The organism is Desulfovibrio sp. An276 (genome assembly GCF_002159665.1).
Lineage (GTDB): Bacteria > Desulfobacterota > Desulfovibrionia > Desulfovibrionales > Desulfovibrionaceae > Desulfovibrio > Desulfovibrio faecigallinarum.
The window spans coordinates 1-57,077 of record NZ_NFJC01000002.1; the positions used below are offsets into that span (position 1 = coordinate 1).

Consider the following 57,077-nt stretch of genomic DNA (forward strand, 5'->3'; position numbering starts at 1 on the left):
ACAGCCTGTGGAGAGGCTCCTTGCCTCGTTGAAGCGGAACCCGCCCAGGGATCAAGCTAGCTTGTTTCCGCTGGGAATCCTCCGCCTTTAGGCGGGGGAGGATGTCAAGTTGGGCCAATCAGTGTCAATGTCCCGGGGCGATATTTTGCGGCAGAATGTGACGGCATTCACAAATACCTGACGCGTTGCAAAATTATCGGGCAATGCCGCGTTATTGACCTTTTTGTGCGCAAGAAGCGTGCACTTGCCATTGCCCTTTCAAGCGTGTACAAGAGCGCAGCAACTTCATCAAAAATCCACATTTTTGTCATTTTTCTCCCGGGCTTGCCCCTGAAGACAGGCAGGCGAAGGGACAGGCACCACGGACAAAACCTTGAGCACCACCTTGCCCATGCGCGTTGCGCTTACCTGTCTTGTGCGCACAGCTGCCATCAACGCTGCCATGACCGCCCGCGGCATGCAGCAGCTGGGGCTGCTCTACGTGCTTGCCCCGGCCCTGCGCCATCTCTACCCGGACCGCGAGGATCGCAGGCGTGCCTTTGCCCGCTATGCCGAGCATAGTAACACGCATGCCTTCATGCTGCCAAGCTACGCAGGCCTGCTCATTTCCCTGGAAATGCAGATAGCAGGCAAGGCCATACCCGAGGCCACCATCGCTACCCTGCGCCAGACCCTGGCAACCACATTGTCGGCCCTTGGGGACGGCTTTTTCAGCGGAGCCTTGAGGACCACCTGGGCCCTTGCCACCATCTGCCTGTGCCTTGAGCAGCACTACGCCCTGGCTGCGGCCCTTGCGGCCCTTTTGCTTGTCCTGCTCTTTGTCTTCCGCGTGGCAGGCTTTTTCTACTGTCTGCGTAACGGCATAGCCTCTCTCGGCTGGCTGAGACGCCTCGACATAATCAGCTGGACCGAGCGCATCAAGGTTTTCAATGCCCTGCTCATCGGCTTTACCCTGTGGCTCATGATGGCCGAGAACATGGCCTCATGGCCCTGGCAGGCCCAGACAGGACTCTTTCTCTTCATCCCCCTGGCCGCCTGGCTTGTGGGGCGCTGGCATGTTCCGAGACTCCTTTTGTGGACCCTGGCCCTGGGCTTCTTCATCCTGGTCGATACTGGGCTTGTCCACTTCTAGGAACACAAGGGGACGCGCGAGGGGAAGGCCTCTCGCGGGATTTTCACAAACCAACACCATACAAGGCAAAGACGGAGGTCCGGCATGTCGCTGGAGGATATAGAGATACTTCCCGAGGGAGCAAGGCTTACCCTGAGACTCATGATGGCCAACGGCCTGCACGCAAGGCCTGCAGCGCGCATCTCGAAGGAAGCGCAGCGCTATCGCTCCAGCATACGCATCATCTCCGAAAACGGCGAGGCGGACGCCAAGAGCATCCTGGACGTGCTTTCGCTTGCCATCCCCCACAACAGCCTCTGCACCCTTGAGGCAACTGGGCCGGACGCGAGGGAAGCCGTGGCCGCTGTGGGCACGATCTTCCTGCAGCAGGACTAGCCAATGGCCAGAGCCCATCTTTTTGGCACGCCCGTGTCCCCGGGCATTGCCATAGGCACCATCCGCTTCCTGCACGTGGATACGGCTCCGGAAATGCGGCGCATTCTTCCCTCCGAGGTGGAGGCGGAAAAGGCTCGCCTTCTGGAAGCCATGGAGGCCGTGCGCGAGGATCTGAAGACCGCCATGGGCAAGGTTCCTGCGGACATGCAGGAGTACCGCGAGATCATCGCGGCCCAGGTGGAGATGACGCGGGACCCCAAGCTTGTGAATTCCACCTGCCAGATGGTGGAAAGGGAGCTTGTTGGCGCAGCTTGGGCTCTGGACAATGTGGTGAACCAGCTTGTCGAGGTCTTTCGCAGCATAGACGACCCCTATCTGAAGGACAGGGCCCAGGATGTGCGCGTGGTGGGCATGCGCATCCTGAACCGCCTGAGCGGGGGAAGCCGGACCGAGGCCTCGGCCACGGATCTCATCCTGGCTGCAGAGGACGTGAGCCCTGCGGATATCATGGACCTTGACGTGCACAGCATACGCGGCATTGTCACCCGCGAGGGAGGCATTACCTCCCACACGGCCATACTGGCCAGGGGCATGCACATCCCGGCTCTTGTGTGCGTCACAAATCTCCTTGTCGCTGCCCGCGACGGGGACACTGTCATCATCGACGGCCTTGGCGGCAATGTCCTCATTTCTCCCAACGAGGAGGACACGCAGGACTACAGCCGCAGGGAGAAGGCCTACGCTGCCTGGCAGGAAGCCACTCGCGACACTGCCCGCTGGCCTGCAGACACGAAGGACGCCCTGCGTGTGGGTGTCCTTGCCAACGTGGAGCACGCCCACGAGGCTGCGGAGCTTTCGAAGGTGGGGGCGGACGGCATAGGCCTCTACAGGACGGAGTTCGCCTTCCTGAAGGAGACCCTGCCAAGCGAGGAAGAGCTTTTCGAGGAGTATGCGACCGTGGTGCGCAACGCTCCGGGACAGGTGGTCATCCGTACCCTGGACATAGGCGGCGACAAGCTGACCAGGGCCCAGGAGGCTCTTCGCGAGGCAAATCCTGCCCTTGGCCTGCGCGGCGTGCGCTTTACCCTCCACAACCAGGACATTTTCAAAAGCCAGCTGCGGGCGCTCTTGCGTGCTGCTGCGGTGTCTCCCGAGAAGGGGACGCTGCGGCTCCTTTTGCCCATGATCTCCATGGTGGAGGAGGTGCGGGCAGTGAAGCGCCTCTTGCAGGAAGTGGATCAGGAGCTTTCCATGCGGGGCATTGCCCACGCAAAGAATATTCCCCTGGGCGTCATGATCGAGACCCCTGCGGCTGTCTTCATCACGGATCAGCTGGCAAGGGAGTGCGACTTCTTCAGCATAGGAACAAACGACCTTATCCACTATCTCATGGCCATTGACCGCAACAACATGCGCGTTGCCTACCTTGCGGAGGCCATGCACCCTGCGGTTATCCGTTCGCTCAAGCGCATCATCGACACGGGCCACAGGGAGGGTTTGAGCGTGAGCGCCTGCGGGGAGCTCTCGTCCGATCCCTTCGGGGTTGTGCTCATGCTCGGCATGGGCATAGATGCCCTGTCGGTCTCGCCGCCCTTCCTGCCAGGCATAAAGCACCTCATCCGTCAGCTGGACGCCCAGGATTGCACGGAGCTCGCCACACAGGTTCTTTTGAGCAGCGACATCCAGGCCTGCAAGCATCTGGTGAACGAGATGCTGCAAAAGGTGTTGGGCCACGAGCTGGCCTTCCTCACCTCCTCGGTCATGGGAACCCGGGCCTGACATCCGGGCAAGGTTTGCAAAAACAGGGAACAACAAGAAAAAACAAGGGAGGACGCGTCCTGTCCCTGTCAGGGCATGGGCGCTATAGATACAATGAGCAAGAAAGCCAAGAAGCAGCCACAGGGAACGGTTGCAGTCAACAAGAAGGCCCGTCATCTCTACGAGCTCTCGGACTTTATCGAGGCTGGCATTTCCCTCACTGGTCCGGAGGTCAAGAGCATACGCAAGGGCCAGGTGAACTTTCAGGACTCCTATGTGGAGTTTCGCAAGGGCTCTGCCTTTCTCGTCTCCCTGCACATTGCCCCTTATGAGAACGCGGGCTACGTGGAGCAGGATCCGGACCGTGACCGCAGGCTGCTCTTGCACGCAAGGGAAATAGCAAGGTACGCTGCAGCAGTGGAGCAGAAGGGCCTGACCGTGGTGCCAGTGAAGGTGTATTTCCACCACGGCAAGGTGAAGGTGGAGATAGCGCTTGGTCGCGGCAAGAAGCTCTTCGACAAGAGGGAGAGCCTGAAGCAGCGTGCAATCGAGCGCGACGCGGCAAGGGGCGAGCAGTACTAGGCTCAAGCCTAAGGCCCATGCCATGATTGGGCAAGTTTTTGGCAGACCTGTCTTTGCCCTGCAAAGGGTGTTTCGGATACACTATGCATTGTCGTGAAAGCCTGCAAAAACAGGCTTTCTTCGCGGCATTCGGGGGCATGGGACCTAGCGTTTCACTGCTTTCCGGGCCCGATTTTCGGGAAGACCGATTCCGTGGGAACAGCGTGCGATCCGGGCGGAACAGGCACATATGACAAGGACACAAAGGAGCAAGCCATGGGCATGGACAGAAGAGATTTCCTGAAAGGCAGTGCGGCAGTGGCGGGTCTTGCAGCCACAGGGGCGCTTCCAAAGGTGGCGCAGGCAGCAGACGCCAAGCCGAAGGTCTATTACACGAAGGATCTGAGCGCCGAGAGCCTCCTGAAGATGTACAGCCTCGTGAACCGGAACATCACGGGCAGGATTGCCGTGAAGGTGCATACGGGCGAGCCCAATGGGCCGAACATTCTGCCCAGGGAGTGGGTGAAGGCCTTTTTGCAGAACGTGCCCAACAGCACGGTTGTGGAATGCAACGTGCTCTACGAGAGCCCCCGCAAGACCACTGCCGGGCACCGCAAGACGCTTGAGACCAATGGCTGGAACTTCACCAAAGTGGACATCATGGACGAGGACGGCGACGCAAACCTGCCCGTGAAGGGTGGCAAGTGGCTGAAGGAGCTTGCAGTCGGCAAGCATCTTCTGAATTACGACAGCCTTGTGGCCCTGACCCACTTCAAGGGGCACACCATGGGCGGTTTTGGCGGCTCCCTCAAGAACATTTCCATTGGCTGCGCCTCCGGCAGGGTTGGCAAGGAGCAGCTGCACAGGGAAGGCGGCAAGCTTTGGTCCGGCGGCCCCAACTTCATGGAACGCATGGCAGAGGGCGGCAAGGCCATAACCGATCACTTTGGCCAGCGCATCACCTATGTGAATGTCCTGCGCAAGATGTCCGTCAGCTGCGACTGCGAGGGTGTGGCCGCAGAGCCTGTGCGCCTGCCTGACCTTGGCATCCTGGCCTCCACGGACATTCTGGCCATCGACAAGGCTTCCGTGGACCTCATCTACAGCCTGCCGGAAAAGACCCGCGCCCACATGGTGGAGAGAATCGAAAGCCGCTCGGGCTTGCGGCAGCTCAGCTACATGAAGGAACTTGGCATGGGCAGCGACGACTACGAGCTCGTGGAAGTCTAGCCTTCTGGAAATTTTGAAAAAAGTGCCCCGGATCCTGAAATATGTCCGGGGCACTCTTGTATGCAGCGTGAGGGTGCAGCGCTATTTGCTGCCTTCCTCGGCAAGAAGGCGGGCCAGGGAATCGCTTTCAATGGGTGTCAGGTTGAAGCGCATGCCTGCCTCGTCGATCAGGGTGTGCAGATCCGCGTTTGGACGCTCCCTTTTTTCTTCGAGAATGTATTTGGCGGCTTCGCGGACCTTGTTGGTAGGGGTAATGGGCATATGAGAAACTCCAGTCTTGTGGGGGTGTTCACTGTCGGACAAAGGTGCCAGAAGGTACAGAATATACAGGGCACAGCCCAGGGAAGGGGCGCAGTCCAATCATTCCCGCAAGGGGAACCCCTGGCGCTATCTCGGGCCTGGGCTGGCCCTGTTGAGACAGGCTAGTCGCAACGGGGAAGGGAAGCAAGCAAAATCTGTTCAGGCAGGGCAGACCTTGTGACCGCATCACGGCCGCTTCACGAAAATGGCCCTGGTGGCACAACTCTTCCTGCAAAAGGCTACGCTCCAGTGAAGGACTGTCGTGATGTCCGGATTGTCCACAAGATCGACATTGTACCGCCTCTCCTCAATCTGCTCCAGGCCCTTCTTCACAAGGGCAGCAAGATCCTCCTTCTCGTTGTCCGTGCGCTTCACCTCCATGACAAGGGCTCTCTGACCGTCAATGACCATGATGTCGAAACATCCCCTGCCAATTACCCTGCTCAGGGTGTCCGGGTACCAGGACAGGAGAAAGCCCGTCAGCATGGCGTGACAGGCGTTGTCACAGGGCGCATTCTCCTCGATATCCCCTGTATCCTCATTGTTTGTGTCTTTGGCATCGGCGCCCTTTTTTCTGCAGGCAAGATTGTGGCTTTCGAGTTTCTCCACCAAGATGTCCAGAAGCTGCACAAGTCTTTCTGCATCACCCTCCCAAAGGGCAATATCGAGCTCTCCCAATTGCCTCATGTTGGCAATGGACTGAAACCAGACGGCGTAGCCCCTGGCAAAGGCATTGCGTATGTCCTGGTTGGGAATGGCAAGCGCCATTTCACCACGGGCTGCCCTGGGCCTTGCTCCGCTTTGCAGCATTTGGGCTTCGGAGGCCCTCGTCAGATATCCGGACAGATAGAGCAGGGACCAGTTGCTGTTCTTCCAGGCCTTTTGTGGTGAAAATACGGTTCCAATTTTCCTCACTACGCAGCCGCCGGCAAGCAGGACGAAAATATCATCTGCCTGTTCGGGTATCTGGCTTGCGACGAACCTTTCGACAAACCCGCTCGCACCACTGCGCACCCAGTAGGGCAGAGGTCTTGTCCCGGGATCTTTCTGGGCATCTGCGACATGGTTCATGGTGCTCCAGGGACAGTAGATTTCCTGATTCTTCCCAAGGCAATAGCCGCCGTACCATGCCCTGACCTCATCCCCTTTGCCGGAGAGTCCCGCATCCTGCAAAAGCCTGTCCACCTCGATCTGAGTGAAGCCAAAGATCTCCGCATAGTCCGGGTCCGAGATTCCGTAGCATTTGAGATTGTTGAGGCCGCCATAGTCGTCCGCCAGGGAAATACGCACACAGCCCGTGAGAACCGCGAACATGAGGTTTTCGTTTGTTTTCAGGGCAGAAGAGAGAAAACCTCTCATGAAATCTGCCATTTCTGTAGCGTATCCCTGCCTTGCGGCCTTTGTCAGGGGCGCGTCGTATTCGTCTATCAGAACAATGGCCGGCTTTTGGTAGTATTTGTTCAGGACGCTGGTCAGAATTTCGAGGGAAACCTCGAGGAGCGCCTCTGTTGCCCGCATGTTGATGATATCCTCAAAGGCTCTTCTGTCCCTGGTCCATATTTTGTCGCAAGACAGTATCTCCTCGTGAAGCCCGAAAAGACGCATCATGCGAAGATTCAGCATTTCCAGGGCTTCAGCGAAGTTTGCTCCTTCCACATCCTTTAGAGACAGGAAGATGACAGGATACTTGTTCATCCATTCCTTGCACAGTGCTTCGTTTGCAGAAACCTTGAGCCCGGCAAAAAGATCACGACTGTCCTTGGTGATGTCAAAGAACTCAGCCAGCATGGACAGGAAGAGCGTTTTGCCAAAGCGCCTCGGACGCGTGAAGAGATACGCTGCCTCTCCCTGGTCGATCAGCTCCTCAATGAAGCCGGTTTTGTCAACATAGTAGCAGTTGCTGCTGCGGTACTGTGCAAAGAGATCGATGCTTGTGGCGATATTGACTGCCATGACGTACTCCGTGGTGTCCCCGGCATGTCCTCAAAACAAGGGCGCAGTGCAATCCCCGGGAAGGAGAATCTTCGCAACTTGAAGGCGGACAGGCTCAGCCGGCAGCACCTTGGACGGATACCCAAAAGTATTTTCCCTGTTGAAGGAAAAAAACTGGATACATTGACAGTTTTTACTGAAAATAAGTAAAAACTTTATAAAACAACTGTTTTCTTTCTTCAGGCAAGGAGAAACTCCATGATCCCCAGACCCCTGTATCTGAATGCTCTGCGATCCTTGCGCAACGTCCCTCTTGTGAAGATCTTGGCCGGTGTCCGGCGTTGTGGCAAGTCCACCATTCTTGCCATGCTCCGCGAGGAGCTGATTGCCAGTGGCATTCCGGAAGAGCGCATCCTCGCGAGAACCTATACGTCCGAGGATATCGACCATGCCCTGGACGACAGAAAGATGTATCTGGACATCCGGGAGCGGATGAAGGGCAGGGGCTTTTGCTACCTGCTCTTGGACGAAGTGCAGGAGATTGAAAACTGGGAGAAGGCCATCAACAGTCTGCTGGAAGAGGGCAACGCGGACATCTATGTGACAGGTTCCAACTCCAGACTGATGGCCAGCGAGATTTCTACCTATCTCTCTGGTCGCTATGTTTCCATACCAGTCTATCCCCTCTCCCTTGGCGAATACCAGGACTTCAGGGCTGCCGGGCAGACCTCTCCGGCAGATCCCGGAAAACTGTTCGACGCCTATTTGCGCATGGGCGGATTTCCTGTCATTGCCGCCCACAACTTCGATTTCCAGACCGTCTACCAGATCGTGGAAGGCATCCTTGCCTCTGTCGTGGAACACGACATTGCGAGGCGCCACAATATCGCCAACTACGATTTGTTCACCAGAGTGGTGAAATACGTTCTGGAAAACGTGGGCAAGACCTTTTCTGCCAATGCAATTGTGAAGTTTCTCAAGGGTGAGGGACGCTCCCTGACTGTGGAGTCCATCTACAACTACCTTTCATGGCTGGAAAAGGCCTTTGTCGTACACCGTTGCCCCAGGTATGATTTGCAAAGGAAATCCGTTCTGAAGACGCAGGAAAAGTTTTTTGTGGTGGATCCCGCTTTCAAGTACTGCAGGCTTGGCTTCGACAGGAAATCGATTGCCTCCATGCTGGAAAACATCGTCTATCTCGAGCTGAAGCGAAGGAGGTACGACGTGTACATTGGCAAGGACGGCACAAGGGAGGTGGATTTTGTTGCCGTGCAAAGGGACGAGCGCATCTATGTGCAGGTTTGCCGACAGTTGCCCGAAGATTCCGACAGGGAGACTGCCAACCTTCTGGCAATCAGGGACCAGTATCCCAAGTATGTTGTGACCATGGAAAATCTGCCCGCGTACAACGAAAGGGGTGTGCGGATCATGCACATCGCGGACTTTCTCCTGCAGGAGAAATGGTAGCCACTGGCCCCAACGCCTTTTGGGCAGTCTGCAATCTTCCCCGGCTCATCCGCATTACAGAAGCACCGTCCCTGTGAAGGGGCGCAGTCCAATCATTCCCCTTGGGGAACCCCTGACGCTATCTCGGGCCAAGGACGGTGCGCGGTCAATGCCGCAGATGACAAAATGTTAGCTGCAACGGGGAAGGCACACAAGCAAAAATCGTTTCGCTCAGGGAGAAAGGAAGGTCCCCAAAACATGTTTTTCCCAAGGAAAGAGCGTCTGCCCTGTACCGAGGCCGGCCCAAGACAGGGGAGACCGCGCAGCCAGCAGACGCTCGGAGGTACTGTTCAGGGTTGTGGTGTTTCCGTGAACGGCAAGCCTACGCGTGGAACAGCTGCACCGTCCCGGGAAGGGGCGAAGACCAATCATTCCCCTTGGGGAACCCCTGACGCTGTCTCGGGCCAGGGACGGTGCGCGCGGTCAATGCCGCAGATGATTGAGATTAGCCGCAACAGGCCAGGAAATCAACAAAAATCATCCTGTCGATCAGGGACTGTCACCGCGGGATGGAGAGGACTATCTTCTGCCATCGAGGGGGATGGTCAGCTCCATGGCAGGCCTTTGGGGACCCATGTGGGGATGATCCCGTCTGTCCAGGCCCTTTTCGTGCAGCCAGGCCACGAGCTGGTCGGCTACCTGCATGTTGTTCTTGTCCGCGAAGGGAATGTGCGTGTTGCCGAAAAGGCCCATCTCGGGCAGGGAGACCAGGGTGGCGTCACCGCCATGGCGGTTGATTGCCTCTACAAACTGTCGCGCTCTGAGCTTTGCGCTGCGCCAGACTTCGGAGTTGTAGTTGTCGGTAACCTTTTGGGCAATGTTGTCGCCAAAGACGATGAGGATGGGCATGCGGGTGAGCTTTTTGAATTCGTCCAGCGGGATGGTTGGCGTATCCTGTGCACTCACGTGCAGCTTTCCCCTGGGAATGTCCGGCGGGACCTCGCCCTCGGGGAAGACAAAGTGCGCGGGCTCATAGGCTACTATGGCCTTCACAAGGTTGGGCTTGGCGAGAGCAGTAGCCCAGCCGCACTGGCCGCTTCTCGAATGCGTCATGAGGATGCCAGGGCCTGTCATGACAAAGAGTTCGCCCACAGTTTTTGCAGCGCCTGCAGCAGATAGTGAGCAGGGAGAGCATTCTCGAACACATGGCGGATCGCACGGACTCCTACGATCGCAGCATAGACGTGCAGGTGAGCAGGCTTTTGGCCAAGCTGCGCGACAGTGGCCGCAACCCCACCCTCATCCGCACCATGCGCGGCGACGGCTACATGCTGGCTGTGCCTGTGACAAGGGAAGAAGGCCAGGGGGATCGCTGATATGGAAAAGGCTTCAGGCAGGCGTTTTTTGCGGCTTCCGGACTCGCTTTTCGGGCAGCTGGTCTTTCTGCTGTTTCTGGGAATAGTCCTTTTCCAGGCAACCAACTTCCAGGTTGTCTGCAACGTGCAGCGCCTCTACGCCCTTCAGGCAGAAAAGACCAGGGCCGAGCAACTGACAAGCTACTGGTTTTTGTTCGAGGCCATGAATGGAGAGGAGCGCAGGGCAGCCCTTGCGCGCATGCGCGATGCCGGCAGGCCCGAGAATTTGCGGGAAATGGTGGAAATTTTGCCAATGAAGCCCGACTGGGAGCATCTTGCGGGAGCAGAGGACAGGGAGAGGATAGGGCGGCTGCGCGCCATGGTTGCGGAAAGCTTTGGCAGCGCCCTTGACGCGGCCCCGCCAGTGCTTGCAAGAAGGCACGAGAACGGGACAGGCATTTTCCCTGTGCATCTGCCTGTGCTGGAAACAGCCATACAGTTGTCCGACGGGACATGGCTCAAGGTAACCCAGCCCTTCGAAGTGGACGATCGCAAGGTGGTCTGGTCCCAGAGACTCTTTGTGCTGGCCGAGGCCCTGGTCATGCTCGTTCTTGTCGTTGTGGTGCTTTTGCGCGTGACACGCCCCATACAAAAGCTCTGCCGGGCAGCCGAGGCCTTCGGGCGCCATCCAGAACTGGCAGAACCCCTGTCCGAGAAGGGTGTCAGGGAGGTGCGCGACGCAGCCCAGTCCTTCAACCGCATGCGCGAGAGAATCTGCGGCAATCTCGCAGAGCGCGATCGCATGATCGCTGCCATGGCCCACGATTTGCGCACACCGCTCACAAGGCTGCAGCTGCGCCTCGACAGGGTGGAGCCCGAGCCATTGCGCGCGAAGCTCCAGGAAACGTCCTCATCCATGCGAGCCATCATAAGCCAGGGCCTTGAGCTTGCCAGAAGCCTGAACACCGACGAGGCCTGGACGCGCCTCGACATGCGCTCCTTCTTGCAGAGTGTCGCCGATGATCACGCGGACGTGGGCGCACGAGTGAGCCTTGAGGACAACGTGCAGGGTGCAAGCCCTGTGGTTGTCCCGGCAAGGCCCCTGTGCCTGCGCCGCTGCCTTGACAACCTCATAACCAACGCCTGCATCTATGGAGGCTCGGCCCGCATAGGCCTTGCACAGGAAGGCGAGAATGTGGTCGTGACCGTAGCAGACGACGGACCAGGGATCCCGGAAGACATGCTTGAGCGCGTCTTTGAGCCCTATTTTCGCCTGGAATCCTCCCGCAATCCCTCTTCTGGCGGCATTGGCCTTGGCCTTGCCATAGCCCGCAACATGGCCCTTCTCAACAACGGTGAAATACAGCTATGCAACCGTGCACAGGGCGGCCTTGAGGCACGCGTGGTTTTGACATTTGGAGACAAGCGGGGATAGGGTGTATCCCGGGGTCGGGCTACCGGCCCTGAATGCAACAAAAGACGAAGGAGTGCAGCTCATGGACGCCCTGCAGTGCATACGTTCCCGCAGATCCGGCCGTTCCTACGAGGACAGGCCGATTCCCAAAGATACCATCAACGAACTCTTGCGCCTTGGCACGAAGGCCGCCACAGGATCCGGCATGCAGCCCTGGGGCTTTGTCGTTCTTGAGGGCAGGGAGCGCATAGAGGCCCTGTCCACCGAGATCAAGGCCTGGCTGCGTCCCCGCCTGGCAGAGCTTCCCTGGCTTGCGCAGTACGAGGAGTGGCTCGGAAGGGACTCCTACAACATTTTCTACAATGCCCACAACGTCATTGCCATCTACGGGGATCCTGCCTCGCACTGGTATGTGTACGACGCAACCCTTTGCGCAGCCAACATCATGCTGGCAGCCCACGCCCAGGGCATTGGCTCCTGCTGGATAGGCTTTGCCGAATCCTTCCTGAACCTGCCAGAGGTGAAGGCCCGCTACAATGTGCCGCAAAATTTCGAGCTTGTCAGCACCATGAGCCTTGGTTTTGCCAAGGGCAACATGCCCGAGGCCAAAAGGGAAGAGCCGCGTATCTTCTTCGCCGGCTAGGTCGCAAGCCCACAGAATCCGATTGTTTTGTCTGTCCCTGTTCTCTTCCTCGAAGGAGCAGGGACTTTTTGTGTTCAGGGGGAAGGATGAAATCGTATGCGCTGTTTTGCGTGGCTCTCCTTGCATTTCTTTCCTGCGCGCCAGTCTGTCAGGCCCGGGACTTCGAGCTTGTGATAGCCCATGTGAACGACACCCATTCCCACGCGGCAGGCACAGACAGGTATGGCAACGCTGTCTACGATCAGAAAACTTCGGCTGGCGGAGCTGCGCGCCTTGCGGCTGCCATAAAATCCACCAGGGAAGGCAATGCCCATGTACTCGCACTGGACGCAGGCGATCAGGTGCAGGGAAGCCTTTTTCACAGTGTCCTGGGTCTTCCCTTTCAGGAAAGGCTCAATGCCCTTTTGCCCCTCGATGCCATGACCTTCGGCAATCACGAGTTCGACGCGGGCTGCGCTGCCCTGGCAAGCCATGTGCGCGCAAACCCTGTGCCAATGCTTGCCGCAAACCTTGTGCCCGAAAGGGACTGCCCCCTGGCCTCGGCAGGGATTGCACCCTTTCGTATCTTCGCGTTTGAGGGGCGCAGGGTAGCAGTCGTGGGCCTTGCCAACGACGAGGTGCGCGTCATTGCAAGGGCCTGTCCCCACACGCGTTTTGCAGGCGCCGAAAAGAGCCTTAGGGACGCAGTCGAGCGCCTTCAGGGGGAGGGTATCGACATCATCATTGGCTTAAGCCACCTGGGTCTTGAGCGCGACATCGAGCTTGCCAGAGCGGTGCAGGGGCTGGACATCATTGTCGGGGGCCACACCCACAGCTATCTTGGGCCAAAGGTTGACGGGGCTCCCGAGAGCGAAGGGCCCTATCCCCTGGTGGAGCATGGCCCGGACGGAAAGACTGTCCTTGTGGTCACAGCCTTCTGGGCGACACGCTATCTTGGCCTTTTGCACGTCAGCTTCGACGAAGCCGGGGTGCCCGTAGCCTGGAGCGGAGGGCCCATGGAGCTTGGGCCGGACCTTCCCCGGGATGAGCGTGTCGCGCGTTATGTCGCCCAAGCTGCAGAAAAGGTGGAGAGCTGCCGCAAGGTGTCCCTTGGGCATTCGGACCTGGTCTTTGCCGACGGGCTCGACGCCTGCCGTGCCGGCGACTGCCTGGCAGGCCTTGTGACAACGGATGCCATGCTGGACTATGCAAGGCCCCATGGTGCAGACATAGCCCTCTACAACGGCGGAGGCTTCAGGGCAGGCATACCCCTTGGCAGCGTCAGCCTTGGAAGCGTGCTGGACATTCTGCCCTTTGGCAACAGGCTCTTTCTGCGCACCTACAAAGGGGCCCAAGTCCTGGCTGCCCTGGAACACGGCGTAGCAGGCTCCCATGCCAGGGGACCGACCATTTTGCAGTGCGCAGGGCTTGCCTACAGCGTGGATCCCCAGGGGGAGCCCGGGCACAGGGTGAGTGACGTCCTTGTGCTGGACAGGAATGGTGTCTTCCATCCCCTTGAAGATGACAAAGACTACAGCGTGGTCCTGCCGGAGTATTTGGCCCAGGGAGGGGATCACTTCCACATGCTTGCAAAGGGCAAGGCGCTTCCCTTCCCGGATCCCCTGGATGCGGATGTGGTCGCGGACTACCTGCGTGCAAGGGGAGAGTTTCCCCGGCCCCTTGCTCCGCGCATACGCTTTCTTCGCTGAGACATTACTGGTCGCAGTCTCCTGCCGCAGCCGCATGTTCTCTGTCGCGCTCAGACACGTACTGTCTGTATTCCAGGTGTGTGGGCGTGACAGGGCCGTTTCCATCTCCACTGTTGCTGCCAGGGCCTGTATCCTGTCTTTGATGATGAATTGCAGGCAGAAGGGAACATGGCTTTTGTGGTAGCGGTGCAGGGCTACACAATCCCGACACTTCCCGTGCCAGTCGCAAAGCGTGTTGGGGCAGGTGCAGCGCGTAACCCTGGGATCCTTCGCAAGGCGCCTGTTTTCCAGCACAAGCTCGTAGTACTCTTCCCTTGTTCGCATGGAGTCTCCCTTTGCGATGCATATGCGGATGCGGGCAGGGTAGGGCGTGATTGTGACGGGCATGGGACGCAGGCGTGACAGGCGCTGTCATGAAAGCCCTGTTTCGGCCCCTGGCATGCAGAAAAGAGCTTGACTTTTGCAGGGGCTGTGGTCGATTTTGAGGGCGTTTTTTTGAGGCCTGCCTCAAGGGGAGACAAGGCCTCAAGCTTCACCTTCACTCATTCCCAAATATCAGGAACATTATGGACAGCATCTGGTCTGCAGTCATATTGAGCATTGTGGAAGGGCTCACGGAATTTCTGCCTGTCTCCTCCACGGGCCACCTCATCATCACAGGCGATCTTCTGAACTTTACCGGCGAAAAGGCCTCGGTCTTTTCCGTCTTCATACAGCTTGGGGCCATCCTGGCAGTCGTAGTCCTCTACTGGCAGCGTTTCTGGGGGTTGTTGCGCCCGCGCGCGGATCAGAAGTTCTCGGGTCTGCGCGGCATCTGGCTGCTCTTCCTGACCTGCATCCCCGCCTGCGTGATGGGGCTTCTTTTCCACGACTTCATCAAGGCCTACCTCTTCACTCCTGCCACAGTGGCAGTCGCCCTGGTTGTGGGCGCCATCATGATGATTGTTGTCGAGCGCAGAAGCTTTGTGGTCAAGAGTGTCACCCTGGACGACATGACTCCGAAGCTTGCCTTTGGCATAGGCTGCTTTCAGTGCCTTGCACTCTGGCCCGGCTTTTCCCGCTCCGCCTCGACCATCATGGGCGGCATGATCCTTGGTGCAGGCAGAAAGCTTGCCGCTGAATACAGCTTTGTGGCAGCAGTGCCGATCATGGTGGCAGCCACAGGCTACGACATGCTCAAAAGCATAGGCCTTTTCACGGCAGCGGACATTCCCTTCCTGGCAGTGGGCTTCGTGGGCTCCTTCATCTCGGCCCTTGTTGCCATCAAGGCCTTCATAGCCCTGGTCGGCCGCGTCTCCCTCGTGCCCTTTGCAGTGTATCGCCTCATCCTGGCGCCCCTTGTCTTCTACTTCATGGTGTACTGATACGGGGAAAAACTACCTGATTTCTTCGTGTTTTCGTGTCTGTGCCGCCCCGGGGTCTTTCCCGCTCTCCGGGGCGTGCCCGATCCCTGGGCGGGAGCTATATGGGAGTTGCGACATGGAATTTCGCATTGAAAAGGACAGCATGGGCGAGGTGCAGGTGCCCAGGGACAGGTACTGGGGCGCGCAGACAGAACGCAGCAGGATACACTTTCCCATTGGCGATCCTGCCAGCATGCCCGGGCAGATCATCCACGCCTTCGGTCTTCTGAAAAAGGCCTGCGCCCTTGCCAACGCGGAGCTTGGCGTTCTTTCCAGGGACAAGGCTGACCTCATAGCAAGGGTTTGCGACGAGATCTGCGAAGGAAAGCTTGCGGGGCACTTCCCCCTGGTTGTCTGGCAGACCGGCAGCGGCACCCAAACCAACATGAATGTGAACGAGGTCATTGCCAACCGCGGCAACGAAATCGCTGGCGAGAAGGTCCTGCATCCCAACGACGATGTCAACAAATCCCAGAGCAGCAACGACACCTTCCCCTCGGCCCTGCACATAGCAGCCGTGATTGAGCTTGAGGACAGGCTCCTCCCTGCCCTGGACGCCATGATTGCCTCGCTGAAGGCCCTTGAGGAGAAAAACAAGGGCATAGTCAAGTGCGGCAGGACCCATTTGCAGGACGCAACACCCATAACCTTCTCCCAGGAGATCAGCGGCTGGCGCGCCATGGTGGAGAAGGGGCGCGATTTCGTAAAGCTGGCCCTTCCAGGTCTGCGCGAGCTTGCCCTTGGCGGCACTGCAGTGGGTACAGGCCTGAACGCCCCGAAGGGCTTTGCCGAGAAGGTGGCGGGGGCCATGGCTGCCCTTACGGGCAAGGCCTTTGTGACTGCTCCCAACAAGTTCCATTCCCTGACCTCCAAGGACGAGATAGTCTTTGCGCACGGTGCCCTGAAGGCCCTTGCGGCCAATATGATGAAGATAGCCAACGACATACGCTGGCTTGCCAGCGGCCCGCGTCTGGGCCTTGGCGAGATCTGCATTCCGGAAAACGAGCCCGGTTCCTCCATCATGCCCGGCAAGGTCAACCCCACACAGTGCGAGTCCATGACCATGATAGCGGTCCAGGTCATGGGCAATGACACGGCAGTGGGCCTTGCCGCTTCCCAGGGCAATTTCGAGCTCAATGTCTTCCTTCCTGTCACGGCCAGGAATTTCCTTGAATCCGCGCGCCTGCTCGCAGACGGTCTCAACGCCTTCCGCGTCTTCTGCGTGGACGGCATAGAGGCCAACAGGGAGAAGATGGCGGACAACATGAACCGCTCCCTCATGACAGTCACGGCGCTCTCGCCCGCCATTGGCTACGACAGGGCAGCCCAGGTGGCAAAGAAGGCCTTCAAGGAGAATATCACCCTGAAGGAGGCCTGTGTGGCTTTGGGCTATCTCGACGCTACGACCTTTGACGAGCTCTACCATCCGGAACAGATGGTGGGTTCTCAAGGCAAGTAGTTGATTTAAATACGAATGTCAGGATGACGGGGCACCCCTGTCCATCATCATGCCTGGATCCGGACATTTCAGAGCTCCGGGCCTTGCCCAACTTTCTTTTGGTGGCTATCTAAAAAGCAAGGCGACAGTGCTGGACACACCACCGCCTTGCCGGGCCAGTCCCCCGGTTTTGTATCACAGCAATACAAAAGCCAAGTTTTTGACCCTTGTGGGAGCTGGTTCCTCCCACAAGGGTCGCACTATTTTGTCCAGTGATTGGCGATCAGTGCGACTATCAGTCCCGCAATCACTTGGATCGGAGCGCAAAGGGGCAACTGCGCGGTTTTTCGTTGGGGCGTACGCAACCTTGCTGGATGTGCACGGCTCCCTTGCCAGAGGAGACAAAAAAGGCCTTCCGAAGAGGACCTGTGAGTCTGAAATTTTGGGCCCTGGCTAAAAGCCAAGCCAGCCGAAGCCCTTTGCCATGATGCCGCCCAGTATGCCAAACCCTGTCAGCATGGCAGTACCCAGCCCTATACCTATGCCAATCTGCCACCTTACGAGATCGCTTTTAGTTCGATCGATTTTGGAATTCGTCTCGGAGCGGAGTTGTTCCACTTCTCGACGAACCTTTTCTATTTCAAGGCGGATATCGGCAATGTCGAGCTTTGTTGCCAACTCCTTGCGCAGGACTTCGTTTTTTTCATCAATCTGCATGTCCGTCCTTCCTCGCACCCCATGTCCCTTGCCACACTCCGGAGGCCCTTTCCGAAGTCCCTGGCCTATCCCATGCCGTAGGGCACAGACATCGGGGACAGGTCACTGAACCGCAAAGCGCCCGGAAAATTGTTTTGCACAGGCTACTTGCCATAGATGGCGTACAGTACACCGCCGATCGTCAGGGCAAGCACGAATATGGTGGCTGCGGTCATTACGCTCATTTGTGTTACCTTTTCAACAAATTGCTCCATTGTCTTTTTGCGCCTTTCTTTTGCAGTATTTCCCCCGAATTGCCTCTATGGGCATGCTGCAAAGCACGTGTACCCTGCTACCCCCGGTTTTGCACTATTGCCGTTTCATCCGGAAATCTGTTTCCGGGAAGATCGTAGAAGGAAAGGCCATAGGCAACAAGAAGGCGTTTCATCCAGGATTCGCATCCCTTTGGAAGCTCAAGATCTCCCGGTTTTTGCACATTGATAATGCGGGATTCCCATTGTTCGGTATAGCTGCCATCCATGACTTCCCTGATGGGAAGTCCCATCTTTCTGCGCAAACCATTGAGAACGGCAGTATGGTATGGATGGTCCATGTCGCCTCCTCCGCTGAACAGGATATAGCAGAGTCGACAGACCGTGTTGTCCGGGGACAATCCATTGCCCCTGTACAGATGATCGGTCAGTTCCTTGAGGGAGACTGCCACAAAGTTGTTGCTCAGTACAAGCGACACATGGTCCAGGACACGATGCAAGTGCTTGTCTTCCGAGCCATTTTCCTTCTGTTTTCTCCAGTATTCGACATCGTGCCCATAATCCCTGGCGCACAACTGATCAATGACGCTTGAACCAAGGTCAAAGACCTGGGCGCTCAGGTAGTTGAGCTTATCTTCCTCCCTGTCCCTGTTGTAGAAGGTGAAGCAGCATTGGTCCACAGTGCCTGCGCCAATATCCGTGACCAGATAGATGTTGGTTGTTCTGCCCGGAGATGCAGGCGAATGGAGAAAAACCTGAATATTGGCACTCACTTCAGGATAGACCTTGCATTCCCTTAGTGCAGGAGCGGGCTTTGCAATCAGGCTCGCCATTTCTTTCCAGGATGCGCTTTCCGCCATGGGGCTGTCGGTACATGCCATGGCCCAGGCCTTCTTCAAAAGCCGCAGAAAAAGAGTTTCCGTCTCCCTGTCAGCCATGTTGCTGACAGGGATGGCCATGGTGACAAACATGTCGTCGCGTTCGTGTTTCCCATAGTCGGGGTAGCGCATGAGGATGAAGCTGCGTATCTTGCCAAGCGCCCTTGAAAGGTAGAAGAGGGCTGCCGAAAGGACAAAATTCTGCAGTTTTATGCTTCCCGGAGCGGCACCGGCAGCTTTGTTGAAGCGCTCAAGCACAGGTGCGCTGAAATTCCTGTGTGCCAGTTCGACAAGGGCCATCTTGATGTACCAGAGGCCGTGTTCGGGATACAGCTGGTTGGCTGTGTTTGTGGAAAAGAAGCCATCCCTGTACAAAATCGAGCTGGAAAGCAGAAATTCCGTTTTTCCCTGCAGGTCGAAGCTGAAGACAAAGGCCTTGTCCCGATCGCGGATGACACATTTGGAATAGGAGGTTCCAAAGTCGAATCCAATCTGAAAGACATAGGGATCCCTTGACGGGGCCCTTTGGGATTGGGGTCTTTTGAATTGGGGCCTCGTGGACAGGCGCTGTTTGAGCTGTTCGAGTCTGTCTAGCAGGGACATGGTAACTCCTTGGCAAAAGGGCAGGAAGAGACACTACTACGAGGAAGGATTGTTGTAAAAGAGGCCCATGGCTATGTTGCCGCACTGGGGCTCGAAAACGGCCCTTTTGTCCAGTTCTGCCATTTGCCTTTTCATGTTTTCCTCGGTTTTGCGGAGCTGGCCCTTTCGGGCAGGAATTGTCTTGTGCTTGCCCTCTTCTTCGAGTTTTTTCAGGATTTCCTTGTGCTGCTCGATGCGAGGCAGGAAGATATTCCTGATGCGCTCGCTGCGAATATTGTACATGGTTTCATTTTCGGCCTGCATGAATTCGACTTCTTCGTAGAAGTCCTGTTCCATTTTTTCATCGAGATCCTTGAGGTTCTCACGCAAAAAATCCTCGGGAATCTCGTTTCTGTATATCCAGTCCTTTCCACTTGCAAGCAATGTGGTATACACATTTTCTGCCTCATGCTGTGAAAGGCTTTCACCTGTTTCAATGTTCTTTATGCCATAACTGAGCTTTTGGTAGGGAATAAGACCCTTGATTTCCCAAAGCTGAACAGAAAAGACATAGATCCCTTCCTCGAGGGAGGGAATCGTTGTCATCAGCGCGGAAGTGCGGCAGAGATTATGGCCGTGATCCTTGTAATAGCTTGTGATCCAGCGAATTAGTGGCGAGAGGTGGTTGACAAAGGCTATTCTGCGTTTCTGATGAAGGGGGAGATTCTTCATGACTGCCCTGTCAAAGGTGATGGTCAGGGGATCCGGACGCAGGCTTCTGGCCATGAGAGACTGATCTCTTGCCATGAATCTGTTCAAATCGTCCCTGGCCTCTGCGGAAAGACGCAGGTGCAGGCATCCCGGAACAGGCACGTCCCTTTGAATCAGGGTTCCGAGAAAGTGTCGTCCGAAGAAGTCCTGCACATAGTCTTCCATTTCCTCGGGACGAATATAGCGACCAAGCCCGTGGTCTTCTTCTATCTTGCGCTGGATATAGTCGGAAAGTCCAATCAGTTCGCTGCTCTGTTCCTCCAGCTTGTTCATCTGTTCCATGCGGTTGAAAAGAGCCCTGGCGGTTTGTTCGATACGTTCATTCTCTTCTTCCGGCGTGAGACGGGAAGAAAAGAGATCGATGGTCAGCTGGCGTATCTCCCTGCCCAGAATTTCTTCCATGTCACCAAGAGTATCACCGAACTGACCCAGTTTCTGGTACAGCCGGTCATAGACCCTTTGCTCGATAGTGTTGTCAATATTGAAATTGATGATGTGAAGTACAGGAGATTTTTGTCCTACACGATCTATTCTGCCTATGCGCTGTTCTACACGCATGGGATTCCAGGGCATGTCATAGTTGACAACAATGTGCGAACACTGAAGATCAATGCCTTCGCTGCCTACTTCGGAAGACAGTATGATTTGGATTTCACCACTTGTGAATCGCTGAATTTCGGCAATACGCTCATCCATGGAAGATCTTCCGCTAATCATGCCTGCCTTGAGTCCAATGCCCTTGAGCCGTGTGAGAAGATAGAGCAATGTTGCATGGTAGTAGGCAAAAATGATTATGCGTTCGCCATTAAAATTTTGAATTATTTCACGCAGCCTTGCAAACTTGCTGTCGCAGGCTGCCAGCTTTTTGGGGCTGGGGATGGCGTAGGAGGAAAAGTCCTCGACCAGCAGGTTGATGGATTTCTCCTGTCTTTCGTCGCTGTCCTCGATGCCAAAGGCTTCAAACAGTGGAATATTCTCGTCCTGCTTGCCAAGAAGGCTTTGGGCGTAGGCTGGCAAGCTGCTTGCCGCCATGAGCTGGCGGCTTATCAGGGCGAGGGTCGAGAACTCCGAAGTGCTTCTTTGGCAGAGGTCCCTTATGTGCTGATCAATTGCATCGTAGAAGCGACGCTCGGTTTCCGTGAGCTGTATGGTGCAGATATGGGGCCTGCGCAGGGGACGGTTTTCCTCGACCTGTCTGCGCCTGGTCCTGTTGATATAGGTTCCCAAGATGTTCAGTTTCTCTGCCAGATCCGTTGTACGGGAGAGCATCTCGTACGAGGGTTTCCCCTGGGTCTGCATTTTTGCCACATTTTGCTTAAGCTTCTCGAAGAGGGGAGAGTCCCGCACGTAGTCGCTGTTTTCCATTCCGGCAAGGCAGCCGTTCAGCCTCTCATAGTCGATGGGATCCCTTGCAAGACAAGTTGCAGCCTGTACGGCTGGCTTGTTGTCGCGTACCAGATTGCTAAAGGAGGCCTGTGAGGAAAAGAAACCGGCATCGATCAGAGTGAGCAGCGAGTGGAGATCCTCGCTCTTGTTGTTGACCGGTGTTGCGGAAACACAAAGCACACCCTGGGCTGCTCCGGACAGCGCCTCTCCGAGCATGTGGGACGCAGTGCCCGAATTGCGCATGTAGTGCGCCTCGTCGAAAATGACCAGATCAAAGGGAAAATTGTCCTGTTCCTCCCAGTATTTCAGCTTTTTGAGCAGTCGGGCCTTGGGGGGAAGGGCAGTGTCGTCCCTGTTTTGATGGCGCAGGCTGTCAAGGGTGTCCTTTGGCGGACGCAGTGCAGCATAGGAGCTGATGAGGGCAAACTCCTCCCCGGGACCATTGATCATGAAGGCATCGACTTTCTTTTTGAAGCCAGCGAAGTCTACCTGCAGGGCATCCACAAGAAACTTGTCCTTCAGCTCGTTTTCCCACTTGTCCATCAGCGTGGGAGGACAGATCACAAGCAGACGCCTTGCCTGGCGACGGGCCTGCATTTCGATCCAGATGAGTCCGGATTCGATGGTTTTGCCGAGGCCGACTTCGTCGGCAAGAATCAGGCGCTGGGTGGGCGAGCGAATGAATTTGAGCACGGGCTTGAACTGGTAGGGGTAGAAGTCCACCTGTGCGGCTTCCATGGAATAGATGATCTCGTGCAGAGTCCCCTTGAGCTTCTCAAAGGTGAGCAGCCTTTTCAGATCGTCGATTCTGCCAAAGCAGCCACGTGCGATCTGCTCAAGCGGATCCTGGCTGTTTTCGTCCAGGGGCAGCAGCATGTCGAAGAGCATTTTCCTCTTGACCCCGTTTGGAAACATCACCTCAACAAAGGTATTTTTTCCGACAGGAATTACCTTTCCTGTGAATTCCACTATTTCTGCCGGACTGTTTTTGAGCTGAAGCTTTTGTCCGGGAGTTATGGGCAATGTGGTCTGGGTCATGGGAGCCATCCTGGAGTTTGGCAGTATGGAAAACGCAAGTTTGGGACGTTCAACCTCGGCGCCTTGTCGCTGACTGCCCCTGGGGCAATCCGGTTGGTCCTGCCTTGCCTGGACAAAAAATCTGTTTGTACAGTTTTCTGCCAAGAAGTACCGCAATTTGTCAAGTTGAACCATGGCAAGCGAACAGTGAGCACCAGGAAAACACAATTGTCACACAGCAATTTTCCATGTATCTTGCGTGTATTCAAATGTTTTTCGCATGAATTGCATACTTCTTCTGCTCCGTTCTGCGTCGCAGATTGTCGTAACTTTCAGAAAATTTGCCAAAAACCTCCTTGAGTTGCAGGCGCCTATTCCTTTTTTGCAGCATGGCCCCCGCATTGCCTGCGGGGGCCATCTCTCCCTTTGAGTGCTCCCGGTCCGCTGTCGGGTCAAACGCTTGCTTTCCTGCTTTCCCGACAGGGCGCTCGGACTGGAGCGGTGCTGGGTCCCTCTCGCCACAAGAAAGGGACTGCAGCATGTGTCGAAATGCACACTAGCACATTTTTTCAGCCCGTAAACAGGAAAGTTTTGCCCAATCCACAACAGTGTGGACGCATTTTGCGAATTATTTTCGCAAGGAGAAAGGGGAAGCTCCATTCCCCGGGAAAAGAGCAGGCGAGAAGCCGTAAAATGTGCATTTGGGTCCACACAGGTGTGGATCGGAAAATTTTTCGGGCTTTGCCCATGACAACGAAACGGGTAGTATTGGCGCCGCAGGGTGTCCCTTTCTCCGATTCTGTGCTCCAGGAGTGTGCAGCATGAGCAAAACATCCCACATCCATTTCGTTTCGGTAGTCCTTTGGGCAGGCGTCCTTGCCCTGATCCTTGGCCTTGTCCTTCCGGATCCTTCTCTTGCCGAAACCACGCGCTACTACGATTCCCAGGGCCGCTCCGCAGGGTCGAGCAGGGACAGCCTGGACGGCAGCCGTACGCGTCACTACGACAGCCATGGCCGCAACATCGGTTCCACGCGCAGGGACCTGGACGGAAGGACCAGAACCTACGACGGGAGCGGGCGCCTCACGGGCACAAGCCGCCCGAATTCCAGGGGCGGGGCCGACTACTACAATGCCCGCGGCCAGCGCGAGGGCTATTCGCGTCCCAACAGCCGTGGTGGCTACAACTACTACGACGCCAGTGGCCGCCTCACTGGATCGAGCCGCGCCAACAGCCGCGGTGGCCAGGACTACTACGATGCCAGCGGCAGACGCCAGGGAAGCTCCAGGCGCTGACCTTCCGACCATATACCCTTCGGACAGATTTCCTCGTCTCCTGCCACGCGGCACAGTCTGCGGCAGGAGATTTTTTTGTCTGTCTCAAGACATGCCAGTTTTGTTACAAGGTCTTTTTTTCAAAGGCCTGGAAAAAGACTCCTGCTTCACATTTGCCCATGCAGCCTTCATGGCGAAAGCGTTTGGAACATATTGATTTTCGCTTTTTTGCAGCGTACAAACCTCACTTCGAATTTATCATGCACGAGGTGAACAATGTTCCTGAATGACGCACAGACAGGGAAGACATACAGGGTGGAGGACTTTCATCTGCCCCTCCTGCTTGAGCGCAGGCTGGAGGCTCTCGGAATGACGCGCGAGACCCCTGTTCGCGTGATCAACAGAAAAGGCAAGGGCATACTGATAGTGAAGGTGCGCGGTTCGCGCTTTGCTCTTGGCGAGAACATAACCCGCAACATTGCCGCAAGGGAGGTGTGCAATGGCTGAGACCGAACAGCAGCACGAGATCACTATCGGTTTTATCGGCAATCCCAATTGCGGCAAGACCACACTCTTCAATGCCTACACCGGTGCCAAGCTCAAGGTGGCCAACTGGCCCGGCGTGACAGTGGAGAAGGTGGAAGGCGTCATGAGGCAGCACGGGAATCTCTTCCACCTGGTGGATCTGCCCGGAACCTACAGCCTCACCTCCTACACCATGGAGGAAAGGGTCTCCCGCCAGTACATCCTGAACGGCGACGTGGACGTCATCATCAATGTGGTGGACGCATCGTCCCTTGAGCGCAGCCTCTACCTGACCCTGCAGCTTCTGGAGCTCGGCAGACCCGTTGTCCTTGCCCTGAACATGATGGACATTGTTGCCAAGAGGGGCATGGAAATAGACCTGCACCGTCTGCCCGAAATGCTCGGCATACCCGTCATACCGGTATCCGCAAGGCAGCGCAGGGGCCTGGACGTTTTGCTCCACGCTGCAGCCCACCACAAGGATCACGCAGGGCCGGACCGCCTCATCCACAACCACTCGGCCCATACTTCGCACGTGCACAACCACCACGCAGAATACGCCATGGTCTATTCCGACGCCATCGAGGACAAGCTAGATCAGATCATGGCACAGCTGAAGGCACGCTATCCGGATCTTGCCAACTATCGCTGGCACGCCCTGAAGCTTCTCGAGGGCGACAGTGAGATAGCCGAGAAGTACCCTGTCGATCTGCCTGACGTTCTGGACCGCAACTACGAGACGGACATCATCAACGAAAAGTACGCCTTCATAGAGGAAATCGTGAATGAGGTCCTGCTCTACAAGGACCGCCAGGACATGTTCACGGAGCGCACGGACAGGATCCTTGTGAGCAGGGTGTGGGGCATACCCGTCTTTCTGGGCCTCATGGCAGTGATCTTCTTCCTGACCTTCACTGTGGGCGACTGGATCAAGGGCTTCCTCGAATCCGGCATCGACTGGTTCTCGCAGACTGTGAGCAGTGGCCTTGCCGCCATGGAGGCAGGATCACTCCTCACGTCCCTTGTGGTGGACGGTGTCATCAGCGGTGTCGGCACCATCCTGACCTTCTTGCCCAACATCCTGATTCTCTTCCTGTGCCTGGCTCTTCTCGAGGACAGCGGCTACATGGCGCGAGTTGCCTACGTCATGGAGGGGATCATGAGCAGGCTGGGCCTCTCGGGCAGGGCCTTCATCCCCATGCTTCTGGGCTTTGGCTGTACGGTTCCTGCCATCATGGCCTCAAGGGTTCTGGAAAACAGGCATGATCGCCTGAAGGTCATGCTGGTGACCCCCTTCATGAGCTGCAACGCGAGGCTCACCATCTACATCCTCTTCGCCGAGATGTTCTTTGCGGACAAGGCCATGTACGTGGCCTATTCCATGTACATCATGGGCATTGTCGTAGCCATTCTTGTGTGCGCCATCCTCCATCTTCTGGACAGGAAGAAGAACATCAACTACCTGCTCATAGAGCTTCCGGACTACAAGATGCCGGATTCGAGGACAGTGGCCATCTATGTGTGGGAGAAGATCAAGGACTATCTGGAAAAGGCCGGCACCACCATCTTCGTGGCGACCCTCGTCATCTGGTTCTTGCTCAACTTTGGCCCCAATGGCTATTCGCCCGACATGGAGACTGGTTTTGGCGCACTGCTCGGCGCCTGGCTTGTTCCGGTTCTCGCTCCCATTGGCCTTGGCTTCTGGCAGATAGGCCTTGCACTCATTGCCGGCATTTCCGCCAAGGAAGTGGTGGTTTCGAGCTGCGCCGTGCTCTTTGGCGTTGTGAACGCAAGCTCCCCCGAGGGTATGGCAACCTTTGCGGGCTCGCTTGCTGCCATAGGCTTCGGCCCCCTCAACGCCTTCTGCCTCATGGTCTTCTGCCTGCTCTACATCCCCTGTGCGGCAGCACTCATGACCATACGCAAGGAAGCGGACAGCTGGGGCTGGATGGGACTTACGGCCTCCTTCCAGCTGGCTGTGGCCTGGCTTGTCACCTTCTGCGTGTACCGCCTGGGACAGCTTTTCCTGGCGTAAGCCACTGGAGAGGGATATGAACGTCGCAACATTGTGTCTTGTCGCAGCGCTTGCTGCCTACACCATCTGGGCTTTTGTGCGCATTGTGCGCCGCAGAAAGGCAGGGGGCTGCTGCGGCTGTTCTTCCTGCCCGTCTTGTGCGTCTTCCTCTTCCTCGCGTGACAGGGGCGGATGCCCTTCCTGCGGACAACCGGATTGCAGGGAGCAGCCCAACAGGGAAACTGTTGCCGCCATGCGGGAGGCGGAAAGGATTGAGAAGGACCCTTCCGTCAGGGGCTATGATGACCTTGACGAGCTGTTTGCCGAACTGAAGAAATAGGGCGAACAAAAACCGGCAAAGAATCAGTAACCACCGGCTTTGCCGGTAGTTACTGATTCTTGGGAAGTTCAGGTAAAGCAAAAGCCCCTGTGCCAGTGTGGTGCAGGGGCTTGAAATTGATTTGGGCGTGTGCTCTTGTGTTCTTGCAGGAGGGTATTCAATCCTGCTCCTTCTGATTAGCCCCGTGGTTCATTGTTCACAGCCACGGGGTTCTTAGTTATTTGGGGAAACTATTTTGACGGAAAGAGATATTTTAATATTATTGCAATTAGTCCTATTACATTAACAGCACCTAATGAAATCAGTGCTATAAATATATGATCGGATAAATGAAATATATGTCCATATATACTGACAGAGAATCCTTGCATTAAACTCAATATTATTAAAATAGAAAAATAAATTATTACAAATATAAAAATATATTTAGCATATGTTGTTCTATGTTCTCTATTTAATTGTCGATCTCGAACATCCTCAAGTTTTAATGTGTCGTCACCGTTATTTTGAGGTGATGGGTTATTTTCATGATCCTTTGTTACTTCTTCGGTATTTTTGTCATCATATATTTTTGTAAAGCTAATGACATTGTGAGGAAGAGAATCTTTAATTTGATCAAGATTCATTGGCTTTCCTCTTGAAATAATCTCTTAAGAGGTCATTGGGAATTGGAATATTTTTAGTATCTTCAGGATAATCTTTTCGTACTTGTGACCAAGGCGTATCTGGTTGATGTGTAAGAGCGGACAATTGTGTTCCATTCCACTTACCATATACATCTTGAATTTTTGTCAAAAAAGGCTTCAAGTTTTGAAAATTTTTTATTGGCGGGATAAGATGGGTAATTTTCATATCTGCAGTTAAAGCAGCAATAGTGCCAACCTGCTTGATAGGAAACGTGCCATAATCACGGAATTTAAGATATAAAGATGGAATTACTGGACCATACTTCCATGCCTGAAAAGTTTCTTCAATGAGTGGTTGATCATATAAGCCAAGATGCCAACCATGCGCAAAATAAACAAGTTTTTGCAATTTCATTTGAGTAGGAGGACATTCTCGTTCAACTCCTAATGTAATAAAGAAATTAGCGATAGCCAATGCCTTTTCCATTGTGCCACCTCATAAGAAATATATTATTAAGAGCGCCTATAAATAAAATTTAGCAAGAATAATTCTCCCTTAATGGGAGAATTATAATAACATAGAACGCTCTGGCTTTAAGCAAGTAGCTTCTCAAAGACTAGATAGCACACTGCTTCCCAAAGTAATACTTGTTTTTTTTGACAGGATCTTGTATCCTATAAATTTATCTTATTTTTTGTGTTTGTCAAGGTATGCCCGGAACTCGGATACAAAACAGTCAAACGCTTGCGCCGATTCCTCTGCGGTTGTCTGATACTGACTCACAACCGGCCAGCCGTAAGCGTTCAGTGCTTCAAGCGTGTAGAATCCGCCGCAAAGCCTGCGGAGGAGGTTTGTGGCGCCTCCAACATGTGTTTCATTGCGCCCTGTCTGCAAGATTTCTTCTTCCTTTGTTGTACTCGAGGTCCTGGCAGGTGGCAGCGTTGCAGACGCTCCTGGACAAGCCTGCCGGTTTTGCTCTGCGGTCTGTCTCCGTTGCCCGGGACTGGAGATGTTCTTTCTCGCCATACCCTGGTCAGGTGCGACTATGCACTGGAAGAGAGTGTCTTCGGGAAAGGGAAGATCCATCAGCTTGCGCCTTGCCCTGATTCTTTCTCTGGCCTCTTCCAGGGAACAGGGCTCGGGGATGTCTTTTCCCTGTTTCGCATAGTGGCGAAGAACCGGGCTCAGAGCCTCGGCACCATAGAAAATCGCTTCTTCCACAGTTTTTGGGGCAATTGCCCGCCTGTTTGTCACAGCAGCAGTATCAGGGAGCCCAGCGTTATCACCAGTCCGCCAATGATGGTTTTGGCGCTGGCAGGTTCCCCGAGGAAGAGGATGGACAGGAAGATGGTAATGGCAACGCTCAGTTTGTCTATGGGAGCAACCTTGGAAACATCTCCCAACTGTAGAGCCTTGAAGTAGAAGAGCCAGGAAAGCCCGGTAGCCATGGCCGAGAGGAAGAGAAAGAGCAGACTGTGGCTGCCTATTGCGCGGATTCCCTTGACAGCGCCGCTTGCAAGCACAATGCCCCAGGTGAGGACAAGAATGAAGCTCACCCGTATGGCCGTGGCAAGGTTCGAGTCGATATCCCTGACGCCGATTTTGGAGAAGATGGCTGTGAGCGCCGCAAAGACCGCGGCCAGCAGGGCATAGACCTTCCACATGAGAGAACCTTCCTGTCTTTCGATCCGTCCAAAATGCCTGCCTGAAGCCCGTCTGCCGTCGTTTGGCAGGCGGAACAGCAAAACCTTGCCACTCATGCCCCGGCAAGGCAAGAGGCAAAAAAAGGGAGGGAATCGCACACGGAATGCGATCCCCTCCCTGTCCGTCAGAATGAGGCCTCGGTACAGGCCCATGTTATTTTCTATTGCTTTCCGAAGGTGAAGTTGTCCTGATAGTAGCGGGTGACCGGGAACCTGTACTCTTCGAGAGGCACGCGCACGCGGTAGAAGTCGGGCTCCATGCCCTCTCCCTTCTTCAGGCACAGCCAGGCGAGCTCGTTCTCGTTCCTCGTGGGATAGTCCTCGCGGAAGTGCCCCGCGCGCGTTTCCCTGCGCTCTAGGGAGGCCTTCACGTACATGAGGCTCACAAAGGCAATTGCGCGGGTCTCCAGGACCTTGAGCAGATAGTGCGGATCCTCGGCAGCCATGGCAGGCACTTCGTTCTCGATGATGCTCACGAGTTCCCTTCTTGCGCGCTCAAGACTCTCCTCGGTCTTGATGATGGACACATCGTAGGGGAAGACCACGGACTGGATGTGGCGCAGCACTTCCTTGAAGTGCAAACCGCTCTTGCCAAGGGGAGCGAACATGCGCTCGAACTCGGCTTCCACATCCGTGTCGGGTGTGGGGGCAGGGGTGTCAGCCAGAAGCTCTGCTGCGTTTTCTCCAGCCATGTAGCCCAGCACAGAGGTGGTCATGAGGGCAAAGCCGCCTGCATAGACGCCGGGCTCGGTTGACCTGGCAGTGCCTGCAGCCAGAAGGCCGGGGACTGCGGTGTTGCCGCGGGCGTCCGCGCGGATGCCGCCGTAGGCCACGGTCATCTGCGGCACCCATTCGGTGGAATCGTGGAAGAGATCCAGACCCAGGGCTGAGAGCTTGTCGTAGTTGAGTTTCTGCCAGCCGTTTTGCGGGCGCAGCAAAATGAGATTCTCGTCCTTGATGTTGCTCAGATCAAAGGTGATGGGACCGCGGCCCTCACGCACTTCCATGGCCATGGCAATGGTCGTGTAGTGGGGGTCCGTGTTTGCGCCAAGCACTGGCGAGTAGCGGTCCATGATGGGCTCGCCCCTGCCGTTCACAAAGCGTGCACCAAGGGGCATGAGCACTGTCTGGCCTTCCCAGCCGAACAGGCGGGGCATGTTCCACACCCTGGCAAATTCCATGTTCTGCAGATGCGCGCCTGCCTCGTAGGCCATCATCATGGTCTCGCCTGTGGGGGTGTTCTTGCCGTAGGAGGTCTTCCAGCCACCCATGCCTGTGGCGGCAATGACTACCTTGGCATCAAAGCGGTGCCTTTCGCCCGTGATGCAGTCGAAGCCAAGGGCGCCGCAGACGCGATCTCCCTGACGCAGGAAGGCGCCGAGCAGAATGCGGCCCATGCGCTGCACCTTCATCTTCTCGAGCTGCTTTACAAGGTTCTTCACCATGAGCTCGCCGCCGCGACCTTTAAGCTGGGCAGGGTAGAGCTTCACGTGATCGAGGCCGCGCTGGCGCACGAACTTGCGCGATCCGTCCTCCATTTTGAAGAACTCGCAGCCGAAGCGCTCATAGTCTTCGAGACGATCGCGGGAGCGCGTGAGGATCTCCTCCATGAGCTTCTGGTCGCACAAACCGTCAAAGTAGTAGACAAAGTCCTGTATCCACTCATCCACGGTGTCGGGATCAAGCACAGCCTCGAAGTCGCCGCCGGCCATGGTCATGAGGCCGCCCCAGTCTTTTGGGCCCTTGTCCACTATGACTATCTTCGCTTCGGGATTCTTTTGCGCGCAGCTGTAGGCAGCCCACAGGCCTGCGGAACCGCCACCAAGAATGAGGACATCGCAGCTTGTGGTCTTCATTGGGCACCTCCGCCAAGAGCTCTGGGAATGTTGGGAAAGACGGGGGGAAGTTCTTCCCTGAAGGGATGAACGAAGATGGCGCCGGAGGGACACAGGCGCTCACAGATGTAACAGGTCATGCAATCGTCGCCGTAGGCGATGTAGGCCTTGCCGTTTTCGTCGAGGCGCAGTGTGTCGAGGGGACAGTGGGAAACGCAGGTTCCGCAACCCACGCACTTGTCGGCATCTATTCTCTCGATCATCGTTGGAGTTCTCCTCATGGTTTGAAAAAAAGGGACATGGCCCTTGCGTGTACACGAAGACCATGCCCCCCGGACTGACCGGTTCCCTCTCGGGCAAGGGGGACCTTGAGGAAACCCGTCATGACTGCATTGAGACAGTATTAGAAGGAGTAGATGAAGAGCACGCTTACGTTCCAGGCGTCGTTGATTTCCTGACCTTCCAGGGCATGACCCCACACGTCGTCGGACTTGTCGAGCCACATGGCAACGTAGCTTGCCTCCACGTTCACAGAGAAATTCTCGTAGATCTGGTACTGGTTGAGCAGACCCACTTCCATGGCGTAGTCGCGGGTGGTGAGGTACATGTTTTCGCGGCCGACCACATTGGTGCCCTGGGCACCGGTCTTGTGCGGCAGCATCGGGGCGCCGAACCTGTGTTCGTACTCCTCAAGAATACCGGGATCGTTGGTACCGCCCATGAGGCTGATGTGGAAGGTGTGCTTGAGGTCTTCCAGGAAGGACATGTTCTTCAGCCTGAAGCCCACGCCCCAGGTACCGTTGAGGTTGTTGCCTATGATACGGTCACGTTCAAGGCCGTTGATGTCGGGACCGATGAAGGTGCCGGAGAAGCTCGCCACACCGTAGTCGTTGCTGATGGTGGGCAGGCGCTCGGAACCGTTGCCCATGTTGTCGTCGTCACCGGAGGCATACCAGCCGTAGAGGCCGAGTGTCACCCAGTCGAGCTTGTACTCGAGGAGCAGGGCGCCCAGCCAGCCCTGACGGTCCAGGGAGCTGTCCTCATAGTTGACGGAACCGTACATGAAGTCCCATGCCACGCGGAAGGGATCCCAGTAGGTGATTTCGCCGCTCAGGCCGCCCCACCAGGCAGTGGCATATTTGTCAAGGCTCAGGCCCTTCGTATTGCTGACTTTGTCGGCGGCTAGGGGAAGCAGACCGGAACGGGTGTAGTGGCCGTTCACGCCATTGATCCCTGCTTCGAAATATCCCTTGTCATTTCTGTAGACGTTGGGACCGATGGCTGCAAACATGCCCCAGGGAGTCAGGCGGAAACCGTCAAAGCGCAGGGGAATGACAAGACCTGCCATATCCATGTTGTCCATGTAGTTGGCGTAGGGGCTGGAGGTTCCTTCACCGGTGAAGTTGTCGTTGTAGGGTCTGGCCCAGAAGGCGGTCACGGAGACGTTGGGATTGAAGGTGTAGCTGGCCGTGATGGCTGCCACGTCGGACTGGAAGACAGTCGGGCCGTCCATGGCCATGTAGGGCAGACCAATGCCCTGCAGGCCCATGCGCAGCTTGAGGGCCGTGTTGGGCACCATCCAGTCGATGTAGGCGCGTTTCACCTTGACGATGTTCTGGTCACCGCCAAGGGCCATGCCGTTTTGTCCGTTTGTGGCCTTGCCCCAGATGGCCTTGCCTATTTCGAAGTAGACCTGGCCGGAAAGGTTTTCGCTGGCAACGGCATCAAGGATGATACGAACGCGGGACCTGGCCTCGAATTCGTCTTCACTCGGATCATAGCCTGTGCCCTTGCCGGAAAAATTGCCATGTTGACCATACTGGAAGCTGGCGAGCCAGACGCCCTTGGCCTTGAACTCTATGGCCTCGGAAGGCTGCGCACAGGCGAGACAGATGCCTGCGGCAAGGAAGAGGCAGGAAAGTTTTCTGAAGAATTTGGAACGCATGCCTTTTTTCTCCCTGGGTTGCATCGGGAACCTGCCCCACAAGCGCCTTTTCCCTGGCCCTGCCCGGTTTTTTGGACATGTGTTGCCTGACCCCCTGCCGGCAAAGCTTTTTTTTGCATTGCCGGCAGGGGTCCAGTGGAGGACGCGATGTTTGGAGGCAGGGTATTTCCCTGAACGCTTTGGTGTGAGTTTTTGGCGCTGCCCCGGGCTGCCGGCCTGTTGGCGGCCCGGGTATGCTTTGGTGCGCCTGATTTTTTTTGGTTAGACCTGCATGAAGAGCGGAAAGCTGAAGCCTATGGCACCGCAGGGGCAGCTGGTGCGGCAGTTTGCGCAATGCCAGCATTCCTCGCCGTGGCACACTTCGGGACGCTCGCCCGGATGCTTGCCAAGACGGCTTTCGATACCTTCCTGGCCTTCCGCATAGGGCTTGAGCTCAAGCACAAAGCCCGGGCAGTCGTCCACACAGGTGCCGCAGGCCTTGCAGTGGCCGCAGTGCATGCAGCGGGCCGCTTCCCTCATGGCCTGTTCCCTGTCAAAGCCCAGGTTGAGTTCCGAGAAGGCCTTGGCGCAGGCATTGAGTGCTTCCTGCTCCTGAGCGGCGGTCTCGTACTGATCGCTGCCGTAGATATCCTCGTACTGGACAATGTAGGGATCCTTGTCGGAGCCCATGGCGTCACAGGCCGAGATCTCGTTGTTTTTGTTCAGGGCGTAGACGCGGGAGTGGGTGCCGGTCAGCATCTCATGGGCTGCAAAGGCAGCCTTGCGGCCGTCGCCGATTGCCCTGGCAAAGGAGGAGGGGCCTGCGGATACGTCGCCTGCGGCAAAGGTCTTTTCGAGGCTGGTCTTCTGGCTTTCGTCCACCACGATCCAGTTGCGGGGAGTCACGGCAACCTTCCTGTCGCCAAGGAAGGAGAGGTCGGTCTTCATGCCCACGGCAAAGATGACCGTGTCACAGGAAAGTGTGTGGTCGCCGTTTTCCTTCTTTTCGAGGTGGAGCTTGCCTGCCTCGTCGAAGCTGCATTCCTTCACTTCGAAGTACTCGACAGCGCTGACCTTCGAGCCCTTACACTGTATGGCCTGCATGGTGCAGGAATTGTGGATCTGGACACCTTCCTTTGCTGCCAGGACAAGGTCGTCCTCGGGAGCGCGCATCTCGCCTTCCTTCTCAAGGCAGATAACGTGCACTTCCTCGGCACCCAGGCGCTTTGCAGTAAAGGCGCAGTCGAAGCCTACGCCGCCACCGCCCATGACAACGACCTTCTTGCCAATCTTGCCTGTGTTGAGGCCAAGGGCAGCCTCGCGCAAAAATTCCACGGCCTTTACGGCCTTGTCGGCATTGGAAATGGGCAGGCTGTTTTCTGCGGGAACACCGGTAGCTAGGATGATGGCGTCGTAGCGCTGCTCGATTTCCTCCATGGTGATGTCCACGCCAACCTTTGTGTTCACGCGGGCACGCACGCCGGCCTCAAGCACAAGGCCTACCTCGCGGTCCACCACATCCCTGGGCAGGCGGAAGTTCGGCACACCATAGCGGGCAACGCCGCCGAGCATGGGATTGGCCTCGTAGATGACCACCTCATGGCCGAGCAGGGCGAGGTAGTAGGCAGAGGCAAGGCCGGCAGGGCCGCCGCCAATGACTGCCACCTTCTTGCCGGTAGCGGGGAGGTTTTTGAAAAGACAGGTGCTCTTTTCGGCAAAAGCCTCTGCTGCGCGCTCAAGGGCGCGGATGTTCAAGGCACTGTCCTTCTCCTTCCTGTTGCACACGTCCATGCAAAAATGCGGGCACACGCGGCCGGTGATGCCGGGGAAGGGGTTTTTGGCGCGCAGGTAGCGCAAGGCTTCCGTGAATTCGCCCTTTTCAATCAGGCTGTGCACCTTCTGGATGCTGTTGCCGATGGGACAGGCGTGCTCGCAGGGAGAGGTGCGGAACTGCTCTTTCAGCTTGGGACCGAGCACCACGGGTCTGGTGATTTCGCGGCTATATCTGGGGGGCATGATTACACTCCTTGAAAAACTAATCCATCACTGCACGCAAGGTCCTACAGAAGCGGAGCCTTGCCCCACTGGAAGCGGGGACCGTTCTCCGTGCGAATGACAAGCAGGGGCTTTGCCATTTCCGGATTGAGCTCCGGATAGTCGCGCAGCTTGTACACGCATCTGCCGGTTTCCTTGCGCTCCATGGTTGCCTGGATGGCAAGTTCGCTCACCGTGAGGATTTCGTGGGCCTCGTGGCAGCGCATGAGTTCGCGCAAAGTCTCGGCGTGCAGCCTGCTGCTCTGGGAGTTGAGGAACTGGATCTTTTCAAGGGCTCGGGCCATGCCGGCCATGCTGCGGCGAAAGCCCATGTAGTAGCACATGACGTTGCGCACGGCCTGCTCGATTTCCTGGTACTTGACGCCTTCGGCAGGATCCACGCGCATGGGAGCGAAGATTTCTTCCTTCACCCTGGCAGCGAGTTCCTCGTTGACCTTGCCAAAGCCCGTGATGCCCTGTGCGCGCATGCCTGCCTGACGGCCGGCCTCGTAGCCGCCGCACATGGCGCCGGAGCAGTAGAGGAAGACGGATCCGCAGAAGAGGTTGGGAACCGAGGTCTCGAACTGATCGTTCACGGCAATGGCGCCGCCGAAGATGAGTTCGCCGATTTCCACTTCCAGAAGCTTGTGCTGGAAGTCCGTGCCTGTGCATTCGGCCCAGTCGTTGAAGGTGGCCTTGTCGCCTGGCATGAGCACGTACTGCAGCTCGTGGACCACGTCTTCGTCAACATGGCGCATGTCCATGTAGAATGGCGGGCCGGACCCCTCCATCTGTTCCTGGAAGGTGCCCTGGATCTGGTTGTTGCGCACGCCGTTTTCCATCATGGGGTCGTATTTGCCCATGAAGCGCTCGCCAAGGGCATTGATTTCGTGGGCACCAGAGCTGTTGATACCGTTCATGCCGGGACAGCCGTAGCCCTTGGGCAGCATGGTAGCGCGCTGGTAGGTGTCGAGTTCGGTGACAGCCGCGCCAGCGTCGTAGCCCAGAACCAGGCCACCGGAGGTGTTGTAGGGGTACTGCCACACGTTGAAGGGGTTGTGGGTGCTGTTGTCCGTGCTGCGGGTGGCGGAACGACCCTGGGCAGAAACAACGCACTTTGCCTTGACGATGACGAATTCGCCTGTGCGCACGTTCCAGCCAAGGGCACCACATGCCTTGCCGTCGTCCACAAGGATCTTGACAGCCATGGTGTAGTCAAGGCTTTCAACGCCGGCAGCGCGAACAACGCGGGCCATGGCGCGCTTGATGGTCATGCCGTTGGAAATGTGTATCCACCAGTGGCCGGGCTGACCGAAGCCCTGGGTGCGCAGATAGGTACCGTCTGCCTTCTTGCTGAAGCCCACTCCGGCCTTGCCGAGCTTGTCCAGGAAGTAGCGCATGTGGTTGTACCAGCCCTCGCGCAGCATGGTGGGGGTATAGCCGTTGAGCGGCTTGGCGTAGAATTTGATGAGATCGTCAACAGTGTCAAAGGGTGCGCCGGGTTCGTCCAGGACAGCCATGTAGTGGTCGTTGCCACCGCCGATGGCACCACAGCTTTCCAGCTTTCCCTTGTCCATGATCACGACATCAAGGCCCTGATCGCGGGCGCCAAGAGCCGCACCACAGCCGGAAGCGCCGGCACCAATGACCAGTACGTCAGTTTCTACCAGTGTACCGAGAGGGTGTTTGCTTGTCTTCATATGCAGTCCTTCGAAAAAAGTCAGATTGCGTCAGCGGACAGATGTGCCGGAGCGTGGGCAACGACTGGTCCGGCACCTTGTGAAAAAAACTTCATGCAAAAGACGCTGTATTGTCAAATCAATAAAAATGGACTATTGTTTGAATACATCAAACAATAGCAAAACAGGAGAGACGCCATGATACCCGAGCTCAACGGTGACTTTCTGCAGTGGCTGCGCGGTTTTTATTATGTTGCCAAGACAGGGAGCGTGCGCAAGGCTGCCGAACTCATGCACAGGAATCCCTCGACCATCAGCTACCAGCTCAAGTCCCTGGAGGAAGAGCTCGGCACCGTGCTCTTCGATCGCTACAAGAAGAGTCTCATCATCACGGGCGAGGGCAAGAAACTCCTTGGCTGGACCATTTCCACCTTCGAAACATTGCAGAGCATGCGCTCGGCAGTGGGCTCCTCGAACGGCCAGCTTCAGGGAGATATAGTCTTTGGCGCGACGCTACCCGTGGCTGTCCTGGCAGCTCCTGCCATATCTGCCTTCCTGAAGGAGCACCCCGCGGTCAACGTGCGCCTTGAGCGCCATCTCAACATAGGTGTCATCAAGGGTGTGAAGGAATCGCGCTACGATTTCGGCCTCACTGGCCTCACCACCCTGCCCAAGCTCGACAAGTTCGACATCTTCCTGAAGGCAAGGCCTCTTCTTGTCATGCGCAGGGACAACACCTGGAATCTGCCGCCTGTGCCCACAGCCGAGGATCTGGAGCGCCTTCCCTATGCTGTCTTTGAGCCCGATGATACAAGTCAGGTGTACCGCCCCCTGCACACGACAGCCAGACAGTTTCAGAAGAACGTTGCCATATCGCTGAACAACTACCATCTTGTCATGCAGTTTGTGCGCGCAGGCCTTGGTGTGGGCATCATGGACGCACTGTGCTACAGGGCCACCATCTTTGGTTCGGACTGGAGCACCATTACCTGCTATCCCCTGGATCATCTCCTGCCCAACGTGCTTTACGGCATCCTCACACGCAGGCACAAATACCTTACCCCTCAGGCCAAGGCGCTCATGGATGTCATACGCGAGCACTTCCTGCGCCTTGCGCAAAAGCCCCTGGATGTCATGGAAGACGTGCCCGAAGCAGGAGGGGGCAGACATGATACCGGAACTGAGTGGTGACTTTCTGCAGTGGCTGTGCTGCTGCTGCTTCTACTACATCGCAAAGAGCGGGAGTGTGCGCAAGGCGGCAGAAATACTCGACAAGACCCCTTCGACCATAAGCTATCAGCTCAAATGCCTGGAAAACGATCTCGGTACTGTGCTCTTTGACAGGTACAAGAAGAGTCTCATCATCACAGGCGATGGCAAAAGGCTTCTGGACTGGGCTATCACCATCTTCGAGACCCTGCAGGGCATGCGCTCCTCAGCGGGAACGTCGGATGAGCATTTGCAGGGCAAGATAGTTCTTGGCGCCTCCCTGCCCGTGGCAGTCCTGGCTGCTCCGGCCATAACCCGCTTCCTCGCGGACAACCCCGACGTCCATGTGCGCGTCGAGCGTCAGCACCACACAGCCGTAGTCAAGGGTGTCAGGGAATCGCATTTCGATTTTGGCCTCACCGGCCTGACCGTTCTTCCCGGAGAGGGCGATTTCGACATCCTGCTCAAGGCGCGCCCCCTTCTTGTCTTGCGCAAAAGCGATGCTTCCTCCCTTCCGCCAGTGCCCACAGAGGAGGATTTGCAGGGGCTTTCCTACATTGTCTTTGACGCGGATGACGGCGACCCAAGTTTCGGTCTGCACAGCAGGGCCAGACGGTTTCAGAACAGGATCGCGGCAACCATCAACAACTATCACCTCATGCTGCATCTTGTGCGCGCGGGTCTTGGCGTGGGCATTGTGGATGAGCTCTGCTTCAGGGCCGCGGCCTATGGCACTGCCTGGAGTGACGTTGCGACCTGTACCTTGGATCATCTTCTGCCAAACGTTCTCTACGGCATACTCGTGCGCAAGAACAAGTTTCTTTCCCCGCAGGCAAGGGCGCTCATGCGAGTTTTGCGCGAGCATTTTTTGCGTCTTGCTGCAACTCCCTCGACCGGCTGGAGCAGGATCTTGCGGGAAGCTTAAAGCAAACACCGCTAAAAAAGGGGCAAATCCACAAGGATTTGCCCCTTTTTCGAGGTAGTCTCACGCTTTTGCGAGAGGAGTGGTGGCAAGTTTCCTTGCCGTACGAATGGACTCTAGAAGAGGATGTTGCCGAGAAGAACCGTCACGACAGCAGTCACTGCGTAAATCATGAGCAGGACAAGGGGGGCCGTCTTCCAGATATTCTTCGTGTCGGACCAGTCGTTGCCGTGGAGCAGGGCCGCGCTGGCAGAGGCTGCGGGCGTCAGGAAGGCGTAGTGCACGTTCATGACGATCATTATGAGCGGAATTTCCGGCGGAACACCGGTGGCCTGGCAGTAACTGTTCAAAATGGGCATGAAGGCGACACCAACCGCACCGTTATTCATGACCTGGGTGAGCGCCATGGCCGCAAAGCCGATGAAGAGGGCGAAGAAGAGCGGGCTGCCGCCGGAGATCAGCGGATCAAGCACCTGCATGAGGAAGGGCGTAATACCGCTCTCTGGCCTTGCCATGGCACCGGAAAGGGGCTGGACCAGGGCGAGCAGAAGCACGATGCCCCAGGTCACGCCGGAGTCGACCATGATCTTGAAGTTGAGCAGGGCCTTGCCGTCCACCTTGATGGCTGCCATGATGGTGACAAGCAGGACAACGATACCGGTATTGCCTATTGCCTTCAGGAATCTGGTCACAAAGAAGTCCTTCGGCAGGAAGTTGGGTGCGAGAAGCAGGGCGACGAGGAGGATGAGGAAGAACAGGATGACCTTCTGAGTCTTGTTGAGAACAAGGGAGCCTTCGGTGTCAAGCTTGTTGACATCAAGATCTACCAGCCTGGACATGTCGGGGCGGAAGATGTAGCGACTCATGAGCACGAAGAAGATTGCAGCAAGGATGCAGACCAGGATGGCAATGACCATGTACTTGCCATAGTCGATGCCCACGCCGGCCATGGTTTCGTAGGCGGAGAAGACGGTCAGGGGCACCTGCTTGAAGGGAATGATGGACATGCCGACTTGGGCCGCAAAGACAATGCCGAAGACCATCATGGTCGGATAGCCGTCACCCTTCTTGTAGCCGCACAGTTCGCACACGCCGTAGAGGATGCTCCAGCCGATGATGGCAGCAGGCGAGGCCGAGGTCAGGCCGCCGAGCAGGAAGATGGAGCCCAGGAAGGTGAGGGTGAAGATCCAGGGGCGTCCCTTTACGAAGTTGCGGGTGATGAACCACAGGGAGATGAATCTGGAAAGTCCATAGTGGCTGATGGTCGCGCAGAATACGAAGATGAAGAACATCATCTGCACGACAGGGTCACCAAAGCTCTTGTTCAGCAGCATCATTGGCTTGTAGCCACCTATGAGCATGAGGGCCAGAAGGCCGGCAAGGGAAGGCCACACGATCTCTATGAAGATCCAGCCATAGAGTACGCCAAAGAAGATGCCGATGAGATTCATGCCAAGGGGCGTGAGCGGTTCCAGAGGCGGCAGCTGGCCGAATGCGAACATGATGAACAGACAGATTGCCGTATGCAGATAGTACATGGGAGCGTTGAAGCTCTTCTTTGCAGGGGTTGCCTTTGCTTGTGTTGCAGCCATGAGAGTTTCCTGTTGGGGCTTTTTTTGTGCCCTCAGTGACTATTGCCCGGAAAGAGGGTATCGCGGCTGTCCGCTTCCCGTGAAAACCTTTTTTCCGTGGCCTGGGTCTTGCCCGGTTGTGCCGACTGTTGCCCTGATCGGCTTGCATTTGTGAATATTTTGTTAAGCTACCTGCAATTATTTTGTCTATTCGATAAAAAAGAAGAATTGTTCGATTTAACTAAACAGTTTGAAAATCGACCTCTCCAGTGGGCAAAAATTTCTCTTGCCTGTAACACACGATACACATTGAGGAATACTGGAAACAGTTCCCTTTCGCCTGGGCTTTCAGGTACGCTTTTTTACCTTTTTCGTGCCATTGGGAAAAAATGTGGCAAAATTTATAGTATGACAAAATTGAATTTCTTTTTCAATTGTTTTTCTGGCGCATACATGCCTGTTTCCCCGAATATGTTCCCTTGCGCTCGCCATGGAACAGCTCGGGTATTGTATAGCAGAGAACTTGTGAAATGTTTCCTGAACAGATGGCGGCAATACTGCCCGGGCACAAAAAAAGGCCCCGAAGGGCCTTCGGGAAATTGTAATGGTGCAGGCTTAGCCGGGGAAGAAGGTTTCAGGCGTGCGGTATGCCGCGCAGCGCTGCTCGAAGCCTGCACGCGCTCCCTCGTATACGGCGCTGTGGTAGCCGCGTGCTCCCGTGGGACAGACCTTCATGCAGGCACCGCAGTTGATGCAAAGCTCGGGCCTAGCGGTCACGCGGATGTTCTCCTTCTCGATGGCGTGAGTGGGACAGATGTCCGCGCAGGCGCCGCACTCCGTACAGGTGTCGTCCGCGTCCGGCTTGAAGGGCAGGTTGATGGCAATGTCCGCGTTGTAGGCAGGATCCCCGGGAACCCTGACCTCTGGACAGGAGTCCTTGCCGAAAAGCCTTGCGCACTGCACACCAAAGTCCGCCATGGCCTTTCTGTCCTCTTCGTCCGGCCGCCCCTTGGCGACACTGGTGAAGATGGAGTGCTCTGCCACAAAGGCCCCGGCTGCCACAACATGGAAGCCCTGCTTCTTCAAAAGGTCCTTCATCTGCAAAAGGGCGTTGTCGTAGTGGCGGTTGCCGTACACAGCTGCAATGACAGCAGGTGTTTCGTCGCCCTGCAGGTTTTTCAGCATCTTGGCGCACAGTTTGGGAATGTAGCCTGCGTACACAGGCATGCTGAATAGCAGTCTGTCCTCCCTGGCAATGGCCATGGGTTCGGTACAGGGCTTTTCAAGCCAGTTGCAGGATACTGTTTCCATGTTCATGCCCGAGGCAATGGTACTGGCACAGGCCTGTGTGGTTCCCCTGGCGCTGAAGCAGATATTGTAGAGCTTCATGGTGCTTCTCCTTTGCTTGTGTGATTTTGCCGTTCAGTCGCTTGCCTCTTTCAGAATGCGGGCTACTTCGTCCCCATTGAGGCTCTGTACCGGCACAATGGCTTTGGGTGCCGCATCGTCGTCACAAAGATCGAGGCTCAGCCAGACAACGTCGTGCCATTTGCCGTTCTTGTAGCCGGCACGTTCAAACAGCGCCGACTGCCTGAACCCGAACCTTGTGTGCAGCGCAATGCTTGCCTTGTTGGGAACGGTTATGCAGCCCAGGGCCACGCGATAGTTTTGCAGGCGCAAAAGGGCCAGGGTTGCGCTGTAGAGGCGCGTTCCCGTTCCCCTGCCCACACTCTCCCTGTCAAGGTAGATGGAGAGCTCCGTGTTCCACTGGTAGGCCCTGCGCTCCCAGGGGCAGTGGGCATAGCAAAAGCCAGTGACCCTGCCGTTGTCCGTGCTCACAAGGCAGGGATTTTCCTTCTGGATGGACGCGAGCCTTGCCGCATACTCCTCTTCGGAGGGCAGGGTGTATTCGAAGGTGATGGGTGTTGCCATGTACTGGGCGTAGATGGCGCGGATATGGGGATAGTCTGCCATGGTGGCAAGACGACAATTCATATTCTTGTGTCCTTTGCTTGTGGTTGTGAGCCATTCCTTTGCACAAATGATGCTCCCCGGCAAGGGTCGCCATCAGCTTTCCTTTCTTTCTCCACAGGCAAAGTAGCAGGCGAGAACCTCCCTTTCCACAGGCCTTCCAAAGTGCGTACCAAGAAGGAAAAAGGCAAGGGAGAAGGCTATGCCTATGACTATGGGGTGCAGGTCAAGGGGCCGTATGCCAAGGGCCATGGCAAGACAGTAGGAGAGGGTGCCTCCGAGAATGGCCCAGATGGCTCCGCTTCTGTTCGCCTTCTTCCAGAACATGCCCAGCAGAAAAATCCACAAAAAGGCGCTTTCAAGGCCGCCGAAGGCAAACATGTTGATCTTCCAGATGACACTCGGCGGATCAACGGAGACAAGGAAGCTGAAAAGCCCCAGAGCCAGGGTAAAGCCCTGGCTGATACAGGTGACCCTGCGCGTGGACACTTCTTCCCTGCGTTGTGCCTTTTCGTGCAAGTAGATGTCCTTCACAATGGACGAGGAGGCTGCCAGAAGCAGGGAAGATATGGTGGATATGGTGGCCGCAATGGGGCCTATGATGCAAAAACCTGCCACAGCCGGGGACATGGAGGCAATGAGGATGGGGATAATGTTGTCTATGCTGTTGCCGTATTCCGAAAGATCCCCTGTGAGAACACCGGCAGCGAGCACGCCAATGAGGTTCATGCCGATGTTCATGGCGCCGATAACTACTGTTCCTATAATCATGGCCCTATGCAGCGCCCTTGTGCTCTCGTAGCTTAGGCAGCGCACAGCGGACTGTGGCAGGGCAATGACGCACAGGCCCACCAGCACCCACTGGGAAATGTAGAGACTCACGGGCATGTTGCCTGCGGAAAGGGGGTCGAGCAGCTGGGGGCTGTGGCTCGAGATCCTCTCCATGATGGCGGCAAAGCCGCCCCCGTTGTGCAAAAGGCCTGCCAGAAGGACCACCATGCCGATGAGCATGAAGACGGCACACACTGCGTCCGTGACAGCCACGCCGCGAAAGCCGCCCACAGTGGTGTAGACAACGACCGCAAGCCCGAAGATGGCGAGGCCAGCCAGGTAGGGAAGTCCTGTCACAGCCTCGAAGAGCTTCGCGCCACCCACGAATTGCGCAACCATGGTCGCGCACATGAATATCACTATAATGATGGCCGAAAGGGTCGCCAGAAGATCGGACTGGTAGCGGTGGCGTATGATGTCGATGATAGTCACTGCGTTGATCTTCCTGGCTGCCACGGCAAGCTTCTTGCCGAGTATGCCCAAAAGCAGGATGAGCATCGTCACCTGCACCACGGACATGTAGATCCAGCCAAAGCCTATCTCCCAGGCCTGCCCGGGACCGCCCACAAAGCTGCTGACAGAGCTGTAGGTGGCCACAGTGGTCATGGCAAGGACAAAGCCGCCCAGGCTGCGCGAGCCTATGAAGTACTCGCCAAGCCAGCCGCTGCTGCTCCCGGCGCGGCCAAGGTCCGCAGCCCTGCGCAAAAAGGCGCTAATGAGCAGCATGGCTGCCATGAAGAGTAGCACGGGAAGGAGCACAAGAAACTCATTCATGATTCCTGTCCTCCACTCTGTTGCAGGATTGGGAAGACGCGCCGTCCCTTTGCTGCCCGGGTTTTTCCCAGTCGAAGTTCCTGAAAACGCGCGCGACAAGCCACACGGAAAGAGCTATGGCAAAAAGCCAGGTGCCGATGCAGCCCGTGATGGCCCACAGGGGGAAGTGGAAGACGGTAATATCCAGACGGCTGACCCCGAATCCCGCCACTATCCAGAAGAGGATGATGGCAAGAGCCGCAAGTCCGGAAGCTTTGGCTTCCCTGTCTATCTGCCGCATCTTGTCCTCGTGATCCATGTGCCTGCCTCCGTATCGTTTTCCGTCCAAAGCAGTCCCAAGCGTGGACGGTTCCATGGCCGGGCATATTTGCACAGCGCAAGACTGTGCACAAGTGCGGATATCCGTGCGCATGGTAGCCGGCCTTGCCAGACGCATCAGAGTTGCTATCTATTGGGTACTTTTGCAAGACTGCTCCGGGCCCCGGGCCCGGACACACACGGAGGAAACTCATGGAGAAGAACGATATCATAGAGGCCATGGTATCCAGGCGGAGTATCCGCAGCTACAAGCCCGACATGGTCCCCCAGGAGATAATCGACGAGATTATCCGGGCAGGGACCTATGCCGCCAGCGCCAGGGGCAATCAGTCCACCATCATCATTGCAGTGACCAACAAGGAAGTGCGTGATCGTCTGTCTGCCATGAACTGCAGGATTGGCGGCTGGAAGGAGGACTTCGATCCCTTCTATGGCGCGCCTGTCGTGCTCATTGTGCTTGCAAAGGTTGCCGATCGCCCCAACCGCGTCTACGATGGAAGCCTTGTCATGGGCAATCTCATGCTGGCCGCCCACTCCCTTGGCATCGGCAGCTGCTGGATACACAGGGCAAAGGAGGAGTTCGAGTCCGAGGAGGGCAAGAAGCTTCTGAAGGATCTGGGCATCGACGAGGAATACGAGGGCATCGGCCACTGCATCCTGGGATATCCCGCGGGTGACCTTCCCAAGACCCCCGAGCGCAAGGAAAACAGGGTCTATCATATCGACTAGTTCCAGGAAATCATTGGAGAAAAACAATGAAAAGAGAAATCATTGTCACCGACTACGCCAACGAGATCACCGCTGCCATCCCCAGAGGTGTCCTTGTAACCACAAAAAACGGCGACAAGGTCAATTGCATGACCATTGGCTGGGGTACTCTGGGCACCATGTGGTCCATGCCCATGATGATGATCTACATAAGGGAAGGGCGCTTCACAAGGCAGATGCTCGATGCATCCGGCGATTTCACATTGAATGTTCCCTTTGGTGATGCAAATGTGAAGAAGATCACTGCCTATTGCGGGGCAAAGAGCGGGCGCAATACGGACAAGGTAAAGGACCTCGGCCTGACACTTGTGGAATCCGATCTTGTGCAGGCTCCCGGCATCGCGGAACTGCCCCTGACCCTGGAGTGCAAGGTGCTCTACAGGCAGTTGCTCGACAAGAATGCCGTGCCCGAGGAGATCAAAAAGGCCATGTATCCCGAGCATGTGGACAGCTCCAATCCCATGGCAAACTGCGACTACCATTATTGCTACTACGGCAAGATCCTGAAATCATACATAATCGAACAGGAATAGATCTGTAGGCTTGGCAGAAGTCTTACCGATACATACCACAAATATTCAACAATTGCTCATGGTTGGGATGGAATGCCATACAGGCAAGAACCATTGAGCGAACAGGGGCGTCCTCTGGGTAGAGGGTGCCCCTGACTTGTCCTGGAAGAAGTGCAACCAAGAGGCAATGTCCTGGAAGAGAATTGAGAGAGACAGGTCGGACGGGGAAGGGCAAGGCACTTGATGCTGCAGAAAGAGACTTTGCCTCAGCACAACAGCCTGGTCGTTGGTGATGCCGGATACGTCAACGTAATGAGAGTCTTGCGGCGTGCTCATAATGTCCCATGGCGTGATATCTTACACAATATCTCATTGGGAAATCCCGTGTGTCGGTGGCTGGCGGGGCAGTATGGGGGAGACACCCTTCCAGGCGCAGACAGAATTAACTTAACATAATTACCATTATGGGACATTTAGATAACGGGCTTGTGAGAGAGGATTTCATGACTGCCCGCGTGTCTGTTCATGTCCAATCATACGCCATGGTCTTTGTGAGCTCCCATGGCATCGTATCATTATCCATGGGAATCATGGACAGTATCGGCTTGCGCCACTGTGAGCCCATGGCAACGACGGAGTCTGTTAGGAGGTGCCCCGGGGATGAGAGTCAGCCGCCCTATCCCGCTGTGCTCCCATGGTGCAAGGACGTTCCGAGCGATGTTGTCCTTGAGATAGAAGCCGCACAGAACTGATCGAATACTCCCTGGATCGCACAATCCTCTTGCTATCTTGGAAAACTTAGTTATATATAAATATAACTTTTGGAGGATCACTATGTATACAAGTACTTTGAGAAAGGTCGGTGGTTCGACGATGCTGGCTGTTCCTCCCGCAATTCTGAACCTCCTGCAAATGGAATCAGGGGCGAGAGTCAGCATGGTCGTGGAGTCCGGGCGACTGATTATTGAGCCGAGCCCAAAGAAGAAGTACAGCCTGCAGGAATTGCTGGCCCAATGCGATGCTTCCGCACCATTATCTGATGACGATGCCGCATGGACCAGCTCAAGTGCCATGGGTAAGGAGCTTGTCTGATGCAGCGCGGTGACATCTATCTTGTGAGCCTGGATCCTACTGCCGGACATGAACAGCAAGGAACTCGCCCGGTGCTGATTGTGTCTCTCGGGGAGTTCAACGCATACACACAGGTTCCCATTGTTTTGCCAATCACCAGCGGTGGAAACTTTGCCCGCACCGCAGGATTCGCCGTATCACTTGATGGATGTGGCACTCGTACTACAGGGGTGATACGCTGTGATCAGCCCCGTGCTTTAGACATGAAAGCACGGCACGGCAGACGTTTGGAAAGTGTCCCCCCTGCCATTATGGAAGATGTCCTGGCCAGGTTGGCAACCATTCTCGGCTTTTTTGCAAAATAGAGTCCTACCCTTCTCCATTGATGCCGAAGGTCGCGCAGACCCTCTTCAGCTCATCGCGAATGTGGATGTGCTGCGGACAGACTTCCTCGCAGGCACCGCACTGCAGACATTCGTCGGCTCGCTTGCGCTGATGCATGGTCACAAGCCAGTTTTCCTGATGCCTGGCTGCTGCCATGTTGCCGTACATGGTAAGATAGTTCATGGCCGTGAAGGAGCCGGAAATGCCGATATCTCCTGGACAGACCTCGGCGCAGTAGTTGCAGGACGTACAGGGGATGACCGGAATGCGCGCAAGGGCTTCTTGGGCCTTTTCTATGGCCTGTTCCTCCTCCCTGCCAAATCCGGCAAAGGATTGCATGCAGGCTATGTTGTCGTGCACCTGCTCCATGGTGCTCATGCCCGAAAGCACCACCATGACACCGTCCAGATGCGCAGCAAAGCGCAGTGCCCAGCAGGCTGCGGAACGGTTGGGAACAGCTGCCTCGAAAATATCCATTACGGATGCCGGCGGATTGGCAAGCATGCCGCCCTTGACAGGCTCCATGACAATGATGGGCTTGCCGTGCCTGCGGGCGACCTCGTGGCAGCCACGGGACTGGACCACCGGATTCTCCCAGTCCGCGTAGTTCAGCTGCAGCTGCACAAAATCCACTTCCGGATGGGCGTTTAAAAGTGCTTCCAGCTCCTCCGGGATGGAATGGAAGGAAAAGCCCACGTTGCGGACAAGGCCCTCACGCTTCTTTTCCTGCGCAAAGTCCCAGATTCCGAAGTCGTCGTAGGCTTTGGTTCTGTGTTCGCCAAGATTGTGCAGAAGATAGTAGTCGAAGAAGCCGGCACCTGTCCTCTCAAGCGAGGTGGCAAGCTGGGCCCTTGCCTCTTCTGCGCTCTTCACGCGCCAGGCCGCGACCTTTGTGGCAAGCTGAAAGGACGATCTTGGGTGACGTTTGACCAGGGCCTCGCCAACTGCCTCCTCGCTGCCCGGATAGGACCAGGCCGTATCAAAATAGGTGAAGCCTGCCGCAAGGAAGGCATCGACCAGAGCCTTGGTCGTTTCGATGTCTATTGCCTCGTCCTTTCTTGGCAAGCGCATCATGCCGAAGCCGAAAGTGTGGCTCAACCGTGTATCAGGGCTCATGGCGACCTCCTGTCAGGGCTCCTGTTCTGCCCGAAATTGTGCGAAATTGTCTGATTCGCAGAAAAATACTCCTTTCTCCCTCTTCTGGCAATTTTCCAAAAATGCATTGCCAATGCCCCTCAAGGGCCTGTTCACGCTCTTTTTTCCGGGTCCCGACTGTGGCCGCCGACAGGCCTTTCCAAGAAGAGGTGACAGGATGTTTTCCTCAAAAAGACAAGATGTTAGCTTGTGTTACAATCATGGTGCCAGCATCCTCTCGGGGCTTGCCAGAGAGGGACCTAAAACGGTAAACATGGCTTCTTCTTTCACATCAACTTGGAGCTACCATTCGGAGTTACCATGGGTTTTCTGAACGCATCCAGCAGCTTTACCCGCTTTTCCATTGTCGACCCCGTGCCCGAGCAGCTGTGGGCCGACATCCCGGATCTGCTCAAGAAGGGGGCTCTTCTCGACATAGACGAGCTGCCCGAAATGGAGGCAAAGGGGTGGACCTGCTTCGACGACTACCTTGACACTCAGTGGGTGACGGCCTCTCCCCACAAGGGCGAGTACCTGGCCTTTACCCTGCGCATAGACACACGCCGCATTCCGGCAGGCGTCATCCGCAAGCACGTGACCCTGGCGCTCAAGAAGGAAAAGCTCGCCAACCTTGCCCAGGGCAAGACCTATATCTCCAAGGAGCGCAAGAAGGAGATCAAGGAACAGGTTACCCTGAGGTTGCGCCAGCGCTTTTTGCCTGTGCCTGCGGAAATCAACGTGGTCTGGAGCATACGCAAAAACGAGGTCTGGCTTGCGTCGGTGCAGAACAAGGTCATTGAGCTCTTCATGCAGCTCTTTTTGGACACCTTCCAGCTGCACCTGCAGCAGCTCACGCCCAGTGCCCTCGCGATCCAGCTCATGGGCGAGGGGCAGGTGGAGACCATTGACCGCATAGAGGCGACAGTTTTCGCCTAAAGTTTTGTTTTCGCTTATATCAAGGATAGACAATGAGCTTTGACGAAAATACTCCGGACAACATTCTGGGACAGGAATTTCTGACCTGGCTGTGGTACCGCTCCGACTCCAATCCCCAGGCCTTCACGGACACGGATGGCACCCCCTTTTCGGTCTCTCTCGAACAGCGCATCACAGTCGAGGGCGGCCAGGGCGAGGAGCGCGAGACAACAGCAGTCTCGGGCGCCCTCTCCCCCCTGCGCGAGGCGCGTGTGGGCCTTGCCACAGGCAAGAAGGTCACAAGGGCCCTTCTGCTCATGAGCAAGGAGGAGATGAACTTCTCCGTGACCCTCAAGGCGGAAAGCTTTGCCATGGGCTCCATGAAGACGCCCAAGGTGGAAAAGCCCGAGGAGGACGACGATCCGGACGCAGTGTTCCTTGAGAAGATCTTCCTCATGGAGACAGGTGTCCGCCTCCTGGACTGTTTGTACAAGAGTTTCCTGGAGATCAGGCTGGACGAAGAGGCCTGGGCGAAGGAAGTTGCAAACATCCACTCCTGGACGTTCAGGAACGAGTAGTCCGCCATGGCAGGGAAGACAGGCAGGCGCAGGGAGCTCTGGGTGCGTCTGACACGAAAGCTTGTGTGGATGCTCCTGGTTCTCTGGGGCATTACCATCATAAGCTTTCTGGTCATACACCTGGCTCCGGGATCGCCCACGGACATGGAGACCACGCTCAATCCCCTGGCAGGCGAGGCAGCGCGCAAGCGCCTTGAGGAGCTCTACGGGCTCAACAGGCCATTGTACGTCCAGTATCTGGACTGGCTCTCGCGCATCGTGCGCCTGGACTTCGGCATCTCCATGTCGGCAGACGCAAGGCCTGTCATGGACAAGATCCTGGAGAGGCTGCCGCTCACGGTGGGCATGAATGTGACCTCCCTTGTGCTGACCCTGCTCATTGCCGTGCCTGTGGGCGTCTTTTCCGCTGTGCGCCGCAACTCGTTCGCGGATCGCGTGCTCACTGTGCTGGTCTTCATAGGATTTGCCATGCCCTCCTTCTGGCTTGCGCTCATCCTCATGATGTTCTTCGGCATAGAGCTTGGCTGGCTTCCCATGTCGGGGATCACCTCCTTCGGCTTTGAGGCGCTGGGCCCCCTGGAAAAGGCCATCGACATTGCAAAGCACCTTGCCATGCCGGTTGCAGTCTACACCCTGGGGAGCCTTGCAGGCATGTCGCGCTACATGCGCGCCTGCATGCTCGAGGTCATGGAGCAGGACTACATGCTGACTGCCAAAGCCAAGGGCCTGCCGGAATCTGTGGTCCTGTGGCGCCATGGTTTGCGCAACGCCCTGCTTCCGCTCATAACCCTGCTCGGCCTCTCGGTACCCGGGCTTATAGGCGGGTCCGTCATCATAGAGTCCATCTTTGCCCTGCCCGGCCTTGGGCAGCTTTTCTACGCGGCTGTCATGGCAAGGGACTACACGCTCATCATGGGCAACCTTGTCTTGGGTGCCGTGCTGACCCTTGCCGGCAACGTGCTGGCAGACTTCTGCTACGGTCTTGCGGATCCGCGCATCCGTACTGCACCTGTGTCGGGAACAAGGGGGTAGGACGATGACCATGACAAGACTTGGGCGTGTGCTTGGCCGCAACATCATGCTGATTCTGGGCCTTGTGCTTGTGCTCGGCATGTCCCTGGCTGCACTTTTTGCCCCCCTGCTCGCGCCCTTTGACCCGAACGAGCTGCACCTGGACGACATCCTGCTTGCCCCCTGCGCAACCTACCCGCTTGGCACGGACAGGCTTGGCCGCGACGTGCTCTCGCGCCTGCTCTACGGGGGCCAGGTTTCCCTGTGGGTGGGCTTTGTGGCTGTCGGCATAAGCATAAGCATTGGCACTGCCCTGGGGCTTGTGAGCGGCTACTTTCGCGGCATAGCGGACGAAATCATCATGCGTGGCGTGGACGTCATGCTGTGCTTTCCCTCGTTCTTCCTCATCCTGGCTGTGGTGGCCTTTCTTGAGCCGAGCCTCACCAACATCATGGTGGTCATAGGACTCACCTCGTGGATGGGCATAGCGCGCCTTGTGCGGGCGGAGACGCTGTCCTTGCGCGAGCGGGACTTTGTGAGCGCTGCCAGGCTTTCGGGTGTGTCAACGAAGAACATATTGCTTCGCCACATATTGCCCAATGCCCTGGCGCCTGTGACCATTACGGCCATTCTGGGGATAGGCGGAGCCATTCTCACGGAATCTGGCCTGAGCTTCCTTGGCCTTGGGGTGCAGCCGCCCCAGGCGAGCTGGGGGAACATGCTGATGGAGGGCAAGGCAGTCATTGAGGACGCGCCCTGGCTCTCGCTGTTCCCGGGCCTTGCCATACTGCTCACTGTGCTTGGCTACAACCTGCTTGGCGAGAGCCTGCGCGACATGCTGGATCCAAGACTTGGACGGTGATTATGCTTGAGTATCTGCGCATAAAGAACCTTGCGCTCATAGAGGACATGGAGCTCGAATTCGGCAGGGGCATGAACGTGCTCACTGGCGAGACGGGCGCAGGCAAGAGCTTTATTTTGAAGGCCCTGGGATTTTTGCTTGGGGACAGGCTGAAGAGCGACATGGTCCGAGCGGGTGCGGACAGGGCCCATGTGGAGGCTTTGTTTCGCCTTGAGGAGCCTTTGAACACCGAGGGTCTCGAGGGGAGCGACGAAGCGCTGGAGTGCCCGGACGGGGAGCTCATTTTGCGCAGGGACCTTCTGGCCTCTGGGCGCAGCAGGCTTACAGTCAACGGTTCCCTGAAGCCTCAAGGGTATGCGAAGTTTTTGCGCGAACAGCTCATTTCCTACACAAGCCAGCACGGCCAGCAAAAGCTCTTGCAGGCAGGATTCCAGGACGCGCTCATGGAGCAGACCATGGAGCGGCAGGATCTGCTGGACGAGCGCGACGGGCTCACACACAGGCTTTCGGATCTGCTTGCAAAGAGGCGCGCCATAGAGGAAAGGCGGGCAAGGCTTCTTGAGATGCGCGATCTTCTGGAGATGCAGCAGACCGAGATAGACAAGGTGGATCCGAAACCTGGCGAGGAAGAGGAGCTTGAGGAGATACGGCAAAGGGCGCGCAGGCTGGAGGAGTCCACAAGGGAGTACGACGCGGCACTCGGGATGCTCTACGGCTCGCGCTCTGGGGGTGGCCTTCTGGACGGCTTTGGCGATCTGTTCAGGCTTGTGGAACACATGGCAGAGCTCGATCCGAATCTTGCTCCGAGTGCGGAGGCGCTCTCCTCGCTCAACCAGGAGCTGCAGCAACTGGCCTCGACCCTGCGCCATCCGCCAAGGCCGGACGATCTGCCAGAGGACATAGAGCAGGTGGAGGCAAGACTCTACGAGATATCGAAATTGAAGCGCAAGCTGCGCAGATCCTTGCCGGAAATCCTGAACCTCAAGAACGAGATTGAGGAGAAGATTTCCTTTCTCGACGTGTGCGAGCTGGACATCAAGAACCTGAAGCGCCAGGAGGCTGAGCTTGTCGAAAAGCTTAAGGATGTGGTGGAAAGGATACGTCCCATACGCCACGCCTCGTGCGAGGTTTTTGCCAGGGCGCTTGAGGGCGAGCTGAAAGGTCTTGGTTTCAACGAGAACGTGCGCGTCATTCCGGATTTTCGTCCGAAGAAGCTTTGGGAGGGCGTGGAGGACGAGACGGTGCGCATTCTCTGGGCCCCGAACCCGGGCCAGCCTGCCCAGCCTCTGGACCACATTGCTTCTGGCGGCGAGCTCTCGCGCTTTTTGCTGGCACTGGCAGGTGTGGTGCACCCTGCCCGCAACGCGACCTTTATCTTCGACGAGGTGGACAGCGGTGTTGGCGGCGTGACCCTGAACCATCTGGCCGAAAGGCTGGATCTTCTGGCAGGCAGAAGACAGATGCTGCTCATCACCCACTGGCCGCAGATTGCGGTCAGGGCCGGCAGGCATTTCCAGATCTCCAAGGTAGTGCGCGAGGGCAAGACCTACACCTTGTGCGCGCCGCTGCACGGGGCTGACCTGCATGGGGAGCTTGTGCGCATGGGCGGCGGTGGTGACCAGGGTGAGGCTCTGGCAGCAGCACTTGAAAGAGGTCTTGCGCACAGGGAAGAGACAAAAGCAGGATAGGCGGGAGTCGGGCATGTACGTGGACAGGGAAAGGGTTCGTGCCAGAGCCAAAAGACACAACAGGGTCTTTATCCTCATATTTGGCTGGCTCTTTGCCATCCTTGGGCTTGGCCTCATGTGCGGTGGCGTCTGGATGGCCCTTGAAGGAGTGGAGTTCAGGAAGGGGGCGGACACGACCGAGGCAGTCATCCTTGCCATGCGGGGCAAAACCAGAGAATCCCTGGGTATGCCCCATGTGCGCTATCACGTTGCCGGGAAGACATACGAGGCAACACTCACCTCGGCATCCGGGGACATGCGGCCGGGCATGGTGATCGATGTTCTGTACGCCAGGGACAATCCGGAAGATGTGCGCCTTGCTGGCAGTGATGGCCTCTTTTCGGGAGTTTTGCTCTTCATGGGGCTTGTCTTTGGTGGCATGGGCACACTCTTCCTGGTGGTGAGAAAGATACGCGAGAACAGAATCGACAGACTGACAGCTGCTGGATACTGCGTTGAGGCAGAGGTAACGAACATTGAGCTGGACGAAGAGCAGTATGCCAATGGACGCCACCCCATCATTTTGAGCTGCCGCTACGTGGACCCGAGCGGCAGGGTGTATCTCTTTCGCAGCGGAGATGCCTGGTACGACAGCCACGAGATAGTGCCGGGGAAGAAGGTGCGGGTCTACATGGAGCGCACAAGGCCCTCGAACTACTACGTGGATGTGGAGAGTGTCATAGGGTAGCCTTGATGTTGTTTTCTGTATTTTCGGAGTTTTGCGGCCTTGCGTTTTGTGTTGCGCAAAATGGGTGAAAAAGATAGCTTGCTTGTGAGGAAGGTCTTGATATCACTTTGTCCTTTGCTTCCTCTTTCCAGTCTTCCTCGCTTCGATCACCAAAGGAGGACGCAATGATTGCTTTCGACACCCTTGCCTACTGCAAAAAGCTGCAGGCAGCGGGAATGCCTGCGGAACAGGCTGAAGCCTTCACCTGGGCCCTGCAAGACGCCATCAGGCCTGTGGACGCTGAAGAACTTGCCATACACGGAGATCTCCTGGTCCTGCGCAAAGACCATGTTGAGGAAATGGCCAAGCAGAAGCTTTCTCTCCTCAAGTGGCTGATAGGCATGTTCATTGCCCAGTCGGGACTACTCATAGGAGTGATTGCTCTTTGCCACCAACAGCCATAGCTCCTGTGACTGATTTTTCCTTGCCTCTTTGGAATATGCCCAAGATAGGCCAATTGGGGGCAGGATTCCATGCGTAGCTGCGGGTTTCGTGAAACAGATCGACAACCCCAAAAACCATGGTTATCATGATTGGTACGGAGGTGCATATGGACGGGATCACTTTTGACACCCTCGCCTATAGCAAGAAGCTAATCGGACTCGGTTTCACCCAGGCGCAAGCAGAAGGTTTTGCGGAGCTTGCCCAGGAGGAACGTCAAAAGATTCGTGCCGAAATCAAGGCTGACTTAGAAGCTCGGGACAAGCTGGACGAGGCCACCCGCCAGCAACTCGCTACCAAGGGTGATGTGGCCGATGTTCGCCTTGAAATCGAGAAGTTGCGCAGCGAAACCAAAACAGAGATCGAGAAGCTTCGCACCGAAGCCAAGGGAATGGAATCTCGCCTCATCAAGTGGCAGATAGCCATTGCTGTTTTCGGTCTTGGCATCATGGCAAAGGGCTTCGGCTGGCTCGGTTTCTAGCCAGGACGAAAGATACCTTGCCTTTGGCACCACAGCTCGGAATCAAGGTAATATGCCTGCCCTCTTCGGCAGGACCATAGGGGTGATTGCTCTTCTCCACCAAAAGCCATAGCCCGCTACCTTTTCCTCGCCCCTTCCAGGAGGGGCTTTCTTTTGCGTTAGACCACTGCGAACTGCGCGTTCAGCCGATGTCCTTTGGATGTGGAAACTGTCATAGGAGAGCGCTGGGGGATAGAGCCGGATCAAAAGGCAGGTGAGTACAGGCACTTTGCGCGCACGGGCAGTTTGGGAGACAGCGTATGAATATTTTGGTCGTTTTTACCATTGCCGTGTTCGGAGTCATGGGTGTCGGCGTTCTTGCCGGCTATCTCCTGGACAGATATTCCTGATTGCTTCAGCCCGAAACAGGGGCAGGGAGACCGCCATGTTCGACAGCTGTGATGTTGCTGCCTATATCGCCCAAGAGTGTGTTGAGCGGAAAATCAGCTACACCAACACCAAAATTCAGAAGCTTCTGTACTGCGTGTACGGAGTGATGCTCGCGTGGAAAGGCTCGCATGTCTGTGACGAGCATCCGCACGCCTTGCCCTATGGCCCTGTCTTTCCCAGGGTTTTCAAACTGATTCACAATGGCTGTGATGTGACAGAGTATTCGACGCTTGTCCGGGACAGAGGCAGTGAAGAAATAAAGGCGGCTGTACAGAGCGTCCTGGACGTTTTCGGACCACTGCGTGCGTCCAATCTGTCTGCCTGGTCCCACTGTATCGGCTCTCCCTGGTGGAAGGTCAGAGGACAGGTTGACACCCTGAACAGGATCGTCCCCGACGAAACAATCAGAGAGTACTTCGGAGAGAAAGTTCTTGTCGCTGGGACTGTAGGCCAATAGTCCCGCGTTCGGGTTTCTCCGACATGGCACAGATCTGTCCTGCCTGGGCCGAAGGAGGCAGGCGCAAAAAAGGGCCGGGGCTGGCCCGCTTCCAAACCCCGGCTAGTTGCTCCGATCGTGAGCGCAGACCGAAGCAATCTGGCGTGACTGCAGGGGCCTTTCGTGTGTCGTTGTATCCGGTTTTCCCTGCAACCACATGCTTTTTGACAAATTTTCAATGCAATAGCGTCGAGGGACAGTCTTTTTCCCTCTTGTCCGGCCATGGGTTCCTGCACATGCAGAAAGCCTGGCGCAAAAGATGCAGGCACAACCCCTTGCATTGGCGGCAGCCGGTCGCGTAACGCAAGCTTTCTATTGACTGAAACGCGTTCTTGTCAAGAGTGTGGCAAAGATTTTTTTGGGCAGCCCCAGGGCCTAGGCAAGGACGGGACAAGGACGGGACAAAGGGGGCAAACAAGGCCCCAAAATAACAAAAGGGGTGCCGCAGCACCCCTTTGTCATGGTTTGGCTGGTCAGACTCTAGCCAAGGAGCTTTTGCAAAAAGTCCTGGGCAGTGTCCTGAATGCACTTCAGGTGTTCTTTGCCCTTGAAGCTTTCTGCGTAGAGCTTGCAGATGTCCTCGGTTCCGGAGGGACGCACGGCAAACCAGCCGTCCTTCGAGACCACCTTGAGGCCGCCAATGGCAGCGTCGTTGCCTGGAGCCCTCGTGAGTACCTCTGTGACAGGGGAGTCCCCAAGGCTTGTCATGGTCACGTCCTCCTTGCCAAGAGACCTGACCCTTGTACGCACCTTCTCGTCAGCGGGGCTGTCGATGCGCTCGTAGACAGGGGCTCCGAGCTCGGCTGTGAGCCTTTTGTAGAGCTCGCTCGGGCTTGCCTTTTCCTTGGCCATCATTTCGGCTGCGAGCAGGCAGAGGAGCGGTCCGTCCTTGTCCGTGCTCCAGGTCTTGCCGTCGAGGCAGAGGAAGGAGCCGCCAGCACTCTCTTCGCAGCAGAAGCCGCAGGTGCCGGACGAGAGCAGGGGTACAAACCACTTGAAGCCCACTGGAGTCTCCACCACCTTGCGACCGAGCATGTTGCCTGTGCGGTTGAGCAGATCCGTGGTCACCACGGTCTTGCCTATGCCGCAGTTGGCGGGCCAGTTCGTGCGGGTACGCAAAAGGTACCAGGCGCAGACCGAGAGGTAGTGGTTGGGGTTCATGAGGCCGTCGCGGGTGACAATGCCGTGCCTGTCGGAGTCTGGGTCACAGGCAAAGCACAGGTCAAAGCTGTCGCGCATGTTCAAAAGCACGGACATGGCCCAGGGGGAGGAACAGTCCATGCGGATTTTGCCGTCCTTGTCCCTGGGCACGAAGCGGAAGGTGGGATCCACGCAGCGGTTGACCACGGTGAGGTCAAGCCCGTACCTGTCCGCTATGGGCTGCCAGAGCTCCAGGCTTGCGCCGCCAAGGGGGTCTACGCCGAGTTTCAGGCCGGATTTGGCTATGGCCTCCATGTCCAGGATGTCGCCAAGCATGTCGACGTAGGCGCTGGTGTAGTCGTACTCCTCGACACAAGCCGAGGCGAGGGCTGCGGCGTAGGGGATACGCTTCACCTCGCGATTGCCGTTTGCCAGAAGCTCGTTTGCGCGCTTTTCCACCCTGCCGGTCTCGCTTGTGTCCGCGGGGCCGCCGTGGGGCGGGTTGTACTTGAAGCCGCCGTCACAGGGCGGGTTGTGGGAAGGAGTGATGATGATGCCGTCTGCCCTCTCCCT

The 57,077-nt window shown here is 56.5% G+C and carries 53 protein-coding genes (1 of these 53 running past the window's edge); 32 read left to right on the top strand and 21 right to left on the bottom strand.

Annotation, left to right across the window (positions count from 1 at the left end):
* Positions 1–373: 373 nt before the first annotated feature.
* From B5F76_RS02015 to B5F76_RS02035, 5 genes are all read left to right on the top strand, one after another.
* On the top strand, positions 374–1,132 hold the full coding sequence (locus tag B5F76_RS02015; protein WP_239406923.1) for a PTS system mannose/fructose/sorbose family transporter subunit IID: 759 nt from the start codon (positions 374–376) through the stop codon (positions 1,130–1,132).
* 84 nt (positions 1,133–1,216) lie between these two features.
* A complete protein-coding gene (locus tag B5F76_RS02020; protein ID WP_204218293.1) occupies positions 1,217–1,507 on the top strand; it encodes an HPr family phosphocarrier protein in 291 nt (96 codons plus the stop codon).
* A gap of 3 nt (positions 1,508–1,510) precedes the next feature.
* Positions 1,511–3,286, top strand: coding sequence for a phosphoenolpyruvate--protein phosphotransferase (gene ptsP / locus B5F76_RS02025; protein ID WP_087350295.1), 1,776 nt, complete (start codon positions 1,511–1,513; stop codon positions 3,284–3,286).
* A gap of 93 nt (positions 3,287–3,379) precedes the next feature.
* Entirely contained in the window at positions 3,380–3,847 is a 468-nt protein-coding gene (gene smpB / locus B5F76_RS02030; RefSeq protein ID WP_087350687.1) for an SsrA-binding protein SmpB, read from the top strand.
* 261 nt (positions 3,848–4,108) lie between these two features.
* Positions 4,109–5,056, top strand: coding sequence for a DUF362 domain-containing protein (locus B5F76_RS02035; protein ID WP_239406924.1), 948 nt, complete (start codon positions 4,109–4,111; stop codon positions 5,054–5,056).
* An 81-nt stretch (positions 5,057–5,137) separates the two neighbouring features.
* On the opposite strand, the gene B5F76_RS02040 is transcribed toward B5F76_RS02035, so the two are convergent.
* Both B5F76_RS02040 and B5F76_RS02045 read right to left on the bottom strand, forming a co-directional pair.
* Positions 5,138–5,317, bottom strand: coding sequence for a hypothetical protein (locus tag B5F76_RS02040; RefSeq protein WP_087350298.1), 180 nt, complete (start codon positions 5,315–5,317; stop codon positions 5,138–5,140).
* Positions 5,318–5,542: 225 nt separating this feature from the next.
* On the bottom strand, positions 5,543–7,309 hold the full coding sequence (locus B5F76_RS02045; protein ID WP_087350301.1) for an AAA family ATPase: 1,767 nt from the start codon (positions 7,307–7,309) through the stop codon (positions 5,543–5,545).
* A 237-nt stretch (positions 7,310–7,546) separates the two neighbouring features.
* Between B5F76_RS02045 and B5F76_RS02050 the strand changes: the two genes are divergently transcribed.
* On the top strand, positions 7,547–8,755 hold the full coding sequence (locus tag B5F76_RS02050; RefSeq protein WP_087350304.1) for an ATP-binding protein: 1,209 nt from the start codon (positions 7,547–7,549) through the stop codon (positions 8,753–8,755).
* Positions 8,756–9,313: 558 nt separating this feature from the next.
* Here the strand turns inward: B5F76_RS02050 and B5F76_RS02055 are convergent.
* Positions 9,314–9,868 carry a hypothetical protein gene (locus B5F76_RS02055; RefSeq protein ID WP_162608626.1) on the bottom strand — a complete coding sequence of 185 codons (555 nt, stop codon included), beginning with the start codon at positions 9,866–9,868 and terminating at the stop codon, positions 9,314–9,316.
* 23 nt (positions 9,869–9,891) lie between these two features.
* Between B5F76_RS02055 and B5F76_RS02060 the strand changes: the two genes are divergently transcribed.
* From B5F76_RS02060 to fumC, 6 genes are all read left to right on the top strand, one after another.
* Entirely contained in the window at positions 9,892–10,110 is a 219-nt protein-coding gene (locus B5F76_RS02060; protein ID WP_087350310.1) for a winged helix-turn-helix domain-containing protein, read from the top strand.
* Between the two features lies 1 nt (position 10,111).
* Positions 10,112–11,524, top strand: a complete 1,413-nt coding sequence (locus B5F76_RS02065; protein ID WP_087350313.1) for an ATP-binding protein — start codon at positions 10,112–10,114, stop codon at positions 11,522–11,524.
* Positions 11,525–11,585: 61 nt separating this feature from the next.
* The gene (locus B5F76_RS02070) at positions 11,586–12,146 is read left to right on the top strand and encodes a nitroreductase family protein (protein WP_087350316.1); all 561 of its coding nucleotides are present in this window, start codon (positions 11,586–11,588) and stop codon (positions 12,144–12,146) included.
* Between the two features lie 110 nt (positions 12,147–12,256).
* Positions 12,257–13,834 (top strand): bifunctional metallophosphatase/5'-nucleotidase, encoded by a 1,578-nt coding sequence (locus B5F76_RS02075; RefSeq protein WP_162608627.1) that lies wholly within the window; start codon positions 12,257–12,259, stop codon positions 13,832–13,834.
* A 566-nt stretch (positions 13,835–14,400) separates the two neighbouring features.
* Positions 14,401–15,198 carry an undecaprenyl-diphosphate phosphatase gene (locus tag B5F76_RS02080; protein ID WP_087350323.1) on the top strand — a complete coding sequence of 266 codons (798 nt, stop codon included), beginning with the start codon at positions 14,401–14,403 and terminating at the stop codon, positions 15,196–15,198.
* 115 nt (positions 15,199–15,313) lie between these two features.
* Entirely contained in the window at positions 15,314–16,696 is a 1,383-nt protein-coding gene (fumC, locus tag B5F76_RS02085) for a class II fumarate hydratase (RefSeq protein ID WP_087350326.1), read from the top strand.
* A gap of 432 nt (positions 16,697–17,128) precedes the next feature.
* Here the strand turns inward: fumC and B5F76_RS02090 are convergent, their stop codons facing one another.
* From B5F76_RS02090 to B5F76_RS02100, 3 genes are all read right to left on the bottom strand, one after another.
* A complete protein-coding gene (locus B5F76_RS02090; RefSeq protein ID WP_087350330.1) occupies positions 17,129–17,392 on the bottom strand; it encodes a hypothetical protein in 264 nt (87 codons plus the stop codon).
* A 331-nt stretch (positions 17,393–17,723) separates the two neighbouring features.
* Complete coding sequence (locus B5F76_RS02095; protein WP_087350334.1) at positions 17,724–19,124, bottom strand: hypothetical protein; 1,401 nt, start codon at positions 19,122–19,124, stop codon at positions 17,724–17,726.
* 36 nt (positions 19,125–19,160) lie between these two features.
* Positions 19,161–22,298: a DEAD/DEAH box helicase gene (locus B5F76_RS02100; RefSeq protein ID WP_162608628.1), complete on the bottom strand. Its 3,138-nt coding sequence runs from the start codon at positions 22,296–22,298 to the stop codon at positions 19,161–19,163.
* An 800-nt stretch (positions 22,299–23,098) separates the two neighbouring features.
* Between B5F76_RS02100 and B5F76_RS02105 the strand changes: the two genes are divergently transcribed.
* From B5F76_RS02105 to B5F76_RS15055, 4 genes are all read left to right on the top strand, one after another.
* A complete protein-coding gene (locus B5F76_RS02105; RefSeq protein WP_087350340.1) occupies positions 23,099–23,572 on the top strand; it encodes a hypothetical protein in 474 nt (157 codons plus the stop codon).
* A 255-nt stretch (positions 23,573–23,827) separates the two neighbouring features.
* The gene (locus B5F76_RS02110) at positions 23,828–24,058 is read left to right on the top strand and encodes a FeoA family protein (RefSeq protein ID WP_087350343.1); all 231 of its coding nucleotides are present in this window, start codon (positions 23,828–23,830) and stop codon (positions 24,056–24,058) included.
* Complete coding sequence (feoB, locus tag B5F76_RS02115) at positions 24,051–26,111, top strand: ferrous iron transport protein B (RefSeq protein ID WP_087350346.1); 2,061 nt, start codon at positions 24,051–24,053, stop codon at positions 26,109–26,111. The genes B5F76_RS02110 and feoB overlap by 8 nt, the downstream gene beginning before the upstream one ends.
* 16 nt (positions 26,112–26,127) lie before the next feature.
* Positions 26,128–26,430 carry a FeoB-associated Cys-rich membrane protein gene (locus B5F76_RS15055; RefSeq protein WP_087350349.1) on the top strand — a complete coding sequence of 101 codons (303 nt, stop codon included), beginning with the start codon at positions 26,128–26,130 and terminating at the stop codon, positions 26,428–26,430.
* Positions 26,431–26,660: 230 nt separating this feature from the next.
* Here the strand turns inward: B5F76_RS15055 and B5F76_RS02125 are convergent, their stop codons facing one another.
* From B5F76_RS02125 to B5F76_RS02170, 8 genes are all read right to left on the bottom strand, one after another.
* The gene (locus tag B5F76_RS02125) at positions 26,661–27,056 is read right to left on the bottom strand and encodes a hypothetical protein (protein ID WP_087350352.1); all 396 of its coding nucleotides are present in this window, start codon (positions 27,054–27,056) and stop codon (positions 26,661–26,663) included.
* A complete protein-coding gene (locus tag B5F76_RS02130; RefSeq protein WP_087350355.1) occupies positions 27,046–27,543 on the bottom strand; it encodes a Panacea domain-containing protein in 498 nt (165 codons plus the stop codon). Before B5F76_RS02130 ends, B5F76_RS02125 begins: the two co-directional genes overlap by 11 nt.
* A 764-nt stretch (positions 27,544–28,307) precedes the next feature.
* Positions 28,308–28,817, bottom strand: coding sequence for an EamA family transporter (locus B5F76_RS02140; RefSeq protein WP_239406925.1), 510 nt, complete (start codon positions 28,815–28,817; stop codon positions 28,308–28,310).
* Between the two features lie 104 nt (positions 28,818–28,921).
* Positions 28,922–30,616 carry an FAD-dependent oxidoreductase gene (locus B5F76_RS02145; protein WP_087350362.1) on the bottom strand — a complete coding sequence of 565 codons (1,695 nt, stop codon included), beginning with the start codon at positions 30,614–30,616 and terminating at the stop codon, positions 28,922–28,924.
* Positions 30,613–30,858 (bottom strand): 4Fe-4S dicluster domain-containing protein, encoded by a 246-nt coding sequence (locus tag B5F76_RS02150; RefSeq protein ID WP_162608629.1) that lies wholly within the window; start codon positions 30,856–30,858, stop codon positions 30,613–30,615. Before B5F76_RS02150 ends, B5F76_RS02145 begins: the two co-directional genes overlap by 4 nt.
* 140 nt (positions 30,859–30,998) lie before the next feature.
* Positions 30,999–32,540, bottom strand: coding sequence for an outer membrane homotrimeric porin (locus B5F76_RS02155; RefSeq protein ID WP_087350368.1), 1,542 nt, complete (start codon positions 32,538–32,540; stop codon positions 30,999–31,001).
* A 261-nt stretch (positions 32,541–32,801) separates the two neighbouring features.
* Positions 32,802–34,535 (bottom strand): FAD-dependent oxidoreductase, encoded by a 1,734-nt coding sequence (locus B5F76_RS02165; RefSeq protein ID WP_087350374.1) that lies wholly within the window; start codon positions 34,533–34,535, stop codon positions 32,802–32,804.
* 44 nt (positions 34,536–34,579) lie between these two features.
* Entirely contained in the window at positions 34,580–36,253 is a 1,674-nt protein-coding gene (locus tag B5F76_RS02170) for an FAD-binding protein (RefSeq protein ID WP_087350378.1), read from the bottom strand.
* A gap of 177 nt (positions 36,254–36,430) precedes the next feature.
* Here B5F76_RS02170 and B5F76_RS02175 point away from each other — a divergent pair, with 177 nt between their 5' ends.
* A complete protein-coding gene (locus B5F76_RS02175; protein WP_087350380.1) occupies positions 36,431–37,423 on the top strand; it encodes a LysR family transcriptional regulator in 993 nt (330 codons plus the stop codon).
* Complete coding sequence (locus B5F76_RS02180; protein ID WP_162608630.1) at positions 37,401–38,366, top strand: LysR family transcriptional regulator; 966 nt, start codon at positions 37,401–37,403, stop codon at positions 38,364–38,366. Before B5F76_RS02175 ends, B5F76_RS02180 begins: the two co-directional genes overlap by 23 nt.
* 113 nt (positions 38,367–38,479) lie before the next feature.
* Here B5F76_RS02180 and B5F76_RS02185 read toward each other — a convergent pair whose 3' ends face one another.
* The 5 genes from B5F76_RS02185 to B5F76_RS02205 all read right to left on the bottom strand — a co-directional run bounded on the left by B5F76_RS02185 (position 38,480) and on the right by B5F76_RS02205 (position 43,808).
* A complete protein-coding gene (locus B5F76_RS02185; RefSeq protein ID WP_087350386.1) occupies positions 38,480–39,955 on the bottom strand; it encodes an SLC13 family permease in 1,476 nt (491 codons plus the stop codon).
* Between the two features lie 594 nt (positions 39,956–40,549).
* Positions 40,550–41,323: a 4Fe-4S binding protein gene (locus B5F76_RS02190; RefSeq protein ID WP_087350390.1), complete on the bottom strand. Its 774-nt coding sequence runs from the start codon at positions 41,321–41,323 to the stop codon at positions 40,550–40,552.
* A 33-nt stretch (positions 41,324–41,356) separates the two neighbouring features.
* Positions 41,357–41,929 (bottom strand): GNAT family N-acetyltransferase, encoded by a 573-nt coding sequence (locus B5F76_RS02195; protein WP_144268365.1) that lies wholly within the window; start codon positions 41,927–41,929, stop codon positions 41,357–41,359.
* 72 nt (positions 41,930–42,001) lie between these two features.
* Entirely contained in the window at positions 42,002–43,510 is a 1,509-nt protein-coding gene (gene panF / locus B5F76_RS02200; RefSeq protein WP_204218295.1) for a sodium/pantothenate symporter, read from the bottom strand.
* The gene (locus B5F76_RS02205) at positions 43,503–43,808 is read right to left on the bottom strand and encodes a YhdT family protein (RefSeq protein WP_087350700.1); all 306 of its coding nucleotides are present in this window, start codon (positions 43,806–43,808) and stop codon (positions 43,503–43,505) included. Before B5F76_RS02205 ends, panF begins: the two co-directional genes overlap by 8 nt.
* Before the next feature lie 212 nt (positions 43,809–44,020).
* Between B5F76_RS02205 and B5F76_RS02210 the strand changes: the two genes are divergently transcribed.
* The 5 genes from B5F76_RS02210 (at position 44,021) to B5F76_RS02230 (ending at position 46,544) form a co-directional block, all read left to right on the top strand.
* A complete protein-coding gene (locus B5F76_RS02210; protein ID WP_087350396.1) occupies positions 44,021–44,557 on the top strand; it encodes a nitroreductase in 537 nt (178 codons plus the stop codon).
* Positions 44,558–44,583: 26 nt separating this feature from the next.
* The gene (locus tag B5F76_RS02215; RefSeq protein ID WP_087350399.1) at positions 44,584–45,129 is read left to right on the top strand and encodes a flavin reductase family protein; all 546 of its coding nucleotides are present in this window, start codon (positions 44,584–44,586) and stop codon (positions 45,127–45,129) included.
* 443 nt (positions 45,130–45,572) lie between these two features.
* On the top strand, positions 45,573–45,860 hold the full coding sequence (locus B5F76_RS14730; protein ID WP_087350404.1) for a hypothetical protein: 288 nt from the start codon (positions 45,573–45,575) through the stop codon (positions 45,858–45,860).
* 82 nt (positions 45,861–45,942) lie between these two features.
* Positions 45,943–46,200: an AbrB/MazE/SpoVT family DNA-binding domain-containing protein gene (locus B5F76_RS02225; RefSeq protein WP_087350407.1), complete on the top strand. Its 258-nt coding sequence runs from the start codon at positions 45,943–45,945 to the stop codon at positions 46,198–46,200.
* Positions 46,200–46,544 carry a type II toxin-antitoxin system PemK/MazF family toxin gene (locus B5F76_RS02230; RefSeq protein ID WP_087350410.1) on the top strand — a complete coding sequence of 115 codons (345 nt, stop codon included), beginning with the start codon at positions 46,200–46,202 and terminating at the stop codon, positions 46,542–46,544. The genes B5F76_RS02225 and B5F76_RS02230 overlap by 1 nt, the downstream gene beginning before the upstream one ends.
* A 4-nt stretch (positions 46,545–46,548) precedes the next feature.
* Here B5F76_RS02230 and B5F76_RS02235 read toward each other — a convergent pair whose 3' ends face one another.
* Positions 46,549–47,679 carry an aldo/keto reductase gene (locus B5F76_RS02235; RefSeq protein WP_087350414.1) on the bottom strand — a complete coding sequence of 377 codons (1,131 nt, stop codon included), beginning with the start codon at positions 47,677–47,679 and terminating at the stop codon, positions 46,549–46,551.
* Positions 47,680–48,018: 339 nt separating this feature from the next.
* On the opposite strand from B5F76_RS02235, the gene B5F76_RS02240 reads away from it, so the two are divergent.
* The 9 genes from B5F76_RS02240 (at position 48,019) to B5F76_RS02280 (ending at position 55,325) form a co-directional block, all read left to right on the top strand.
* Positions 48,019–48,633: a recombination-associated protein RdgC gene (locus B5F76_RS02240; protein ID WP_087350416.1), complete on the top strand. Its 615-nt coding sequence runs from the start codon at positions 48,019–48,021 to the stop codon at positions 48,631–48,633.
* A gap of 32 nt (positions 48,634–48,665) precedes the next feature.
* Entirely contained in the window at positions 48,666–49,190 is a 525-nt protein-coding gene (locus tag B5F76_RS02245; protein WP_087350419.1) for a hypothetical protein, read from the top strand.
* A gap of 6 nt (positions 49,191–49,196) precedes the next feature.
* Entirely contained in the window at positions 49,197–50,222 is a 1,026-nt protein-coding gene (locus B5F76_RS02250; RefSeq protein WP_087350422.1) for an ABC transporter permease, read from the top strand.
* A gap of 10 nt (positions 50,223–50,232) precedes the next feature.
* Entirely contained in the window at positions 50,233–51,063 is an 831-nt protein-coding gene (locus tag B5F76_RS02255) for an ABC transporter permease (protein WP_087350703.1), read from the top strand.
* Positions 51,064–51,065: 2 nt separating this feature from the next.
* Entirely contained in the window at positions 51,066–52,751 is a 1,686-nt protein-coding gene (locus B5F76_RS02260) for a DNA repair protein RecN (protein ID WP_087350425.1), read from the top strand.
* Between the two features lie 13 nt (positions 52,752–52,764).
* Positions 52,765–53,478 carry a DUF3592 domain-containing protein gene (locus B5F76_RS02265; RefSeq protein ID WP_162608632.1) on the top strand — a complete coding sequence of 238 codons (714 nt, stop codon included), beginning with the start codon at positions 52,765–52,767 and terminating at the stop codon, positions 53,476–53,478.
* A gap of 164 nt (positions 53,479–53,642) precedes the next feature.
* A complete protein-coding gene (locus tag B5F76_RS02270) occupies positions 53,643–53,921 on the top strand; it encodes a hypothetical protein (protein WP_087350431.1) in 279 nt (92 codons plus the stop codon).
* 146 nt (positions 53,922–54,067) lie between these two features.
* Complete coding sequence (locus B5F76_RS02275) at positions 54,068–54,439, top strand: hypothetical protein (RefSeq protein ID WP_087350434.1); 372 nt, start codon at positions 54,068–54,070, stop codon at positions 54,437–54,439.
* Between the two features lie 424 nt (positions 54,440–54,863).
* Complete coding sequence (locus B5F76_RS02280; RefSeq protein WP_087350436.1) at positions 54,864–55,325, top strand: Panacea domain-containing protein; 462 nt, start codon at positions 54,864–54,866, stop codon at positions 55,323–55,325.
* A 519-nt stretch (positions 55,326–55,844) separates the two neighbouring features.
* Here the strand turns inward: B5F76_RS02280 and pgm are convergent.
* A protein-coding gene (pgm, locus tag B5F76_RS02285; protein WP_087350439.1) for a phosphoglucomutase (alpha-D-glucose-1,6-bisphosphate-dependent) crosses the window boundary here: on the bottom strand, positions 55,845–57,077 show its 3' portion. 408 nt of this gene lie beyond the right edge of the window; 1,233 of the gene's 1,641 nt are visible here — the last part of the coding sequence; its start codon lies beyond the right edge, outside the window; its stop codon occupies positions 55,845–55,847.

Bases quoted from the DNA above. Each gene is read 5' to 3' on its own strand.
- B5F76_RS02020 (WP_204218293.1), top strand. From the start codon at position 1,217: ATGTCGCTGGAGGATATAGAGATACTTCCCGAGGGAGCAAGGCTTACC.
- ptsP (WP_087350295.1), top strand. From the start codon at position 1,511: ATGGCCAGAGCCCATCTTTTTGGCACGCCCGTGTCCCCGGGCATTGCC.
- smpB (WP_087350687.1), top strand. From the start codon at position 3,380: ATGAGCAAGAAAGCCAAGAAGCAGCCACAGGGAACGGTTGCAGTCAAC.
- B5F76_RS02035 (WP_239406924.1), top strand. From the start codon at position 4,109: ATGGACAGAAGAGATTTCCTGAAAGGCAGTGCGGCAGTGGCGGGTCTT.
- B5F76_RS02040 (WP_087350298.1), bottom strand. From the start codon at position 5,317: ATGCCCATTACCCCTACCAACAAGGTCCGCGAAGCCGCCAAATACATT.
- B5F76_RS02045 (WP_087350301.1), bottom strand. From the start codon at position 7,309: ATGGCAGTCAATATCGCCACAAGCATCGATCTCTTTGCACAGTACCGC.
- B5F76_RS02050 (WP_087350304.1), top strand. From the start codon at position 7,547: ATGATCCCCAGACCCCTGTATCTGAATGCTCTGCGATCCTTGCGCAAC.
- B5F76_RS02055 (WP_162608626.1), bottom strand. From the start codon at position 9,868: ATGACAGGCCCTGGCATCCTCATGACGCATTCGAGAAGCGGCCAGTGC.
- B5F76_RS02065 (WP_087350313.1), top strand. From the start codon at position 10,112: ATGGAAAAGGCTTCAGGCAGGCGTTTTTTGCGGCTTCCGGACTCGCTT.
- B5F76_RS02070 (WP_087350316.1), top strand. From the start codon at position 11,586: ATGGACGCCCTGCAGTGCATACGTTCCCGCAGATCCGGCCGTTCCTAC.
- B5F76_RS02080 (WP_087350323.1), top strand. From the start codon at position 14,401: ATGGACAGCATCTGGTCTGCAGTCATATTGAGCATTGTGGAAGGGCTC.
- fumC (WP_087350326.1), top strand. From the start codon at position 15,314: ATGGAATTTCGCATTGAAAAGGACAGCATGGGCGAGGTGCAGGTGCCC.
- B5F76_RS02090 (WP_087350330.1), bottom strand. From the start codon at position 17,392: ATGCAGATTGATGAAAAAAACGAAGTCCTGCGCAAGGAGTTGGCAACA.
- B5F76_RS02095 (WP_087350334.1), bottom strand. From the start codon at position 19,124: ATGTCCCTGCTAGACAGACTCGAACAGCTCAAACAGCGCCTGTCCACG.
- B5F76_RS02100 (WP_162608628.1), bottom strand. From the start codon at position 22,298: ATGACCCAGACCACATTGCCCATAACTCCCGGACAAAAGCTTCAGCTC.
- B5F76_RS02105 (WP_087350340.1), top strand. From the start codon at position 23,099: ATGAGCAAAACATCCCACATCCATTTCGTTTCGGTAGTCCTTTGGGCA.
- B5F76_RS02110 (WP_087350343.1), top strand. From the start codon at position 23,828: ATGTTCCTGAATGACGCACAGACAGGGAAGACATACAGGGTGGAGGAC.
- feoB (WP_087350346.1), top strand. From the start codon at position 24,051: ATGGCTGAGACCGAACAGCAGCACGAGATCACTATCGGTTTTATCGGC.
- B5F76_RS15055 (WP_087350349.1), top strand. From the start codon at position 26,128: ATGAACGTCGCAACATTGTGTCTTGTCGCAGCGCTTGCTGCCTACACC.
- B5F76_RS02125 (WP_087350352.1), bottom strand. From the start codon at position 27,056: ATGAATCTTGATCAAATTAAAGATTCTCTTCCTCACAATGTCATTAGC.
- B5F76_RS02130 (WP_087350355.1), bottom strand. From the start codon at position 27,543: ATGGAAAAGGCATTGGCTATCGCTAATTTCTTTATTACATTAGGAGTT.
- B5F76_RS02140 (WP_239406925.1), bottom strand. From the start codon at position 28,817: ATGAGTGGCAAGGTTTTGCTGTTCCGCCTGCCAAACGACGGCAGACGG.
- B5F76_RS02145 (WP_087350362.1), bottom strand. From the start codon at position 30,616: ATGAAGACCACAAGCTGCGATGTCCTCATTCTTGGTGGCGGTTCCGCA.
- B5F76_RS02150 (WP_162608629.1), bottom strand. From the start codon at position 30,858: ATGATCGAGAGAATAGATGCCGACAAGTGCGTGGGTTGCGGAACCTGC.
- B5F76_RS02155 (WP_087350368.1), bottom strand. From the start codon at position 32,540: ATGCGTTCCAAATTCTTCAGAAAACTTTCCTGCCTCTTCCTTGCCGCA.
- B5F76_RS02165 (WP_087350374.1), bottom strand. From the start codon at position 34,535: ATGCCCCCCAGATATAGCCGCGAAATCACCAGACCCGTGGTGCTCGGT.
- B5F76_RS02170 (WP_087350378.1), bottom strand. From the start codon at position 36,253: ATGAAGACAAGCAAACACCCTCTCGGTACACTGGTAGAAACTGACGTA.
- B5F76_RS02175 (WP_087350380.1), top strand. From the start codon at position 36,431: ATGATACCCGAGCTCAACGGTGACTTTCTGCAGTGGCTGCGCGGTTTT.
- B5F76_RS02180 (WP_162608630.1), top strand. From the start codon at position 37,401: ATGATACCGGAACTGAGTGGTGACTTTCTGCAGTGGCTGTGCTGCTGC.
- B5F76_RS02185 (WP_087350386.1), bottom strand. From the start codon at position 39,955: ATGGCTGCAACACAAGCAAAGGCAACCCCTGCAAAGAAGAGCTTCAAC.
- B5F76_RS02190 (WP_087350390.1), bottom strand. From the start codon at position 41,323: ATGAAGCTCTACAATATCTGCTTCAGCGCCAGGGGAACCACACAGGCC.
- B5F76_RS02195 (WP_144268365.1), bottom strand. From the start codon at position 41,929: ATGAATTGTCGTCTTGCCACCATGGCAGACTATCCCCATATCCGCGCC.
- panF (WP_204218295.1), bottom strand. From the start codon at position 43,510: ATGAATGAGTTTCTTGTGCTCCTTCCCGTGCTACTCTTCATGGCAGCC.
- B5F76_RS02205 (WP_087350700.1), bottom strand. From the start codon at position 43,808: ATGGATCACGAGGACAAGATGCGGCAGATAGACAGGGAAGCCAAAGCT.
- B5F76_RS02210 (WP_087350396.1), top strand. From the start codon at position 44,021: ATGGAGAAGAACGATATCATAGAGGCCATGGTATCCAGGCGGAGTATC.
- B5F76_RS02215 (WP_087350399.1), top strand. From the start codon at position 44,584: ATGAAAAGAGAAATCATTGTCACCGACTACGCCAACGAGATCACCGCT.
- B5F76_RS14730 (WP_087350404.1), top strand. From the start codon at position 45,573: ATGGGACATTTAGATAACGGGCTTGTGAGAGAGGATTTCATGACTGCC.
- B5F76_RS02225 (WP_087350407.1), top strand. From the start codon at position 45,943: ATGTATACAAGTACTTTGAGAAAGGTCGGTGGTTCGACGATGCTGGCT.
- B5F76_RS02230 (WP_087350410.1), top strand. From the start codon at position 46,200: ATGCAGCGCGGTGACATCTATCTTGTGAGCCTGGATCCTACTGCCGGA.
- B5F76_RS02235 (WP_087350414.1), bottom strand. From the start codon at position 47,679: ATGAGCCCTGATACACGGTTGAGCCACACTTTCGGCTTCGGCATGATG.
- B5F76_RS02240 (WP_087350416.1), top strand. From the start codon at position 48,019: ATGGGTTTTCTGAACGCATCCAGCAGCTTTACCCGCTTTTCCATTGTC.
- B5F76_RS02245 (WP_087350419.1), top strand. From the start codon at position 48,666: ATGAGCTTTGACGAAAATACTCCGGACAACATTCTGGGACAGGAATTT.
- B5F76_RS02250 (WP_087350422.1), top strand. From the start codon at position 49,197: ATGGCAGGGAAGACAGGCAGGCGCAGGGAGCTCTGGGTGCGTCTGACA.
- B5F76_RS02255 (WP_087350703.1), top strand. From the start codon at position 50,233: ATGACAAGACTTGGGCGTGTGCTTGGCCGCAACATCATGCTGATTCTG.
- B5F76_RS02260 (WP_087350425.1), top strand. From the start codon at position 51,066: ATGCTTGAGTATCTGCGCATAAAGAACCTTGCGCTCATAGAGGACATG.
- B5F76_RS02265 (WP_162608632.1), top strand. From the start codon at position 52,765: ATGTACGTGGACAGGGAAAGGGTTCGTGCCAGAGCCAAAAGACACAAC.
- B5F76_RS02270 (WP_087350431.1), top strand. From the start codon at position 53,643: ATGATTGCTTTCGACACCCTTGCCTACTGCAAAAAGCTGCAGGCAGCG.
- B5F76_RS02275 (WP_087350434.1), top strand. From the start codon at position 54,068: ATGGACGGGATCACTTTTGACACCCTCGCCTATAGCAAGAAGCTAATC.
- B5F76_RS02280 (WP_087350436.1), top strand. From the start codon at position 54,864: ATGTTCGACAGCTGTGATGTTGCTGCCTATATCGCCCAAGAGTGTGTT.